Annotated in this window: 46 protein-coding genes and 2 pseudogenes (1 of these 48 running past the window's edge); 26 read left to right on the top strand and 22 right to left on the bottom strand. The window is 68.6% G+C overall.

The features are described from left to right. A protein-coding gene (locus tag AC067U_RS21600) for a metallophosphoesterase (RefSeq protein ID WP_478831375.1) crosses the window boundary here: on the top strand, positions 1-1,142 show its 3' portion. 334 nt of this gene lie to the left of the window's left edge; only the last 1,142 of its 1,476 coding nucleotides appear in the window; its start codon lies beyond the left edge, outside the window; its stop codon occupies positions 1,140-1,142. Positions 1,143-1,198: 56 nt separating this feature from the next. On the opposite strand, the gene AC067U_RS21595 is transcribed toward AC067U_RS21600, so the two are convergent. The 12 genes from AC067U_RS21595 to AC067U_RS21540 all read right to left on the bottom strand — a co-directional run bounded on the left by AC067U_RS21595 (position 1,199) and on the right by AC067U_RS21540 (position 10,567). Then, positions 1,199-1,900 carry a TetR/AcrR family transcriptional regulator gene (locus AC067U_RS21595; protein ID WP_478831374.1) on the bottom strand — a complete coding sequence of 234 codons (702 nt, stop codon included), beginning with the start codon at positions 1,898-1,900 and terminating at the stop codon, positions 1,199-1,201. A gap of 11 nt (positions 1,901-1,911) precedes the next feature. After that, positions 1,912-2,316 (bottom strand): thiol-disulfide oxidoreductase DCC family protein, encoded by a 405-nt coding sequence (locus AC067U_RS21590; protein ID WP_478831373.1) that lies wholly within the window; start codon positions 2,314-2,316, stop codon positions 1,912-1,914. A 3-nt stretch (positions 2,317-2,319) separates the two neighbouring features. Further along, on the bottom strand, positions 2,320-2,724 hold the full coding sequence (locus AC067U_RS21585; RefSeq protein WP_478831372.1) for a hypothetical protein: 405 nt from the start codon (positions 2,722-2,724) through the stop codon (positions 2,320-2,322). A 329-nt stretch (positions 2,725-3,053) separates the two neighbouring features. Further along, positions 3,054-3,803: an alpha/beta fold hydrolase gene (locus AC067U_RS21580; RefSeq protein WP_478831371.1), complete on the bottom strand. Its 750-nt coding sequence runs from the start codon at positions 3,801-3,803 to the stop codon at positions 3,054-3,056. A gap of 64 nt (positions 3,804-3,867) precedes the next feature. After that, entirely contained in the window at positions 3,868-4,413 is a 546-nt protein-coding gene (locus tag AC067U_RS21575; protein WP_478831370.1) for a hypothetical protein, read from the bottom strand. Between the two features lie 21 nt (positions 4,414-4,434). After that, the gene (locus tag AC067U_RS21570; RefSeq protein WP_478831369.1) at positions 4,435-5,559 is read right to left on the bottom strand and encodes a serine hydrolase domain-containing protein; all 1,125 of its coding nucleotides are present in this window, start codon (positions 5,557-5,559) and stop codon (positions 4,435-4,437) included. 95 nt (positions 5,560-5,654) lie between these two features. Then, positions 5,655-6,278 (bottom strand): Uma2 family endonuclease, encoded by a 624-nt coding sequence (locus AC067U_RS21565; protein WP_478831368.1) that lies wholly within the window; start codon positions 6,276-6,278, stop codon positions 5,655-5,657. Positions 6,279-6,435: 157 nt separating this feature from the next. Then, positions 6,436-7,197, bottom strand: coding sequence for a succinate dehydrogenase iron-sulfur subunit (locus tag AC067U_RS21560; protein ID WP_478831367.1), 762 nt, complete (start codon positions 7,195-7,197; stop codon positions 6,436-6,438). Beyond that, positions 7,197-8,951: a succinate dehydrogenase flavoprotein subunit gene (sdhA, locus tag AC067U_RS21555; protein ID WP_478831366.1), complete on the bottom strand. Its 1,755-nt coding sequence runs from the start codon at positions 8,949-8,951 to the stop codon at positions 7,197-7,199. The genes AC067U_RS21560 and sdhA overlap by 1 nt, the downstream gene beginning before the upstream one ends. Before the next feature lie 26 nt (positions 8,952-8,977). Further along, a complete protein-coding gene (locus tag AC067U_RS21550) occupies positions 8,978-9,454 on the bottom strand; it encodes a succinate dehydrogenase hydrophobic membrane anchor subunit (RefSeq protein WP_478831365.1) in 477 nt (158 codons plus the stop codon). A 5-nt stretch (positions 9,455-9,459) separates the two neighbouring features. Beyond that, on the bottom strand, positions 9,460-9,840 hold the full coding sequence (gene sdhC / locus AC067U_RS21545; RefSeq protein WP_478831364.1) for a succinate dehydrogenase, cytochrome b556 subunit: 381 nt from the start codon (positions 9,838-9,840) through the stop codon (positions 9,460-9,462). Between the two features lie 133 nt (positions 9,841-9,973). After that, positions 9,974-10,567 carry a 2-oxo-4-hydroxy-4-carboxy-5-ureidoimidazoline decarboxylase gene (locus AC067U_RS21540; RefSeq protein ID WP_478831632.1) on the bottom strand — a complete coding sequence of 198 codons (594 nt, stop codon included), beginning with the start codon at positions 10,565-10,567 and terminating at the stop codon, positions 9,974-9,976. A gap of 364 nt (positions 10,568-10,931) precedes the next feature. Between AC067U_RS21540 and AC067U_RS21535 the strand changes: the two genes are divergently transcribed. Then, the gene (locus AC067U_RS21535) at positions 10,932-11,660 is read left to right on the top strand and encodes an RNA polymerase sigma factor (RefSeq protein WP_478831631.1); all 729 of its coding nucleotides are present in this window, start codon (positions 10,932-10,934) and stop codon (positions 11,658-11,660) included. Then, a complete protein-coding gene (locus AC067U_RS21530) occupies positions 11,660-12,802 on the top strand; it encodes a hypothetical protein (RefSeq protein ID WP_478831363.1) in 1,143 nt (380 codons plus the stop codon). The genes AC067U_RS21535 and AC067U_RS21530 overlap by 1 nt, the downstream gene beginning before the upstream one ends. 212 nt (positions 12,803-13,014) lie before the next feature. Here the strand turns inward: AC067U_RS21530 and AC067U_RS21525 are convergent, their stop codons facing one another. Beyond that, positions 13,015-13,902, bottom strand: a complete 888-nt coding sequence (locus AC067U_RS21525) for a L,D-transpeptidase family protein (protein ID WP_478831362.1) — start codon at positions 13,900-13,902, stop codon at positions 13,015-13,017. A 192-nt stretch (positions 13,903-14,094) separates the two neighbouring features. On the opposite strand from AC067U_RS21525, the gene AC067U_RS21520 reads away from it, so the two are divergent. The 6 genes from AC067U_RS21520 (at position 14,095) to AC067U_RS21495 (ending at position 18,818) form a co-directional block, all read left to right on the top strand. Beyond that, entirely contained in the window at positions 14,095-15,690 is a 1,596-nt protein-coding gene (locus AC067U_RS21520; protein WP_478831361.1) for an acyl-CoA mutase large subunit family protein, read from the top strand. A 55-nt stretch (positions 15,691-15,745) separates the two neighbouring features. Then, complete coding sequence (gene leuE / locus AC067U_RS21515; protein WP_478831360.1) at positions 15,746-16,420, top strand: leucine efflux protein LeuE; 675 nt, start codon at positions 15,746-15,748, stop codon at positions 16,418-16,420. A 338-nt stretch (positions 16,421-16,758) separates the two neighbouring features. Next, a complete protein-coding gene (locus AC067U_RS21510) occupies positions 16,759-16,965 on the top strand; it encodes a hypothetical protein (protein WP_478831359.1) in 207 nt (68 codons plus the stop codon). Then, positions 16,949-17,473 carry a DUF6879 family protein gene (locus AC067U_RS21505; protein WP_478831358.1) on the top strand — a complete coding sequence of 175 codons (525 nt, stop codon included), beginning with the start codon at positions 16,949-16,951 and terminating at the stop codon, positions 17,471-17,473. Before AC067U_RS21510 ends, AC067U_RS21505 begins: the two co-directional genes overlap by 17 nt. Next, entirely contained in the window at positions 17,463-18,305 is an 843-nt protein-coding gene (locus AC067U_RS21500) for a helix-turn-helix domain-containing protein (protein WP_478831357.1), read from the top strand. Before AC067U_RS21505 ends, AC067U_RS21500 begins: the two co-directional genes overlap by 11 nt. Before the next feature lie 30 nt (positions 18,306-18,335). Then, positions 18,336-18,818, top strand: a complete 483-nt coding sequence (locus tag AC067U_RS21495; RefSeq protein WP_478831356.1) for a DUF7848 domain-containing protein — start codon at positions 18,336-18,338, stop codon at positions 18,816-18,818. 125 nt (positions 18,819-18,943) lie between these two features. On the opposite strand, the gene AC067U_RS21490 is transcribed toward AC067U_RS21495, so the two are convergent. The 4 genes from AC067U_RS21490 to AC067U_RS21475 all read right to left on the bottom strand — a co-directional run bounded on the left by AC067U_RS21490 (position 18,944) and on the right by AC067U_RS21475 (position 25,172). Next, positions 18,944-20,020 (bottom strand): phage portal protein, encoded by a 1,077-nt coding sequence (locus tag AC067U_RS21490; protein ID WP_478831630.1) that lies wholly within the window; start codon positions 20,018-20,020, stop codon positions 18,944-18,946. Between the two features lie 243 nt (positions 20,021-20,263). Continuing rightward, on the bottom strand, positions 20,264-21,472 hold the full coding sequence (locus AC067U_RS21485) for a phage major capsid protein (protein WP_478831355.1): 1,209 nt from the start codon (positions 21,470-21,472) through the stop codon (positions 20,264-20,266). Between the two features lie 610 nt (positions 21,473-22,082). Next, positions 22,083-22,337: an HNH endonuclease gene (locus AC067U_RS21480; RefSeq protein WP_478831354.1), complete on the bottom strand. Its 255-nt coding sequence runs from the start codon at positions 22,335-22,337 to the stop codon at positions 22,083-22,085. Between the two features lie 1,257 nt (positions 22,338-23,594). Beyond that, positions 23,595-25,172: a recombinase family protein gene (locus AC067U_RS21475; protein WP_478831353.1), complete on the bottom strand. Its 1,578-nt coding sequence runs from the start codon at positions 25,170-25,172 to the stop codon at positions 23,595-23,597. 32 nt (positions 25,173-25,204) lie between these two features. On the opposite strand from AC067U_RS21475, the pseudogene AC067U_RS21470 reads away from it, so the two are divergent. Then, positions 25,205-25,432 (top strand): annotated as a pseudogene (locus AC067U_RS21470) (LysE family transporter); the annotation flags it as partial. Here AC067U_RS21470 and AC067U_RS21465 read toward each other — a convergent pair. Genes AC067U_RS21465 through AC067U_RS21455 form a run of 3 tightly spaced genes read right to left on the bottom strand, consistent with a single transcriptional unit; the run spans position 25,425 to position 28,947 of the window. Continuing rightward, positions 25,425-26,603 (bottom strand): acyltransferase family protein, encoded by a 1,179-nt coding sequence (locus tag AC067U_RS21465; protein WP_478831352.1) that lies wholly within the window; start codon positions 26,601-26,603, stop codon positions 25,425-25,427. The pseudogene AC067U_RS21470 and the gene AC067U_RS21465 overlap by 8 nt on opposite strands. Continuing rightward, on the bottom strand, positions 26,600-27,973 hold the full coding sequence (locus AC067U_RS21460) for a polysialyltransferase family glycosyltransferase (protein ID WP_478831351.1): 1,374 nt from the start codon (positions 27,971-27,973) through the stop codon (positions 26,600-26,602). The genes AC067U_RS21465 and AC067U_RS21460 overlap by 4 nt, the downstream gene beginning before the upstream one ends. Continuing rightward, positions 27,973-28,947 (bottom strand): glycosyltransferase family 2 protein, encoded by a 975-nt coding sequence (locus tag AC067U_RS21455; RefSeq protein WP_478831350.1) that lies wholly within the window; start codon positions 28,945-28,947, stop codon positions 27,973-27,975. Before AC067U_RS21455 ends, AC067U_RS21460 begins: the two co-directional genes overlap by 1 nt. A gap of 209 nt (positions 28,948-29,156) precedes the next feature. Here AC067U_RS21455 and AC067U_RS21450 point away from each other — a divergent pair, with 209 nt between their 5' ends. From AC067U_RS21450 to AC067U_RS21400, 11 genes and pseudogenes are all read left to right on the top strand, one after another. Beyond that, a complete protein-coding gene (locus AC067U_RS21450; RefSeq protein WP_478831349.1) occupies positions 29,157-30,470 on the top strand; it encodes a DUF6716 putative glycosyltransferase in 1,314 nt (437 codons plus the stop codon). Further along, positions 30,467-31,201: pseudogene (locus AC067U_RS21445) on the top strand (acylneuraminate cytidylyltransferase family protein); the annotation flags it as partial. The gene AC067U_RS21450 and the pseudogene AC067U_RS21445, both read left to right, overlap by 4 nt. Positions 31,202-31,269: 68 nt before the next feature. Beyond that, complete coding sequence (locus AC067U_RS21440) at positions 31,270-32,178, top strand: N-acetylneuraminate synthase family protein (protein ID WP_478831348.1); 909 nt, start codon at positions 31,270-31,272, stop codon at positions 32,176-32,178. A gap of 172 nt (positions 32,179-32,350) precedes the next feature. Continuing rightward, the gene (locus tag AC067U_RS21435) at positions 32,351-33,571 is read left to right on the top strand and encodes a hypothetical protein (RefSeq protein WP_478831347.1); all 1,221 of its coding nucleotides are present in this window, start codon (positions 32,351-32,353) and stop codon (positions 33,569-33,571) included. Positions 33,572-33,708: 137 nt separating this feature from the next. Further along, positions 33,709-34,953: an amidohydrolase gene (locus tag AC067U_RS21430; protein WP_478831629.1), complete on the top strand. Its 1,245-nt coding sequence runs from the start codon at positions 33,709-33,711 to the stop codon at positions 34,951-34,953. A 222-nt stretch (positions 34,954-35,175) separates the two neighbouring features. Continuing rightward, entirely contained in the window at positions 35,176-36,228 is a 1,053-nt protein-coding gene (locus AC067U_RS21425) for a BMP family lipoprotein (protein WP_478831346.1), read from the top strand. Positions 36,229-36,411: 183 nt separating this feature from the next. Next, positions 36,412-38,070 carry an ABC transporter ATP-binding protein gene (locus AC067U_RS21420; RefSeq protein ID WP_478831628.1) on the top strand — a complete coding sequence of 553 codons (1,659 nt, stop codon included), beginning with the start codon at positions 36,412-36,414 and terminating at the stop codon, positions 38,068-38,070. Beyond that, positions 38,067-39,182 carry an ABC transporter permease gene (locus tag AC067U_RS21415; protein ID WP_478831345.1) on the top strand — a complete coding sequence of 372 codons (1,116 nt, stop codon included), beginning with the start codon at positions 38,067-38,069 and terminating at the stop codon, positions 39,180-39,182. Before AC067U_RS21420 ends, AC067U_RS21415 begins: the two co-directional genes overlap by 4 nt. Next, positions 39,179-40,438 carry an ABC transporter permease gene (locus tag AC067U_RS21410; RefSeq protein ID WP_478831344.1) on the top strand — a complete coding sequence of 420 codons (1,260 nt, stop codon included), beginning with the start codon at positions 39,179-39,181 and terminating at the stop codon, positions 40,436-40,438. The genes AC067U_RS21415 and AC067U_RS21410 overlap by 4 nt, the downstream gene beginning before the upstream one ends. 5 nt (positions 40,439-40,443) lie before the next feature. Then, positions 40,444-40,842: a cytidine deaminase gene (locus tag AC067U_RS21405; RefSeq protein WP_478831343.1), complete on the top strand. Its 399-nt coding sequence runs from the start codon at positions 40,444-40,446 to the stop codon at positions 40,840-40,842. A 115-nt stretch (positions 40,843-40,957) separates the two neighbouring features. Further along, positions 40,958-42,235: a thymidine phosphorylase gene (locus AC067U_RS21400; RefSeq protein ID WP_478831342.1), complete on the top strand. Its 1,278-nt coding sequence runs from the start codon at positions 40,958-40,960 to the stop codon at positions 42,233-42,235. A gap of 413 nt (positions 42,236-42,648) precedes the next feature. Here AC067U_RS21400 and AC067U_RS21395 read toward each other — a convergent pair whose 3' ends face one another. Continuing rightward, positions 42,649-43,629, bottom strand: coding sequence for a sigma-70 family RNA polymerase sigma factor (locus AC067U_RS21395; protein WP_478831341.1), 981 nt, complete (start codon positions 43,627-43,629; stop codon positions 42,649-42,651). 159 nt (positions 43,630-43,788) lie between these two features. Beyond that, entirely contained in the window at positions 43,789-46,959 is a 3,171-nt protein-coding gene (locus tag AC067U_RS21390) for a DNRLRE domain-containing protein (RefSeq protein ID WP_478831340.1), read from the bottom strand. Between the two features lie 598 nt (positions 46,960-47,557). Here AC067U_RS21390 and AC067U_RS21385 point away from each other — a divergent pair. The 5 genes from AC067U_RS21385 to AC067U_RS21365 all read left to right on the top strand — a co-directional run bounded on the left by AC067U_RS21385 (position 47,558) and on the right by AC067U_RS21365 (position 57,277). Next, positions 47,558-54,943 (top strand): ricin-type beta-trefoil lectin domain protein, encoded by a 7,386-nt coding sequence (locus AC067U_RS21385; protein WP_478831339.1) that lies wholly within the window; start codon positions 47,558-47,560, stop codon positions 54,941-54,943. A 5-nt stretch (positions 54,944-54,948) separates the two neighbouring features. After that, positions 54,949-55,455 (top strand): hypothetical protein, encoded by a 507-nt coding sequence (locus tag AC067U_RS21380; protein ID WP_478831338.1) that lies wholly within the window; start codon positions 54,949-54,951, stop codon positions 55,453-55,455. Between the two features lie 202 nt (positions 55,456-55,657). Beyond that, complete coding sequence (locus AC067U_RS21375) at positions 55,658-55,804, top strand: hypothetical protein (protein WP_478831337.1); 147 nt, start codon at positions 55,658-55,660, stop codon at positions 55,802-55,804. A gap of 125 nt (positions 55,805-55,929) precedes the next feature. Further along, positions 55,930-56,295 (top strand): hypothetical protein, encoded by a 366-nt coding sequence (locus AC067U_RS21370; protein WP_478831336.1) that lies wholly within the window; start codon positions 55,930-55,932, stop codon positions 56,293-56,295. A 490-nt stretch (positions 56,296-56,785) separates the two neighbouring features. Beyond that, positions 56,786-57,277 carry a hypothetical protein gene (locus AC067U_RS21365; protein ID WP_478831335.1) on the top strand — a complete coding sequence of 164 codons (492 nt, stop codon included), beginning with the start codon at positions 56,786-56,788 and terminating at the stop codon, positions 57,275-57,277. The last annotated feature ends 394 nt before the right edge of the window (positions 57,278-57,671 follow it).

The following is a 57,671-nucleotide window of genomic DNA, read 5'->3' as shown; positions in this document are numbered from 1 at the left end:
CCGCTCCAGCCGGGGCGGAGCATGCCGTTCCGGCCGGGACCGAGCCCGCACCGTCAGCCCGTCCGGCGCCACAGGACCGGGGTCCGGGGCAGAGCCCCAGCGGGTCCGGGCGGCAGCCCGGTTACGGGAAGGGGCGGGGAGGGGAGAACGCCCCGCAGGGCACCCCCACCCCCACCGGCGGCTCCGAAGCGACCGCCTCGACGGGCAGCGCGCCGACGACGGCCGTCGTCGAGCCGGAGCCGGAGCCGGAAGCCGGGCCCGAGGTTGCGGCAGCGCCCCCGGCCGGGGCCGCGGAGGCCCCCGCGCGGCCCGCCCTGACCCGCCGGGTCTTCGTCGCCAGGGCCCTGGCCGGCGCCGCGGCCGTGGCCGCGGCCGGCACCGTCGGCCACGGCACCTACGGCGTACTCCGCGGCCCCCGCGTCAAACGGATCACCGTCCCCCTCGCCAAACTCCCGCGCGCCGCCCACGGCTTCAAGATCGCTGTGGTCAGCGACGTCCACCTCGGCCCCGTCCTCGGCCGCGCCCACACCCTCCGCATCGTCGACGCGGTCAACGCCACCCAGCCCGACCTGATCGCCGTCGTCGGCGACCTCGTCGACGGCTCGGTCGCCGACCTCGGCCCCGCCGCCGCACCCCTGGCCGGGCTGAAGTCGCGGCACGGCGCCTACTTCGTGACCGGCAACCACGAGTACTTCTCCGGCGCCGCCCAGTGGGTCGACCACGTCCGCGAACTGGGTCTGCACCCCCTGGAGAACGCCCGCGAGGAACTCCCGTTCTTCGACCTCGCCGGGGTCAACGACATCGCCGGCGAGAGCGAGGGCCAGGGCCCGGACTTCGCGAAGGCCCTCGGCGACCGCGACCGGGAACACCGCGCCGCGGTGCTCCTGGCCCACCAGCCCGTGGTCATCCACGACGCCGTGGCCCACGGCGTCGACCTCCAGCTCTCCGGCCACACCCACGGCGGTCAGCTCTGGCCCGGGAACTACATCGCCGACCTCGCCAACCCCACGCTCGCCGGACTGGAGCGGTACGGGGACACCCAGCTCTACGTGTCCCGCGGAGCCGGCGCCTGGGGGCCTCCGGTCCGCGTCGGCGCCCCCTCCGACATCACACTGGTGGAACTCGCCTCGTACCACGCATAGCCCAGGTCCGGGCACCTTGACCGCGGCGGCTCGTCGCGGTCGAGGTGCCCGTCCGGTCACTTCTTGCGCTTCGACGCCGCCTCGGCCATGCCCGGCAGGAAGTCCGTGAACAGCTCGTGGACTTCGCGGACCAGTGGACGCAGCACCCGGAACCGGGCCAGGACGATGCCGCGGGTGGTCAGCTGGGCCCCGCGCTCGGCCAGTCGGCGGGTCTTCTCGCTGTTCTCCGAACGGTCGAAGACCCAGTACAGGACCAGCCCCATCTGCGAGAGCCACATCAATTCCGGCAGCAGGTCGGCCAGTTCCTCGGGGACCTTGGTCTTCGCCCCGGCCAGCACCTCGCGGTGGATGGCGATGGCCTCGTTGCGCGCGGGCTCCGACTCGGGGGAGAAGGGGCTCAGCGGGCTCTCCGGGTCCGCCGCGTTCTTGAAGAACTGGGAGGCGAACTCGTGGTACGGGGCGGCGATGTCCAGCCAGGCCGTCAGCACCCCGGACAGCCTGGTCTGGAGGTCGGTCTCCCGGTCCAGGATCGGCCTCACGGCCGCCTGGTGGGCCGCGCTGATCCGGTAGTAGAAGCCCTGGACCAGGTGTTCCTTGGACTCGAAGTAGTAGTAGGCGTTGCCCACCGAGACCCCCGCCTCCTTGGCGATGGCCCGCATGGTCGTCTTGTCGTAGCCGCGCTCCTGGAACAGCCGGAGCGCGGTCTCGAGGATGAGCGTGCGGGTCTGTTCGCTCTTGGGGGCTTTCTGCTCTGTCACGGTGTCCGAGCCTATCCGGGGATCTCGCACCGCTCGTCACAGGCCGCCGCTCCGTCACGGGTCGCCCCGCGCCAGGCGGCGGCGGCCGCCATGGTGGCCCGGGCGAAGGGGCGGCCCGCCGGGGTGGCGAGCCAGTTGGCCTTCGGCCGGTGTTCCGCCAGGGCCCACAGGCGGACGATGAAGGCGTCGGTCCCGGTCCAGATCTGCCCGCTGTCGCCGATCACGGTGATCTCGCGCAGGGTGGCCGCGTGGTCCAGACCCGGGAACCGCTGCCGGGCCTCGGCGGACCCGGCGGGCACCAGCCGGAGCGGCACCAGCCACCGCTGTCCGAGCAGCCAGTGCCGGATGTGCACGCAGAGCGGGCAGTGTGCGTCGTAGAGGACGGTCAGCCGGCGGACCGGCGTGCCGGTGCGCACGGCTCACGCACCGGCCGGGGTCGCCCAGCCCTGCGGGGCCACGGGCGGGGTCTGCTGCCGCTCCATCAGCCCCCGGCGGCGGATCTTGTTGAGCACCCAGACGTTGCCGAGGTGCATCACGCCGAGGACCAGCAGGACGACTCCGAGCTTGACCGAGAGCGCCTCGAACAGCGACCGGGCGTCGGGGACGGCGTCGGCGGCCTTCAGGTAGAGGGTCACGAAGCCGAGGTTGACCAGGTAGAAGCCGACCACCAGAAGGTGGTTGACGGCGTCGGCGAGCTTCTCGTCCCCGCGCAGGACGTCGGCGATGAAGATGCGCCCGTTGCGGCTCAGGGTGCGTGCCACCCAGATGGTGAGCCCGATGCTGACGAGCAGGTAGATGACGTACGCGACCACGGTGAGGTCCATGCCCCCCGCCTCCTTGAACGTGTTCAAACGCTTGGCGTGAACGACTGTAGAGGCATTTTTGAACAAGTTCAAGCGACCTTGTGGGGGGTGCTTCCGCCCGCCGTCCGTACCGGACGGCGGGGCCCCGGCACCCGGCCGCCGGGCCTGCGTTCAGACCCGCCGGAGTACGTCGAACGGCGCGGAAGCGATCGCCGTGGACCCCCGCAACACCTCCCGGACCTGCCCCCAGTGCGGGCACGTCGGCAAAGGCAGCGAGAAGCCCCCTCGTCCCCGAAGGGGAGGAGTCACCGGATCAGGCCGGGAAGGAAAGGGGCGGCCCATGCCACCGGTCAGCGCAGCCGGTCCAGGAGCATCTCAGCCGTCTCATCGGGGCGTTCGAGCGCGGGGAGGTGCCCGGCCCAGGGCAGCTCGGTGTACGAGGCCTCCGGCAGGGTGTCGGCGAGGGTGCGGGCGAGCTCGCGGAAGCCCGGCAGGTCGTGCGCCCCGGAGATGACCTCGGCCGGGACCCGTACGTTGCCCAGGTCCAGATCGGGCTCACGGAGTTCGAGTTCGAAGTCGGCGTCCCTGCCGGCCTCGAAGATGGCCAGCTGCATGTCCCGGACCAGGGCCCGGGTGGCGTCGTCCGCGTCCGGCCCCAGCCAGGTGCGGGCGTTCAGCTCGGCCGCGCCGAGCAGGTCGTCGGCATCGAGCAGCGCGTCCTCCGCCGCACCGAACTCCCTGACGTCCTCGGTGGGTTCGAAGGGCGCGCTGGGGCAGAGCAGCACCAGCCGCTCCACCCGACCGGGGTGCGCCGCGGCCAGCCGCAGCGCGACCCGGCCGCCGTACGAGGAGCCGACCAGCGCGGCCCGCCCGATGCCGAGGGAGTCCATCAGCGCCAGCACGTCGCCGTCGTCGCTGTACGGTTCGGTCGCCGCGGGGGACTGCCCGCAGGTCCGGAAGTCCGGCCGGACCACCCGGAACCCGGCCCCGGCCAGCGCGTTCCACTGCCCGTCCCACATCCGCCGGTCGCACACGGAGGAATGCAGCAGCACCACGGCGGGGCCGTCGACCGGCCCGTCCACATCATGAGAAACAATCACGCCGCGATGCTGCCACTGCCCGGCCGTCCGCGCACTGTTTATACGGCGGTCCCGGGTGCGGACCTCAGATGCTCAGCGAGCGGGCGTAGTTGAGCTGGTTCATCACCCAGGACATGACCATCGGGTTGGTGGCCGGGATCATCGTGGAGTGGTGGCGGCCGCCGCTGGACACCGTCACCTGGACGTAGCCGGTGGTGACCCGTTCCTTCATCAGCAGGAACAGCAGCCCGATCAGGCAGAAGAAGGCAAAGATGACGGCCAGCGCGATGGCGTGTCCGGGAATCCTCTCCTCCGTGCGGGAGAAGTCCGCCGCGTTCCAGATCGCGCCCTTGAGCGGCATCGTGCCGGAGGGGGTGATGATCTGGTCCCCGACGATCGTGATGTCACCGAGGGAGAAGGCCCCGCCGGGCACGCCCGGCCCGGGGTAGGCCACGGGGGCCGCGGCCGGGATGGGCGGCATGGCCTGCGGGTACGGCGGGGTACTCGCCGGGTACGGCGGCGGGCTCGCCGGGTAGGGCTGCGGATAGCCGTAACTGGGATTGCCCGGACCCCACTTGTACTCGCCGCTGCCCGGGTCGCTCGCGTACGGATTCGGCTGCTGCTCGCTCATGGAGCCGATGGTAGGGCCATCTCAGAACGCCGCTCCGGCAATCCTCAGCTGTCGTTCGGTGAGCTCCGTGTCGGTGGCGCCGGGCCGCGGGGTGAGCGAGTAGGTCAGCACGCGGCGCTGGTCGCGGGTGGCGAACAGCCCGTTGGTGTAGCCGCCGTAGCTACCCGTCTTGCCCCAGACCTCGGTGCCGTCGATGGTGAAGTACTGGACGCCGGCCCGGCTGAACGGGCGCTTGGTGTCCGCGTTCGCGGGCTTGGCGAAGAGCAGCTGCTGCTGGGCGGGCGGCAGCAGCCGGCCGCGCAGCAGGGCGGTCAGGAACCGCTCCAGGTCGGGGGCGTTGGAGACCATCCCGCCCTCCGCCCAGGGCCACGGGTCGGCCGGGGGCAGGTCGGCCAGTGTACGGGCGGGCATGGAGGTGTCGCCCGCGGCCGGCAGGTGGGTGTGCCGCAGACCCAGCGGCCGGATGATCCGGCGGTCCAGCTCCTCGGTGTACGTGCGGCCGGTGACCTTCTCGACGACCATGCCGAGCAGGAAGTAGTTGGACCCCATGTAGATCTGCCGGATCTGCTCCCCGGTGGCGGGATCCCCGGCCTCCGGGCACTCGGTGATGGTCTTGATGAACTCGGCCGGGGTGTACGACCGGCCCTGCTCGTAGCAGGCGGGGCGGGGGAGCCCGCTGGTGTGGCTGAGCAGCTGCTCGACGGTGATCGGCGCCCAGTGCGCGGGCAGGGTGCCGGGGAGCACCTCCTGGACCGGGGTGTCCATGGCCAGCCGGCCCTCCGCGATCAGCTGGAGGGTGATCGTGGACGTGAACAGCTTGGTGATGCTGCCGATCCGGAACGAGGCGGCGGGATCACCGGAGACGTTTCCCGCGGTGCCCGTCCACTTCCCGTCCCGGCCGCCGACCCGGGCCATGGCGCCGGAGGCGACCCCGTCCGGCAGTGTGCCCAGGGATTTCTGCAGGGCGCCGGGGTCGATCCGCTCGCGGACGTCCACGGTGGCGGAGTAGGAGGGAGCGGAGTGGGCGGGCGTACGCTCGGCCGCCCCTGCGGGCAGCGTCCCGACCGCGGTCGCCAGCAGTGCCGTTCCGGCTGCCAGGGTGATCCAACGAGCCTTGCGCGATGCGGAGTTCGAGGTCTTCGTCATGCGGTTCAGTCTTCCGCCGCGAAGATCACCGGCCCATCGGGGAGTCCCCCGAGCCGACCCTGAGGCCACCCCTACGAGCCCGGTGGCGGGCTGCGCTACTCCGCCTCGGGCTTGCGCCGCGCGGCCGCGAGGACCGCTTCCACATCCAGGGTGACCTTTGCCCCGACGGACTCGGGCAGGGTGACGGTCTCGCCGGGTGCGTGGACGCGGTGGGTGGCGTACTCGTCCTGCGCCGGGTCGGTGAGGACGTGCAGGCGGTTGTGCTTGCGATCGATGATCACGTAGACGGGGACCTTGGCATTGGCGTAGGCCGTCACCTTGTCGCGCAGGTCGGTCCGGTAGTTGCTGGAGGTGACCTCCAGGACCAGCCGGAAGACGACGGGGTCGTAGCAGTTGTTCTCGATGTGGTGGTCTTCCAGGTCGGCGTCGACGATCGAGAGGTCCGGGATGGCGTAGTCCTCGCGCCCGTCGGGAAGCCAGATGCCGATGGCCTGGAGCACCTCGGCTTCCATATCGTCGAGCCCCGCGGCGATGAACGGGCGCATGAGTTTGGTGAGGGCCCGCGCGTGGGCGCCGTCTGCTGGTGGCGACACGAGGATCTGTCCTCCGATGATCTCGACGCGGGCGCCCGGGTTCTGCTCCATGAGCCGGTTGGCCATGTCGATGAGCGGCCATTCGCTGTGCTCGGTGTGGGGACGCTCAGCGGGTGCTGCGGACATCACGTGCCTCCCGTGGGCTGCTGTCGAGAGCATCATCCTAAGACGGGAAGGGCCCGCGCGGCCGGATGTGGCGCGCTCACCCGAACGGGCGAGGGCCCCGCCCCCGGTCGTGGAGACCGGGTGCGGGGCCCTCGTACGCAACGCCGACCTGCGGAGGTCAGAAGCGGCGCGTGATCAGCGCGCGCTTGACTTCCTGGATCGCCTTCGTGACCTCGATGCCGCGCGGGCACGCGTCGGTGCAGTTGAAGGTCGTGCGGCAGCGCCACACGCCGTCCTTGTCGTTCAGGATCTCCAGCCGCTGCTCGCCGGCCTCGTCACGCGAGTCGAAGATGAAGCGGTGCGCGTTGACGATCGCCGCCGGGCCGAAGTACTGGCCGTCGTTCCAGAACACCGGGCACGAGGAGGTGCACGCGGCGCACAGGATGCACTTGGTGGTGTCGTCGAAGCGCTCGCGGTCCTCGGCGGACTGCAGGCGCTCGCGGGTCGGCTCGTTGCCCTTGGTGACCAGGAACGGCATGACGTCGCGGTACGCCTGGAAGAAGGGCTCCATGTCGACCACGAGGTCCTTCATCACCGTGAGGCCCTTGATGGCCTCGATGGTGATGGGCTTCTCCGGGTTGATGTCCTTGATCAGCGTCTTGCAGGCGAGCCTGTTCTTGCCGTTGATCCGCATCGCGTCGGAGCCGCAGATGCCGTGCGCGCAGGAGCGGCGGAAGGTCAGCGTGCCGTCGAGGTCCCACTTGATCTTGTGGAGACCGTCGAGCACGCGCTCCTTCGGGTCGATCTCGATCTGGAAGTCCTGCCACTCCGCCTGGTCCGACACCTCGGGGTTGAAGCGGCGGATCCGGAAGGTGACCGTGATGTACGGGGAGGCGGCGGAGTCGGTCGCCGCCTCCTTCTCCAGGGTGGGGGTGGCCATCAGTACTTACGCTCCATCGGCTGGTAGCGGGTCTGGACGACGGGCTTGTAGTCGAGACGGACGGAGTCCGTGCCGTCGGCCGCGACCTCGCGGTACGCCATGGTGTGGCGCATGAAGTTGACGTCGTCGCGGTTCGGGTAGTCCTCGCGGTAGTGGCCGCCGCGGGACTCCTTGCGCGCCAGGGCCGAGACGGCCATGACCTCCGCCAGGTCGAGCAGGTTGCCCAGCTCGATGGCCTCCAGCAGGTCCGTGTTGAACCGCTTGCCCTTGTCCTGGACCGAGACGTTCTTGTAGCGCTCGCGCAGCTCCGCGATCTTCTCGACCGCCGTCTTGATGGTCTGCTCCGTACGGAACACCATCACGTTGGCGTCCATCGTCTCCTGGAGCTCCAGGCGCAGGTCGGCGACCCGCTCCTTGCCCGTGGAGTTGCGCAGCCGCTCGACCAGGTCGACCACGAGCTGGGCCGGGTTCTCCGGCAGCTCGACGTAGTCGTTCTCGGCCGCGTACCTGGCCGCCGCGATGCCCGAGCGCTTGCCGAAGACGTTGATGTCCAGCAGCGAGTTGGTGCCCAGGCGGTTGGCGCCGTGCACGGAGACGCAGGCGACCTCGCCGGCCGCGTACAGGCCCGGGACGACGGTGGTGTTGTCCGACAGGACCTCACCCTCGACGTTGGTCGGGATGCCGCCCATGGCGTAGTGCGCGGTGGGCTGGATCGGGATCGGGTCCGTGTACGGCTCGATGCCCAGGTAGGTGCGCGCGAACTCGGTGATGTCCGGGAGCTTGGCGTCCAGCTGCTCCGGCGGGAGGTGGGTGAGGTCGAGGTAGACGTGGTCGCCCTCGGGACCGCAGCCGCGGCCCTCACGGATCTCCGTGTAGATGGAGCGGGACACGACGTCACGGGACGCGAGGTCCTTCATGACCGGCGCGTACTTCTCCATGAAGCGCTCGCCGTCCTTGTTGCGGAGGATGCCGCCCTCACCGCGGGCGCCCTCCGTCAGCAGGATGCCCATGCGCCAGATGCCCGTCGGGTGGAACTGGAAGAACTCCATGTCCTCCAGCGGCAGGCCCCGGCGGTAGCAGGCGGCCTGGCCGTCACCGGTCAGGGTGTGCGCGTTGGAGGTCACCTTGAAGAACTTGCCGGTGCCGCCGGAGGCGTAGATGACGGCCTTCGCCTGGAACACGTGGATCTCGCCGGTGGCGAGCTCGTACGCGACCACACCGGCCGACTTCTTGACGCCGTCTTCCTCGACGATCAGCTGGTCGAGGACGTAGAACTCGTTGAAGAACTCCACGCCCTCCTTCACGCAGTTCTGGTACAGCGTCTGGAGGATCATGTGACCGGTGCGGTCCGCGGCGTAGCAGGACCGGCGCACCGGGGCCTCGCCGTGGGCGCGCGAGTGGCCGCCGAAGCGGCGCTGGTCGATGGTGCCGTCCGGGGTCCGGTTGAACGGCAGGCCCATCTTCTCCAGGTCGAGGACGGCGTCGATGGCCTCCTTCGCCAGGATCTCGGCGGCGTCCTGGTCGACCAGGTAGTCACCGCCCTTGACCGTGTCGAAGGTGTGCCACTCCCAGTTGTCCTCCTCCACGTTGGCCAGCGCGGCGGCCATGCCGCCCTGCGCGGCGCCCGTGTGGGAGCGGGTGGGGTAGAGCTTCGTCAGCACGGCGGTGCGGCTGCGCTTCGTCGCCTCGATGGCGGCGCGCATGCCGGCGCCGCCGGCGCCGACGATGACGGTGTCGTACTTGTGGATCTTCATGAGATTTGTCGCCTCAGCCCCGTTGCCTAGCGGATGTTCGGGTCGAAGGTGAAGATCACCAGCGTGCCCAGAAGGATGGTGAACACCGTGGCGGTGTAGAGCAGGCCCTTCAGCCACAGCCGCGTGTTGGCACGCTCCGCGTAGTCGTTGATGACGGTGCGGAGGCCGTTGGCGCCGTGCAGCATCGCCAGCCAGAGCATCAGCAGGTCCCAGACCTGCCAGAACGGCGAGGCCCAGCGGCCGGCCACGAAGGCGAAGCCGATCTTGCTCACGCCGCCGTCCAGGACGAGCTGGATCAGCAGGTGGCCGATGACCAGCACGACCAGGACGATGCCCGAGAGGCGCATGAAGAGCCAGGCGGCCATCTCGAAGTTGCCGCGGGTCGCGCGGGGCGTCTTGGACGTGCGCTTGCGCGGGGCCTCGATGTACGGGGCCGGGTTGTCGACGTCGTAGAGCGAGGCGCCCTGGACGTCGCCGATCGCGGAAGAAGTGTCAGAGGACATCGGCGTCACTTCCCGAACAGTTCTGCAGCCGCGTGGCCGAGGACGGGGTAGACGGCCCCGGCCATCAGCACGACCCAGATGCCCACGACGGTCCAGAGCATCTGCTTCTGGTAGCGCGGGCCCTTGGACCAGAAGTCCACGGCGATGACACGGAGACCGTTGAGCGCGTGGAAGAGGATGGCGGCCACGAGGCCGTACTCCAGCAGCGCGACGATCGGAGTCTTGTAGGTAGCCACGACATCGTCGTACGCCTCGGGGGAGACGCGGACGAGAGCGGTGTCGAGGACGTGTACGAACAGGAAGAAGAAGATGAGGACGCCGGTGACTCGATGAGCCACCCAGGACCACATTCCTTCCCGGCCGCGGTACAACGTTCCAGCCGGCACGGAAAACCCTCCGGAAGCGGGGCGGGGGCCAGCCGGCTTCGTTGTCGGTCGGGCCCGGCCGGGTACGGTCCACCGGCCCCCGACATCGTAGCGACGAGTTGTCGGTTCCCTCGCGCGGGGGCCAGCGGTGTGATCAAACAGGCACGGACGGGCTATCCCACAAGGGCGAACCGGGCGATTCCGGACCCTGGATCTCCGGCGATCCCGACGATCGGGGCATTTCGCATTCGGTCGGGGCGGCGAGTTCGGCGAGCGCGGCCAGTCGGGCCTGGGCCAGTCGGCGCAGTTCGTCCGCGGAGACGGCCCGCTCCTCTTCCTCCTCGTGCCCCATCCGCTGCCGGATGCCCGCCAGCACCGCGTCCGGGTGCTCCTCCACCGGGTGTCCGGCCAGGCAGATGACGAAGGCGTGCCCGAACTTCCGTTCGTACTCCGCGTGCGCGGCGTCCAGCGCCAGGTGCGCCGCGTACGGGGCCCCCTCGTGGAGCTCCGAGGGGTACTCGGCGCTCAGCGCCTCCGCCAGGTCCGCCGGACGCAGGTCGTACGAGGCCTCGTCGGCGGCCGCCAACAGCGCGCCCAGGTCCGGGTACGGGCGGTGCGCGGCCACCCGGTGCGCCCAGCGGCGGCTGCCGCAACACCGCAGCAGCACCCGCTCGGCGGCCTCGGTGGCGGCGGCGTTGAACCGTGCGAGGGCGCTTCCGCGGACCTGGGCCGGGAGGGGGCTGGACAGCGTGGGGCTCCTCGGGACGTGTGGGGTGTGCCCAACGCTAGCGACGTGGACGCGCGCAGACCGCACGCAGCGGCTGATTTCACCCGGACGAGAAGGCCGGAGGAGGTGTGAGACTGGGGGGAGGTGGAGAACGGAGAAAGGCGACCGAGGCCGCCACCCCCCACAGGAGAGGCCCCGGCCGCCGTTCCGACACGGGCTCGTGCGACAAGCCCGTACCTCTGTCAGCGTCCTGAGTGCGTTTTGTGTCACACCTCGCTCCGCGCAGGAATGGTTGCTGGTTGTACAACTCGTGGACGTAGGTGCCCGAAGGCCGTAACGTGCTGATTTGCGCAGGACGTACAGGACAGTGGACGGGTTGGGGACTTTGCTGGGGGACGACGCGGAGCTGACCGCCGCGGTGCTCGCGGCACAGCAGGGCGACGAAAGCGCGTTCCGTACTGTGTACCGCGCCGTGCACCCGCGCCTGCTCGGATACGTACGGACGCTGGTCGGCGATGCGGAGGCCGAGGACGTCACCTCCGAGGCCTGGTTGCAGATCGCCCGCGACCTGCCCTCCTTCTCCGGTGACGCCGACCGGTTCCGCGGCTGGTCCGCACGGATCGCCCGCAACCGGGCCCTGGACCACATACGGATGCGCGGCCGCCGCCCCGCCGTCGGCGGCGACGAGACGGAGCTCACCGGCCGGGCCGCCGACTCCGACACCTACGGCGAAGCGATGGAGGCCCTCTCCACCGGCCGCACCATGGCCCTGATCGCCCGGCTCCCGCAGGACCAGGCCGAGGCCGTCGTCCTGCGCGTGGTCGTCGGACTCGACGCCAAGAGCGCCGCCGAAACCCTCGGCAAGCGGCCCGGAGCCGTCCGCACCGCCGCCCACCGGGGCCTGAAGAAGCTGGCCGAGATGCTGGGGGCCGAACACGGAGCGGAGTCCGGACCGGAAGTCGGCCATAATGCCTCCAGCCGTGCCGCGGACGCCGCGGACGCGGGGGGCCCGCGCGATCTCGACGCCGTTCCGGCGCAACGCGGCCCGGGCGGGGATCTCGTACAGCGAACCGGTGTGACGCATTCACGTTGGCGGACGCAGAAGGACATGTGATGGCCGACGATCGCAACAGGTGGCTGGACTCGGCCGCGGCGGAGGGACTGCTGCGGGGCGAGCCGGTCGGGCCTGTCGCGGACCGGCACGCAGCCGATGAGGCCGGGCGTCTACGCGCGGTGCTCGACGAACTCGCGGCCTCCGCCGCGCCCGCCGAATCCGAACTCCCCGGTGAAGCCGCCGCACTGGCCGCCTTCCGTACCGCCCGCGGCCCGGCAGGCGCCCAACCGGAACACGAAGCGGAGTACGCGGCGCAGCGCGCCGACGGCCACGGCCCGCTGGTGGCACTGGGACGGACGACCGTCCGCCGCCCCGTACGCAACCACTCGCTCCGGCTGGGCCTGGCCGCCGCCGCGGCCAGCGTGGCCCTCGGCGGGGCCGCCGCCGCGGCCGGCTCCGGGCTGTTCAACGGCACCTTCCACAACGCCGCGGACCCCCGCCCGGCCGTCTCCGTCACCACCGGCCCCAGCACCTCCGCGGGGGAGCGGGCGGTCGGCGGCACCACCGGGCCCGTCACCCCGGAGGGCGGCCCCAGCCGGCTCCGGGACGACGACCGGTCCCCCGGCGGCTCGGGCACCGGCGGTACGACGACGGGACCCGAGGCCGGCTCCGGTCAGCCCGGCACCGGCGGCAACGGGCCCGGGGGCGGCGACGGTCCGGACCGGGACACGGACCTGGGCGCCGGCATCGACGGCGGGGTCAGGGACCCCGGGAGCCGGATGATCCGGGTGGCCGACCTGTGCCGGGCGCACCGGGCGGGCCGCATCACCGCGGAGGGCCGGGACAAGCTGGCCCGCGCCGCCAAGGGCGTCTCGGGCATCGACCGGTTCTGCGACCGGCTGCTCAACGGGGACTCCGACGAGCGGGACACCGGGGGCACCGGCGGCAAGGGCGGCGACGGCGGCGGTCCGGGCGACTCGGACCACTCCGGCGGCTCGGGCTCGAACGGAACCGAGGGCCGCAAGGGTGCCGACGGCATCACGGGCGGGACCCTGCAGGCGCCGACCCTCCGTCCGGCCCTGCCGCGCCTGACGGCACCGAGCGGATCCGGCGCCGAATCCTGGACCGGATCCGGCACCGAATCCTGGGCCGAATCCGGCACCGGATCCGGCACGGAGATCGCCCCGGCCATCCGGCTGTAACACTTTTCGAACCGCCGGCGCAGTACATAACGAGCCGACTGGTCATCGGCCGCGCAAGAGCCGGGGTTCCCCCCGTACCCCTGGGCTCTGCGCACCCGGCGCGGGCGGGGCACGTTCCCCCGGCCCTGCCCGCGCCCTTTGAACCTTCGCCCGTCACGGGCCTCCGGTCCGTCCCGCGGCTTTCGGCACACCACCGGCGCACCGTCCGCGGATCACCAGTAGATGACGACCTTGTCGCCGACCTGCACCTGGTTGAAGAGGGACGAGAGCTTGCCCTTGTCCCGGACGTTCACGCAGCCGTGCGAGGCCCCGGCGTAGCCGCGCGCCGCGAAGTCCGCCGAGTAGTGCACCGCCTGGCCGCCGCTGAAGAACATCGCGTAGGGCATCGGGGTGTGGTAGATCGTCGACGTCCACTCCTTGGCCTTCCAGCCCACGTTGAACACGCCCTCGCGGGTCGGGGTGTTCTCCGAGCCGAAGCGGACGTCCATGGTCGAGACGACCCTGCCGTCGATCATCCAGGCGAGGGTGCGGCTCTCCTTGCTGATGCACATCACCCGGCCCGTCATGCAGCGCGGGTCCGGCGCGTCCACCTCGTTGGTGGTCGACGGGCGCAGCTCGTCGGCGGTCGGCTTGCGGCTGGAGCCCTGGATCTTCTTCCAGGTGGCGTCGTCCACCGAACCGGACGCGGTCAGCCCCTGCTTCTTCTGGAAGTGCTTGACGGCGGCCGTGGTCTTCGAGCCGAAGAAGCCGGTGGGCGCCTGCTTCATGTATCCCAGCTGCCGCAGGCGGGCCTGCAGCTCGCGCACCTGCTCGCTCTCGTCGCCGTTCGCCATCAGGTACTTCACGGCGGGCGAGGCGGAAGCCGAGGGGGAGGCGGAGGCCGACGGGGACGAGGACTGCGACGCGGACGGCGAGGGAGAGGCATCGCCGGGCTTGTCGTCGGGAGAGGCCGACGGCGAAGCGGCGGGGGAACTGCTGTCCGCGGCGGGAGAGGGCGCGAGCGCGGCCGGCGCCGCGGGCTTCTTCTCCTGCGGTCCGCAGGCGGTGGCGGTCGCGGCGAGCACGACGGCGCCGGCCATGCCGAGCGCACGGAACGTCATTCTCTTGCGGTTCTGGCGATGCATCTTCGTCCCCCGGTATTCAGTGGCTTCACATAGTTCGATGCCTTGGCGGGCGTGGTTGGTTGCGGACGGTCCCGGGATGTTGCGCCATTGTGACCGAGGGCGTTCCGGGACAGCGCGGAGACGTTCTACCAGGACCGGACCGGTCGGCGTCATGGAGGTTTCTGCCAGATGTCACACCCGAGGAGTGGATTCACCGAGAGCGGACTGCCCCTGCAACCGGTGTACGGGCCCGAGGTCCTGACACACTGGGACCCAGCGGTCAGTCTGGGCGAACCGGGGCAATACCCCTTCACTCGGGGCGTCTATCCGACCATGTACACGGGCCGCCCGTGGACGATGCGCCAGTACGCCGGATTCGGCACGGCCGCGGAGTCCAACGCCCGCTACCGGCAGCTCATCGAGGCCGGCACCACCGGCCTGTCCGTGGCCTTCGACCTGCCCACCCAGATGGGCCACGACTCCGACGCACCGCTCGCGCACGGCGAGGTCGGCAAGGTCGGCGTGGCGGTGGACTCGGTGGAGGACATGCGGGTGCTGTTCGACGGCATCCCGCTCGACCGGGTTTCCACCTCGATGACCATCAACGCCCCCGCCTCCCTCCTGCTGCTGCTCTATCAGCTCGTCGCGGAGGAGCAGGGCGTACCGGGCGACCGGCTGACCGGGACCGTCCAGAACGACGTACTGAAGGAGTACATCGCGCGCGGGACGTACATCTTCCCGCCCGCGCCCTCCCTGCGGCTGGTCGCCGACACGTTCCGGTACTGCCGGGCCGAGATCCCTAGGTGGAACACCATCTCCATCTCCGGCTACCACATGGCCGAGGCGGGGGCCTCGCCCGTGCAGGAGGTCGCCTTCACCCTGGCCGACGGGATCGCGTACGTCCGCACCGCGATCGGCGCCGGCATGGAGGTGGACGCGTTCGCGCCCCGGCTGTCCTTCTTCTTCGTCGCCCGCACCACCCTGCTGGAGGAGGTGGCCAAGTTCCGGGCCGCCCGCCGGATCTGGGCCCGGGTCATGCGCGAGGAATTCGGGGCGAAGGACCCCAGGTCGTTGATGCTGCGTTTCCACACGCAGACCGCCGGGGTGCAGCTGACCGCCCAGCAGCCGGAGCTGAACCTGGTCCGGGTGGCCGTCCAGGGGCTGGCGGCGGTGCTCGGCGGCACCCAGTCGCTGCACACCAACTCCTTCGACGAGGCCATCGCCCTGCCGACGGAGAAGTCCGCACGGCTGGCCCTGCGGACCCAGCAGGTGCTGGCGTACGAGACGGACGTCACGCACACCGTGGACCCGTTCGCCGGCTCGTACGTCGTGGAGTCGATGACGGACCGCCTGGAGGAGGCCGTGGTGGAGCTAATGGACCGGGTCGAGGCGATGGGCGGTGCGGTCGCGGCGATCGAGCGCGGCTTCCAGAAGGCGGAGATCGAGCGGAACGCCTACCGCATCGCCCAGGAGACGGACAGCGCGGAACGGGTGGTGGTCGGCGTGAACCGCTTCACCCTGGACGAGGAGGAGCCGTACGCGCCGCTGCGCGTGGACCCGGCGATCGAGGTCCGGCAGCGGGAACGGCTGGCCCGGCTGCGGGCGGGGCGCGACGGGGCGGCGGTGGACGCGGCCCTGGCGGAGCTGAGGGCTGCGGCAGGGGGCACCGACAACGTGCTCTACCCGATGCGGGAGGCGCTGCGCGCCCGGGCCACCGTGGGGGAGGTGTGCAACGCGCTGCGACAGGTCTGGGGCAGTTACGTACCGGCCGATTCCACATGGTGAAACTCACGGAAACCCACTGGAATGTCAGGTGCAACCCTGTGGGACACTCCTGCCCATGCTGGGTGTCACCGACCTTCCGACCTATCTCGCCGCCCTGGCGCTGATCATCCTGCTGCCGGGGCCGAACTCGCTGTACGTGCTGTCCGTCGCGGCCCGCCGCGGGGTGCGCGCCGGCTACACGGCCGCCGCCGGGGTGTTCACCGGCGACGCCGTGCTGATGGTGCTGGCGGCGGTCGGTGCCGGGGCGCTGCTCCAGGCCAGCCCGCTGCTGTTCGGCATCGTGAAGTACCTGGGTGCCGGCTACCTCGCCTGGATGGCCGTCGGCATGATGCGGGCCGCCCTGGCCATGTGGCGGGACCGCAAGGCCCGCCGGGCGGAGCCGGAGCACGCCGGTGCGGCGGACGGAGAGCCGGCCGCGGCGGCGGTCCCCGCGGCCGAGCGCCCCTACCGGCGGGCGCTGGTGGTCAGCCTGCTGAACCCGAAGGCCATCCTGTTCCTGCTGTCCTTCTTCGTGCAGTTCGTGTCAGAGTCCAACCCCATCGTGGGGTTCGTGACGCTGGGCGTACTGCTCCAGATGGCAAGCATGTTGTACCTGTCTGCGCTCATCTTCGGCGGGTCTCGTCTGGCTGCTGCGTTCCGTCGCCGAAGGAGGCTCAGCGCAGGGGTCACCTCGGCCGCCGGGGTGCTCTTCCTGGGGTTCGCCGCGAAGCTGTCTCTGGCAAGCGCGTAGGGGCCGGGCATGTCTCACCTTGACGACGCTGCGGCCCTGTTCGCCCGCCTGAGCCTCCAGGAGCAGCAAGAGGCACTGCGCGCCCTCGGCCTGCCCGAGAAGCCCGCGAGGGAGCCCCAGCCCCCTGCCCAGGTCACCCCGTTCTCTGCCCTTGCCAGCACCCCGAGCAGGCGGAAGCGACAGCCACTCACGGTGAAGGCTGTGAGTGGCCCCGAGCCATCATGAAGCCGTCTACCCGACAACGCGAATATTGGCGATGCCGCATAGACGCCCGTGACCAACCCTCGTAGCGTCGTTCCCCGAGGCCCCAACCGGGGCCAGGACAAGGGGGTTTCAGCATGGCTCGCGAGGAACTGACCCGGCTCACCGGCAACGGAAACGGCACCTGCGGCAAGGACGACTGCCCCAACGTCTACGTGACCGCCAGCGGATCGATCGTCGTTCAAGGCGAGGTGACCAACGTCTTCACTCCGCCCGAGGGCGAGGGCCTGGTGGAGATCCCGGAAGCTGTTCTCAGGGAGGCTGTACGTGCACTTGGCTGGTGAGGAATGGTCGGCACGCTTCGAGAACTTCCAGCGGGAAGCGTGGAGGCTTGAGACGCTACCTCAGTACCTCATGCCGCAGGAGGCCGAGGAATTCGCCGCATTCAACGCCGGGGCCCGTATCGACCCGCACGGCGTTTCGAATGAATACACTGACCGGCTGCGTCGACAAGTCACAGAAGGGCGCTCACAGGGGCGCGTGCACATCGTGACCCGCCCGCTCTCGGACTACCTGCGATTCGAGTTCTCCCAGTACTACGCACCACATGCCTTGGCCGGCGAGCAGATCCGCATTCTCGATGTGACCGGCCGAGGAAATCCCTTGCGAGGGGTGCAGGATTTCTGGATGTTCGACAGAACCGAGGTGGTGCTGATGAACTACCACCCGGACGGTCGACAGATCAACCGCGAGGTGTTCGAGGGGGACGTGTCCACGTACGTCGAGTTCCAACGAATCGCGGTCAGCGAGTCGGTGCCCTTTGAGGAGTACGTGAAGGGCCTTGACGCTTGAGCCTGAACGGCTAGGTCAGTCCAGGTCGGACCTAGCGGAAGCGATGCGCACGCTGCGGAAGCGAGCCGGGAGAACACAAACCTGGCTCGCCCGCCGCTGCAACATGTCGCAAACCAAGATCAGCAACATGGAGAGTGGCAAGCTCACACCAGCCATCGTCGATGTAGAGCTGATCTTGGAGGCGCTCGAAGCAGGCGGACCGATAGCGGAAGAACTTCTGTCCCTAGCCCGTACGGCAAACACGGAGTGGCAGGACCATTGGTCATCGCGGCGCAGGGGCTTGGATAAGAAACAGAACGAGCTAGCGAGGCTCGAAGCGGCGTCGACAGAGTTCCGATTCTTCTTGCTCTCCATGATTACTGGCCTGCTGGCCACGCCTGAATATGTGCGTGCCAGCATTGCAGACGTGCCCGGAGATCAATCCAAAACCGTTGCGAAGAAACTGGAACGCCAAAGCATCCTGCGCGATCCATCGAAATCGTTCACGTTCCTACTCACGGAACAAGCCGCCAGGTGGCCGCTGCTGCCACCGCTAGGTATGGCCATGCAGCTGGACTGGCTAGCCTCTATCTCCCGTATCCCGAACGTGCGACTAGGCATCATCCCATTGGGCGGATGCATCCCTGAGCGGCCGTTGAACACATTCACGGTCTATGACCGGCGACTGGTCACAGTGGAAACGGGAACGGGTGCCCTGATACTCCGTGACCACAGAGATGTGAACGCGTACCGCGAGGATTTCGAGAGGTACGAGTCGTACGCCTTGTTCGGAGACGAATGCCGGGAACTCCTCGCTGAGTGGTCAGCGTTGTTTACCCGACAACGCGAATAAAGCTCGGCTCGGCGCACCTTCCACGGGATCATGGCTGTCACCAGCCGAGCCGGGGAGGCACCGAGCGATGAGCAAGACAAAGACGACGATGGCACCGCCCGTTCACTTGTCGCTCCCGAACATTCCTCCGGAACCGGCACCAGGGTGCGGCGTGTGTACCGCGCTGGTGAATCAGCGGCGGGAAGCGCGGGACAGAGGAAACCTGTCGGCGGCGACAGATGCCGATGTCGAGATCCGCAACCACCCGCATCGGACACGGGGCAAGCGGTGACCCGCTCGCTCCTGCGGTACGTCAGACACCGGATCACCCAACACCCGGACACTGACGTGACATTCGAGGCCGAGTGCCTTCGCTGCAATTGGAAGGCGAAGCCGTCGACGGATAGTTCGGCCGTCGACGTCGAATGCATGAGCCATACCGGCCTGAGCAATCACCGGTCCTTCCGGCGCATGTGCACCTCGTTCGCCGTGGTGGTGCGAGATGAAGTGAACCAGGCCCCCGGCGTGCCCTGAGGGACGGCAACCACAACAGCACCAAAGGGCGCACTGGAAGGGACGCAGCGTGAGCGACAAGCGTCCCTGTGCGGGCCCCAGCGGGCTTTTCCTCCGGCCGGCTGGGGCTCGCATCGTTCCGCCAGTCAGGCCGTCTGCTGGCCAATCTGAGCCATGTTCAGCGGCTGGATGAACCCTGCGCCCTGGCCGTCGGGAAGCGGCGGAAGGTCCTCCAAGGCTCTGACTTCATCCCGGGACATGAAGCCGTTATTGATCGCCACCGCGTACGCCTCGTATCGGTCCTTCGTCTTCGCCCGAAGCCGTGCGTCCACGTTGAAGCGGATGTACTCGCCGCGCGGCAGGAGGAACGTTGAAACAGCTTGCTCGATCCGAACGATCCAGGGCATGAGCGTCTGATCCACGAAGAACTTGTTCTGTTCCTCGATCCCGCTTCCCCAGGTGGACGTAACCGAGCTGTCGACTAGATAGGCGGGGATGCGATACAGGAGAGCGATTTCAGATTTCTGGAATCTCCGCGTCTCCAAAAACTGTGCCTGCTCCGGCGCAATGGTGATGGGCTTGAAACTGGCACCGCCAGTCAGCACACCAACACTGTGGCTGTTCTTCACACCAGCGTGAGTCTTCCGGAACATGTCGCGCAGAACTCGCGCTTCGTCGGGCTTCGGACTCCCCGGATGTTCGATGACACCCGTCATCGTGGTTCCCTGCTCAAAGAAGCGGGTACCGAATTCCTGGGCCGTCAGCCCCAGGCCGATAGCTTCCCGAGCAACGTCCAGAGGGGAAAGGCCGCGCGATGATCCCGGAACAGCGAATGCGGGAATGTGCAGAATCTGCGAGGGGTCAAAGAGCCGTTCCTCTCCTCCAACCCTGAACGCCTTGGCGCCAACAGGCCCGTCAACAATCTCCACATCTTGTGGATGCAGGCAATAGAGCGCCATAACCTCCCCGCCTGTATCGCGGTCGGTCGCAATGAATGCGTTTCCGTCAGACAGAAGCGACGTGACGACACGGTGCCAAAACTCGTACGTCGTCTGATGCGGGTTGGGTTGGTGGATCCACGCGGGAGACCTGCGACCCTCAAGCTTCTTCCGAATCCCACCCGTCTTCGTCAGGTGGTCGATAGGGAGCATGCTGATCCCGTCAGCAATTAGGGACTGACAGGCATACACGGCAACAAGCTGAAGAGACCCTTCCCGAGTCACTGAGCGACCCGAGAAGGTACGCGGCCGGAAGGCCGACAACCCATCCCCTCTGCCGAAGCTAATCGAATCGGCACTCCAGGAGCGCCGCTCATAGATACGCCTGAAGAAGCTCACAGCCAACCCTCGATCTGACCCACTGCCATCCTGGCGCGCTTACGCAGGGCCCAAATTAGAAATCTCACACCAACTCCCAGCCCAAAAAGGAATGCCACCCGGATCTTTGTCCGGGCGGCATACAACGCATCACGGGCCCTTGACGACCTGGACGCTAGAGGCTTCGGCAACGGCCGCGCCGGCCACGCGCACTACGATCCGGTAAGTCACCTGGTCGCGGTCAAACCTGAACTCTTCGGAAGCGTTGATGTGGGCCTGACTGCGAATTCCGAAGAAGATGCGCGAGGCATCGCAGACAATCGCGTGCTTCGGAGGAATGTTGGAGGACACGATCAGCGGCAGGCCCCACACGCTCGTAAACGGCGTGCTGGTCGGAGAACCGCCCTGGAAGGTGCCAGCAGTAGAAGCCTTCTCCTTGCGCAGCGAGGCGGCGGCATCGGGCGCCGCGAAGATGACCGTAGGAGTGCCGTTGGCCGACTCAATACGGGTAATGGCGTCCGCGATGGAGTCGAAGGAGGGAAGCTGACCGGCGCCGAGAGTGGTGGTAACACCCTGACTGATGATCCCCTTAACCGGATTGGCTCCACTGCCCGAAAATGCATCGGCGTCGACGCGGTTCGCCGCAGACTTCAGCATGTCGTCAGCCAGCAGATTTCGGAGATCCACGGCGGAGTCCGCGAGCAGTTCATTCGATGCGTATCGCAGTTCCTTGACTGCCTTAGCCGCGAGAGTGATCCCGGCGAAAGCCATGGTGCCTTCGGGGATCACCGCCCCTTCGTCCACATATCCAGGAGTGGACGACGATGCAATACCCGGAAGGATCAGCTCGGCAGTGTCGAACTGAATGATATTCGCGGCGGGCAGTCCGCGCATGAAGGCGCTTTCGGCGCGAAGTTTCTCAAAGTAGGTCCGGGCCGTAGCCTTGGGGACAAGCCAACCCCCATCAGCCGGGGCGGAACTCTGAAGCGCCCTAAATTCGGCCAGGCTAGGAAGACGGCCCTTAAAGCCGTCTCGCTGCTCAGCATTGGCGGACGGGAGGGCAGCGGAACCGAGCTTCTCGGCGAAAGAGCGGGTCTCGGCCTGGCGCTCTTCCAGGCTCGGGCCCTCGGCGCCAGGAATCTCGGAAGCGTGCGAGCTCGGCTCGGGCTCCACAAGGGAGCGGAGAGCCGAACGGCCCTCGGCAGTGCTCGCCTTACCGCCATTCACCATGGCGAGGATCTCAGCCCGACATTCGGACCCGCGTGGAGTGTTATTGAGCACGTAAGCGATCTCCTCGGGATGAAGACCGCGCCCGTACGCCTCGGCGTCATCAAAAATCTTGGTCAGTGCGCGATTCAATGTCTCTCCTGCAATTGGACGTAAGAAGGCCGCCCTTCTGGCGCTGCCAGGGGCGGCTAAATGGTGTGCGCTGTGGGTGTTGGTCAGCCGTTGCGAGCTACGTCTTCGATGATCCGCATGTGGCGTTCATAGGCGCGCTCATGAGCACGCTTAAGGCGGCGCCCTCGGGCCACCTCGCGCTTGCACTGCGGTGAGCAGTAGAGCGGCGGGCGCCCAGGCCCGTACGGATGGTCGAAGAAGCCGCAGCAATAGAGGCAAGTAAGCTCGATCACTTGGGGGCTCCGTCATCCAGGTTCTATCGGTACGTAATGTAGAGACCTGTTGCGACGGCATTTCCCACACGGAGATTTGCATCCGGATACCCCCACCAACTTGGGCTAACCTGCGGACGCACACGCGACAGGAAGGCGGCGGGTGCAGAAGTCGTCAGCCTCAAACTCTCAGGAGGGCATACCCGGGGCCGTGAAAGGCTGTGGAAAACCAATGCAGGGCCAGGCCGGCGGGTGGTGCGGAAAGGCTCTGAGCGGGCCTGCGCGGGCCCGCATGGGTCGGGCGTATGAGCGACTGAACGCTACCTGCATGGACCTCCGTGGCAACAGGGGGGCCACCCTCAATAGTTCTTGCCTCGGCGGCGAGCATTCTCCCGACGCGTGTTACAGGAACGGCAGAGAACGCGGACGTTATCGAGCGTGTTGGTTCCACCCTCAGCCAAAGGCTGGATGTGATCTCCGGTGAGATCGGTACTGCGACCGCAGAAGGAACACCTGCCCGCTATTCGGGTGTTCTTACTGGGGTACCTTCGGCCAGTCGGGCAGAGCGGGCAACGCTCCCCAAGCGGATACAACCTCTTGTGCTTGGAACACATGCTGTACGGAATAGAGGTACCTCTGATTGGAAAGGTGCCACCCCTCGATGTGGGGTGGCGCTGAGGAGTACTGCTCTTACGCTCCGGCGTCCTCAGAGGCCGCCGTTCGCTTTCTGCCTTGGCTGAAGTCAGGTCCCGTTAGGGAGCCTGGCTGTCCGGATCTTCGACCGGCCAGGGCATAGCTACGAGCATGCGAGTAGCTAACAGACCCCGTAGGGGTCTGTAGTTCTTAGTTACTAGTTACGTCTCACCAGCGTGCTCGGGTGAGACAGCAAAGGTGCGGTGGTGAGATAGCAGCACCGCTGCCATAAGACAGGGTGCTACACAGACAGGTGTGGGTTATGGGCCAGTGCTGCCCGAACGGCAGCACCATACGGCCCGTACTCGGGCCGCCAATGCCTCTCCCACTCGACCGAGGGCCACAGGAACACCGCCCGAGCATCCGCGCATAGGTCATCCCACGCGAGAACCTCGCCAGCATGCTTCGACTGGTGGCCGCTGGAAGGCCCTGGATCGGCCTGAGGGCGCCTTTCGGGAGCCTCAGCCGGCCTAGGTGCCCGGAGGCCGGAACGGTCGACGTGGGATACCTTCTGGCGGCTTTCGCCGGGGATAGCGATCCGATAGGTCGTGGCGACTCCTCGCGACCCGTGGCGGGCCACGGCAAGGAAGCCGAGGGATACAGCCGCATGCAGCCAGCGAGCGGCCTTCGACCGGTCGATACCGGTCGCCTCTTGGATTCGGTCGAGCGTGGGACGTATGTCTTCTCCCCAGGTTCCCCAGCGGGTCCCAACTGCTATGAGGAAGCGGGTGAAGTGGGGCCACGCGTCTTTGCGCGTGAGCCTGTGAGCCTTCAGCACGTCGGCCCCGGGAGCCTCGGCCGTGGCCAGGGCGAAAACCCATTGTCCGTGTCGTGCCTTGGCGGCATCGGAGCGATCAGCCATACGGGAACCGACGTGTCCTCTCTTGGTTGGTGATGGCTTGTTGTATCCCTGGTGGGGTGGCGGTTTCCAGCAGGGGCGTTTAAACGCTGTCCTTGACTTCGCCAGGGGGCGGCGATGCAAGGTTTCTTTCCTACTGGCGCTCGGCGCAGGGTCTCGGCGCTGACAGGGGGCGTATGCGTGTTGTAACCGTTATCCAGGACCAGGACGGAAACCGGAAAGTCGTTGCTGATGTCGTCTATCCCGCCGAGGGGTGACATAAAAAACGCCCCCCTCCTCGCGGAGGGGGGCGTTTTGGCTTTGGGGGTGTGCCCGATGGTCAACTCCAGTTGTTGTCCATCCGGATCAGTCGCTTTTCTACATCGTGCGGGATGATCAACCGACCCAACAGTTCCCCGTCGTCTTGTTTACCAAGTTCGAAAGTGATTCCGGCGCTCAGTAGATCCTTTTCCATGGCCTCCACGCCACCGATCTTCCAATGTTGGCTGTAGGTCATGCCGGTGCTTTCGTAGACCCACCTATCCTTTGTGGATTCCGGGTCGATCTTCGTCAATTCGTTCATGAGGGCGTCTAGCGTGGTCTCTGCCTTCTCGCGAATGAATCCGGCCTTATCGAACCTTCCGCCAGGCTCCAGCCCAGACATGTAGTAGGCGATGGAATCTTCCAGTCGCTTGCGTTCACGCCTGTTCTCGTCGCCTCGGGCGTACTCGCGCCGGATTACCTCGAAATCACCCAGGGCCTCAAAGACAGCCTGGGCCAGAGCCGAGTACACATGCTCAGGATCCGGTGTGACGAATCCGGGCTTTCGGCACTCGGGGCACCTCAAGTATCGGTACTCTTTCACGTCGCCAGTAGAGAGCGTTTTGTAGCTGTTCGTTTCGTTTATGTTTCGTCCGCATTCGTGCTTCATAACGCCAAGGAACCTGGTGGGACGCCGGTTCTTCTCATGATGACGCTTGTTCTTCGCGCGGGTGGCAAGGGCCGTTTGTACGCCCTCGAATTCTTCATCAGTCAGGATCGGCTCATCCGTGACCCTGATTTCCTGCCCATTCTTGTCTAGCACCGGCGTAGATTTGTAAGCGCCTGTTTTCGTTCCCCCCTCAGTGCGAAGCCCCTTAACGGCGGGATTCCTGAGGATCCTGAGGACCTGCTGATTGTTCCACTTGCCGTTGCTGTAGGTCGCAACCTTGGCCCTGTCTAGAACCTTGGCGATTCGGTTTGCCGGAACCCCCCGCATTGCGGCTTGGTACATGTAACGCACTGCCCGCGCCTGCCTGGGATCTTGCACTAGCCGGATTTTCCCGCCCGCCTTGGCGGTCTTGTAGCCATACGATGGCTTACCAATACGCCATTGGTCCTGCTGCTTAGTGTATTCCCAGTGGGATGAAACGCGGGTCTTAGTGTTTGCGGCTTCGATCTCTGCGACGGCCGCTACGAACGTCACCATTGCCTGAGCCATGGGGGATGACAAGTCCAGCGTGTCATTCAGAGAAACCAGGTTCTTCCCGAACTTCTCGCACCACTTGATGACCTCATGTAGGTCAGAAATGCGCCTGATGAACCGGTCCAACTTCCAGAACAGAATGAGATCAAACTCAGGTATGCGGTTGTTGAGCCAGTCCCCGAGTTCCTTCCGCTCCCAAGGCGCCTTCTTGGTTGCAGACACTCCGAGGTCCCTGGCCACGCCGACAACCCTGACGCCCTCTCGAATGGCGTGGCGGCGAAGGTCAAGTTCCTGCCGCGCTGGGCTGGTGGTGTCCTCCGTGAGGATCGACAGTCGCACCGACAGGAGTCCACGGGGCGCGCCCTCCGGCAGCGCCTCGTTCCTGGCCTGAAGTTCGGCCAGCTCTGCCAGCTCCTCGGCGGTCCACTCACGAGCGGTCTTCGTAGCGGTCATGGGCGCGAGGGTACAGGCAGTTGGATTCTGGCGCCTTCTTCGTGCAGTTCGTCGACCCCGGCTACGAGTACCCCGCTCTCTCGTTCCTGCTGCTCGGCTCCCTGCTGCAGCTGAGCAGCTTCCTCTACCTGAGCGCGCTGATATTCGGCGGCACCCGCCTGTCGGCCGCCTTCCGGCGCCGCAAGCGGCTGTCGGCCGGCGCCACCTCCGCCGCGGGCGTCCTCTTCCTGGGCTTCGCGGCGAAGCTGGCGGTCAGCTGACCTTCTCGCCGGTCTCCCGTTCGAGCGCGCGCCGCAGCACCGGGGTGAGGGGGCGTTCCACCAGCCGGTGGATCAGCCACGCCAGCACCAGCATGAGGCCGATGGTCATGACCACGGTGGCGGCCGGCGGCACGTGGAAGTCCTTGTGCAGGACACCGATGACCACCCAGCCCAGGTGCTCGTGGACCAGGTAGAAGGGGTAGGTCAGGGCTCCGGCGACGGTCAGCCAGCCCCAGTTCATCCAGTCGAGCATGCCGACCGCCACCAGGGCGACCAGCAGGAACGCCAGCGTGACCAGGGCGATGATCACCGAGGCCTCGCGGTACGAGAAGAACTTCGGGTTCGGGGCGTGCCACAGGCCGGCCACCGCGTAGTGCTGGCCCATGGCCCAGCCGAGGACGGCGACGCCCCAGCCCGTGATGTCCCGGCGGTCGCGGTACACCAGGTAGAGGCCCATGCCGCCGATGAAGAACGGCGCGTGCTCCGGCATCAGCGCGATGCCCAGGAGCTCGTTCTTCGACGCGTCGGCGATGACCGCCGCGACCGCCCAGACCGCGCAGAACACCAGGGTGCGCCGCCGGCCCCCGCCGGGAATGATCACGAAGAGCGCGAAGAGCACGTAGAAGCGCATCTCGGCCCACAGGGTCCAGCACACGCCGAGGACCCGTTCGGCGCCCATCGGCTGCTGGAGCATGGTCAGGTTGGCCAGGAAGTCCGTCGGTGACACCGTCCTGTACGCCACCGCGGGCAGCGCGAAGACCACGGTGACCAGGACCAGGGCCACCCAGTACGCCGGGTAGAGGCGGGCGACCCGGGAGGCGAGGAAGGACCGCAGCGGCCGCCCCCAGGCGCTCATCGAGATGACGAAGCCGCTGATGACGAAGAAGAACTGGACCCCGAGGGGACCGTAGGCGAACCACGGCGCGGCGTCGGGGAACAGGTCGCGCGGCGACGCCCCCCACGCCTTCGACACGTCTCCGTTGCGCCCGCCGAAGTGGTAGAGGGCGACCATCAGCGCGGCCAGCAGCCGCAGTCCGTCCAGGGCCCGGAGCCTGCCGCGCCGGCTCCCCGGCGCCGGTGCCGCCGCGTCGTCGGCCGTGGTGGGCCCGGTGCTCCCGGTGGCGCCGGTGGTCCCGGTGCGGGGGTCGGGCAGTGGTGCCGTGACGCTCACTTCGACCGGCCCAGGGCGGTCTTCTGCAGCCGGCGGATCCGGCGCACCGCCCGGCGCAGGGCGGGGCTCTTCGGCAGGAAGGCCAGCTGGGCCGGAATCCCGCCGGGCAGGCCGAGGGTGGTGAGCCGCCGCCGCTTGAAATAGCGCCAGGTGTGTTCGTCGAGGCGGGTGGCCAGGAACTGCTCGGCCTCCGCGCGGCGGGCGGAGAGCACCTGGGACTGCATGGCGTACCCGACGGCGACCAGCAGCCCGTCGAGCGCCTCGCCGACCCGCTCCGGGCCGGGCGCGGTCTGGGACCGGACGGCCCCGGCGTCCTCCAGGTCCGGCAGCAGCGCGTCCACGACCGTCATCGGCACCCGGTTGCTGTTCTGGTACGGGGCGACCCGGTCCAGCAGCCGGCCCGTGCCGGTGCGCGCCACCGGGATCCCGTACAGGGTGGCGGCGGTGAGCAGCCCGGTGGAGAAGCAGCCGACCACCAGCGCGGGGCGCAGCCGCTGGTAGGCGACCTCGGCCAGGACGGGTTCGGTGAGCACGGTCAGCCGGGCGCCGAGCCGGGCGGCCTCCTCCTCCACGGAGCGGGAGTACCGGGCGGGCGCGCTCGGGTGCGGCTTGAAGACGATCTCGGTGTGGCCCAGTGCGTGGGCGCCGCGCACCATCGTGACGTGCAGTTCGTCCTCTTCCTCGGGGGTGAGGAGTTCGAGGGCGGAGAGGTACTGGCCGAGCAGCAGCGCGGTGTTCTCCGCGGGTTCGGGCAGCTCGGGCAACTCGGGTGATTCCGCCGCGAGTTCGGTGAGCACCTTCAGGAAGGCCTCGGCGGGCACCAGCTCGGCCGGCACCCCGAACTCGGTGAGCAGCAGGGGCTTCAGGCCGGGTGCCAGGTCCAGGTGCAGCACCCGGCGGATCCGCATGCCCAGCTGTGGGTCGAGCTTGTGCCGGGTGGGGCCGTAGCTCATCAGGCCGTCGGCGTAGACCTCGACCGAGGCGCCGGGGAACAGCTGGCACACCGCCTGCGCGGGGGAGACCTGGATGGACTCCACCACGAGTTCGATCCGGTCCTCGCCCAGCCCCCACAGGGCGCGGAACTGCCGCTCCCACAGCGGGACGTCCTCGGGCCGGGGGGTCCAGGTGCTCGGGTGGTACGGCTCGATGGCGGCGTTCCAGTCGAGGTGGTCGTCGAAGCGGGTGCGCAGCGCGGCGAAGCCGGGCATCGCGTCCGGGCCCGGGGCGATCTCCGGGATGGTGGCGTTGTTGCTGGTCAGCAGGATCCGGCGGTCGGCCGGACCGAAGACGCCCGCATCGATTCCGGCGGCCAGCGTGGCCATGCCGTACACGGTGGAGACCAGGAAGATCTGCGTGGTGCGCGGTTCCATCAGGCGGCCGCTCCCTCGCCCGACCGGCGGCGGAGCCGCCGCAGCAGCACCGACCGTTCCGTGTCCATGGAGTTCAGGGCGCCTTCGAGCACGTCCTTCGGCATTCTTCCGAGCGCGGCCGCACTCATCGAACGGAGTTTTTTGGCCACTTCGGGCTCGAACCTTTCAATGGATCCGATGTGGTGCGCAATGATTGCGCAATATGTGCGAACGGCTTTCGGGAGCAGCTTTGCCGCGTCCCGGTCCGCCGCCGTGTCCGCGATCACTTGATCGAATGCGCGGATGAAATCGAGCTGCCGGACGTCGCCGATCTGCGTCAGGGAGGTCGAAACTCCGCGCCGGTAGAAGATTCCGGGCAGCCCGACCGCCGCGAAGGACTCCGCCTCCCGGTGCAGCCGCCAGATCCACGGCCGGTCCTCGGCGGTCCGCAGCCCGTCGGTGAAGTGCAGCAGCCCGCGGTCCAGCAGCCGCCGGTGGTACATCCCGGCCCAGGCGTACGGGTAGTCCACCGAGGTGGGCCGCTCGGCCGGCAGGATGCCCGTCCGCGGATCGGCCGGCACGCCCTGCGGGCCGTACGGGATGCGCTGCACGGTGCGCGCCTTCCCGGTCACCTGCACATGGTCATTGCGGACGAAATCGCAGTTCAGCGCCTCGATGGCGGCCAGCGTCCGGGCCAGGTGGCCCCGTGCCAGCCAGTCGTCGCCGTCCATGAAGGCCAGGTACTCGCCGCGCGCCGCGTCCAGCCCGGTGTTCCGCGCCGTGGCCAGGCCGCCGTTCTTCTCGTGTCTGAGGAGCACCGCGCCCGGCAGCTCGCGCGCCGCCCGCTCCAGGAGCTCGGGCGTCCCGTCCGTCGAGCAGTCGTCGACGAGGAGGAACTCGAAGTCGTCCCGCGCGTTCAGTTCGAGGCTTTTCAGGGCATCCGGTGCGTATGTCTGCACGTTGTAGAACGGCACGACAACAGAGAGCTTGACCACCCGGCAGACATTAGGCCGTGGCGCGGCATTCACCGTGGACCATGCGAAGATTTTACGTGAACGACGCGTGGCGCCGGAGTTAACCCGCCCCCACCGCGGACCGCTTCCGTCTCACTCCCCGGCGTATTCTCATTTCGTCGACGGGTTGTTAACCCTCCGTTGTGCGTTCGTTGGGCCGATCACCGGAATTCCGGCATAGCTTCTGGCCCGTGCCAGTAAGCAAGCGGGTCGCAGTGCTCGCCGATTCCGATACGCGATGGAAATGGGGCGCACTCACCGCGCACCGCATCGCCCCCGACTGCGCGGCCGAGGACGGAAACCTGACCGGATTCCTGCTGCGCGGCCGGGCCACGCCCACCGCCCGCCAGCTCGGCGAGGTGGGCGTACGGGCCGACCGGCTGGACGAGGTCACCCTCCCCGAATTCCTCGCCGAACTCCGCCGCGGGTCCTACGACATGGTGGTGCTCGCCCTGGTCGGCGGCGCCGTCCAGGCCGCCCTGCACGGCATCCGGGCCCTCTGGCCGGCCCCTGCCCGCAGACCCGTCCTCGTCACCGGCTACGTCGGAGTCGTCTACGAGAAGCTCGCCGACGGCCTGCTGCTGCGCCACGGCGCCGACCTCGTCCTCGCCAACTCCCGCCACGACGCCGGACGCTTCCGCGCCGTGTACGAGGGAGCCGGGGCCGACGCCTCCGCCGTCACCGAGACCGCCCTGCCCTTCCTGGACGGAACGCCGTACGAAGAGCCCGTCGGCCACGCGCACACCGTGGTCTTCGCCGCCCAGCCCTCGGTGCCCGAGAGCGCCGCCGACCGCGGCTACCTGCTGCGCCGCGCCGTCGAGCACGCCCGCCTGCACCCCGGCCGGGAGGTGCTCCTCAAGCTGCGCAGCAAGCCCGGCGAGCACACCACGCACCTGGAGGAGATCCCCTACCAGCGGCTCGCCGACCGGCTGCCGGACCCGCCGCCGCCGAACTTCCGCCTGGTGTACGGGAACATGGGCGAGGTCCTGGACAGCACCGACCTACTGGTCACCGTCTCCTCCACGGCCGCCCTGGAGTCCCTGGCCCGCGGTATCCCCACCGCCGTCCTCACCGACCTCGGCATCCGCGAGACCCTCGGCAACCACCACTTCCTCGGCTCCGGCTGCCTCGCCTCCTGGGACCAGCTCGACGCCGGACACCGCCCGGCCGGCGACCCCGCCTGGCTCGCCGCCCAGGGCGTCACCTCGGACGCCCCCTACGACGCCGCCCGCGCCCGCATCGCCGAGCTGCTCGCCCGGCCCGAACTCCCGCCGCCGGCCCCGTACTACACGGCCGTCACCGCGCCCGGCTACCTGCCCGGCATCCTCGCCCGCCACCAGCTGGCCCCCGACGGCACCGTGCTCCCGGGCGCCTCGAAACCCCTCCCGGAGAAGTCCCGGCTGCGCCGCTACCTGCGCAACTACCTCCGCGAGGCGGCCCGCGGCACCTACCGGCACGGCGTCCAGCGCGTCGCACCCGTCATCCGCAGGCTGGGGGAGCTGTGACCGCCGCCCCCGCCGGCACCCCGCCGGTCCCGCGCGTGCTCGCCGTCATCCCGGCCCGCGGCGGCTCCAAGGGCGTCCCCGGCAAGAACCTCGCCGAGGTCGCCGGCGTCCCGCTGGTCACCCGCGCCGTCCGCGCCTGCCTGGCCGCGCCCACCGTCACCGACGTGGTCGTCTCCACCGACTCCGCGGAGATCGCCGAAGCCGCCCGGACCGCCGGCGCCGAGGTCGTGCGCCGCCCCGCGGCCCTCTCCGGCGACACCGCGACCAGCGAATCGGCGCTGATGCACGCGCTGGACCAGTTCGAGGAACTCCACTCCACCGAGGTCCACGTGCTCCTGCTGGTCCAGTGCACCAGCCCGTTCCTGCACCCCGACGACGTCGAGTCGGTCGCGGCCGCCGTCGCCGCGGGCCCGGCCGACTCGGCCCTCACCGTCGCCCCCTTCCACGGCTTCCTCTGGCGGGACGCCCCCGGGGACGGCGGCCACGGCGTCAACCACGACAAGGCAGTCCGGCCCCGCCGCCAGGACCGCCCCCAGGACCTCCTGGAGACCGGCGCCGCCTACGCCATGGACGCGGCCGGATTCCGCCGCGCCCGGCACCGCTTCTTCGGGCACACCCTGCCCGTCCGCACCGATCCCGCCCGCGTGCTGGAGATCGACGACCCCCACGACCTGGCCCGCGCCCGCGCGCTGGCCCCGCTGCTCGACCCGAGCGCACCCGCGCCCGTACCGGCACCCGGACAGGAAGCCGTACCGGCACCCGCACACGCACCCGTACCGACCGAAGGACGCAATCCCGCATGAACGACACCCAGAACTCCCGTCTGCGCCCGCTCGGCTCGCGCACCGCCGGCCCCGGCCACCCGGTCTACGTCGTCGGCGAGATCGGCATCAACCACAACGGCGACTTGGCCAACGCCATCGCCCTGATCGACGCGGCCGCCGAGGCGGGCTGCGACGCGGTCAAGTTCCAGAAGCGCACCCCGGAGATCTGCACCCCGCGCGACCAGTGGGACATCGAGCGCGACACCCCCTGGGGCCGCATGACCTACATCGACTACCGCCACCGCGTGGAGTTCGGCGAGGACGAGTACCGCGCCATCGACGAGCACTGCAAGGAGCGCGGCATCGACTGGTTCGCCTCCCCGTGGGACACCGAGGCCGTCGCCTTCCTGGAGAAGTTCGACGTCCCCTGCCACAAGGTCGCCTCGGCCTCCCTGACCGACGACGAGCTGCTGCGCGCCCTGCGCGCCACCGGCCGCACCGTGATCCTCTCCACCGGCATGTCCACCCCGGCCCAGATCCGGCACGCCGTCGAGGTGCTCGGCAGCCCGAACATCCTGCTCTGCCACGCCACCTCCACGTACCCGGCGAAGGCCGAGGAGCTCAACCTGCGGGTCATCAACACCCTCCAGGCGGAGTACCCGAACGTCCCGATCGGCTACAGCGGCCACGAGACCGGCCTGCAGACCACCCTGGCCGCCGTCGCCCTCGGCGCGGTGTTCGTCGAGCGCCACATCACCCTCGACCGCGCCATGTGGGGCTCCGACCAGGCCGCCTCCGTCGAGCCGGGCGGCCTGCAGCGCCTGGTCCGTGACATCCGCACCATCGAGACCGCCCTCGGCGACGGCGTCAAGAAGGTCTACGAGTCCGAGCTCGGCCCCATGAAGAAGCTGCGCCGCGTCCAGGGCACCGTCGCGGCGGTCTGACCCCGGCCTGCTGCGCGCGGGCCGTCCCCCCCACCTCGCCCCTCCTGCCCCGCGCCCCGTCAGGGGCGCGGGGAACTGCGCGACCAGCCACCACCCACCTGCCCGCAGGCCCGGTGCAAACGGGTCCGCCCCGAACCGGGGGCGGGGTCCGGGGCGCAGCCCCGGTTTCGGGATGGGGGTCCCCCCCCGCACGGAGTGTGGGGGAGGGCGGGGAGGGGAAAGGCCCCGCGCAGCGGCTCCGCACCCCCGAACAGGAGTCGCCGTGAACACCCCTGCCACCACCCTCGCCTTCGTAGAGAGCCCGGTCCAGCTCCTCAACGTCCTGGAGTGGGCACACCAGCACAGCGCGCAGCGGCCCGTGCTCAACGGGGTCCCCGCCCAGCCCGGCCACGGCTCGGCCGCACCCGCCCCCGGCCCCGCGGAAGCGCTCCGCATCATCGTGCTGCCCCCCACCGACCCCATGTCCCGCGGCCAGCTCCGCCGCGTGACCGGGATCGCCCGGGACGAGGGCCACGCCGTGCACTGGCAGGAGGCGCGCGGCGGCGCCGGCGCGCCCTTCAAGGCCCTCGCCGCGCTCGCCGGACAGGTCCGCGGGGCCGAGCGGATCGTCGTCGGCGACCCCTTCTCCCGGTTCGTCCAGCTGCTGCTGGTCCCGGCCCGCGCCAAGGAACTGGTGGTGGTCGACGACGGCACCGCGACCATGGAGTTCCTGGCGCAGGCCGGCCGCGGCGAACGGCTCCGCCGCTGGCACCGCGGCCGCGGCGGCACGCTCGGCCGGATCAAGGAGCTGGCGTACGCGCCGGTGTCCGGCACCGCCCGGCGCCGGCTCACCCCGGCCGACGGACGCCGGGTGGCGGTCTTCACCTCCATGCCGGTCACCCCGCTGCCGGGCATGGAACTCCGGGTCAACGACTTCGGCTGGACCCGCTCCCGGTTCGGCCCGCCCCGGATCTCCAAGGGCACCGACCTGGTCGGCACCTCCCTGGTGGAGACCGGCGTGGTCGACGCCGGCCGCTACCTGGAGGCGGTCTCCCGGCTCACCCGGCAGCACGGCGCCACCCGCTACTTCGCCCACCGCCGCGAGTCCCCGGAGAAGCTCCGCGCGCTGAGCGAGGCGACCGGGCTGGAGATCGTACGGCCCGACCTGCCGCTGGAGCTGATCGCCCGGCGGGGCCCGGTCGGCCGGACCATCCTCAGCTTCCCGTCCACGGTCGTCCACACCCTGCCCTACGCACTGGCAGGTACCGGCGTCCGCGTGGCCGTCTGCGACATCGATCCGGCCTGGCTGACGTCCGCCGCCACACCGAAGGCCCGGACCTTCCTCGCCGGGGTCACCGACACCGCCCGGGACGTGCACCGACTCCCCGCGCAGGCCGCTCCGGCGGCCGGATGAGCGGCGGAGTTTACCCCCGGGTGCAGGCGGTCATGCGTCCGGAGGACGGGATTTCTTCCCCGAACGGGTTGAACTTTTCCTGATCTCCACCCAGTTGGCGGTGATGTACGCCTACCCTTCAACAGGTGAACCAGTTGATGTCCCGCGAGTCCCAGACCGCCCTGCCAGGAAAGCCCGCCCAGCCCGAGCTGCCCGGCAAGGTACCGGATCGCCTGCGCGCCGAACTGATCGCATTCCGCCGGGACTTGCACATGCACCCCGAGCTCGGCCACCAGGAGTTCCGGACCACCGCCGCGATCAAGGCCCGGCTGGAGAAAGCCGGCCTGCGGCCGCGCGTCCTCCGGTCCGGCACCGGGCTGATCTGTGACGTCGGCACCTGGGACCGGGAGTGGCCGATGCTGGCGCTCCGCGCGGACATCGACGCCCTGCCCATCCCGGACGCCAAGACCCACGCCCCCTACCGGTCGACCGTCCCGGACCGGGCGCACGCCTGCGGTCACGACGTGCACACCGCGACCGTGCTCGGCGCCGGCCTGGTCCTCGCCGAGCTGGACCGGCAGGGACTGCTGCCCCGCCCGGTGCGGCTGGTCTTCCAGCCGGCCGAGGAGGTGCTGCCCGGGGGCGCCACCGAGGCCATCGAGTCCGGCGTCCTGGACGGCGTAGGCAAGATCATCGCGGTGCACTGCGACCCGCGGGTGGACGCCGGCAAGATCGGTCTGCGGACCGGGCCGATCACTTCGGCCTGCGACCGGCTGGAGGTCAGCCTCGACGGGGCCGGCGGCCACACCGCACGCCCGCACCTGACCACCGACCTGGTCACCGCGGCCGCCCGGGTGGCCGTCGACGTGCCCGCGCTGCTGGCCCGCCGGATGGACGCCCGTTCGGGCATGTCCGTCACCTGGGGCCGGATCGAGGCCGGGCACGCCTGCAACGTGATCCCGATGCACGCCGAGCTGTCCGGCACGGTGCGCTGCCTGGACCTGAACGCCTGGCACGAGGCGCCGGACCAGATCCACGCCGCCATCGACGAGGTCGCCACCATGCACGGGGCCAAGTTCGAGATCAACCACGTCCGCGGGGTGCCGCCGGTGGTCAACGATCCGGTCGTCACCGAACTGCTCCGGGAGGCGATGGCGGCCCGGCGCGGCGCCGAATCGGTCGAGGACACCGAGCAGAGCCTGGGCGGCGAGGACTTCTCCTGGTACCTGGAGCACGTCCCGGGCGCCATGGCCCGGCTCGGCGTCCGCGTTCCCGGCGACCCCGTCAAGCGCGACCTGCACCGCGGCGACTTCGACGTGGACGAGTCCGCGATCGCGGTCGGAGTGGAGTTCTTCACCGCCGCCGCACTGATCGACGGCCGTAGGTCAAGGCCGATCCGGTAGGACCCGTTACAACACCGGCGCGCCGCGCGTCGGACCCGTCCAGCCCTTGGTACACAAGGGCTGGACCGCCCACCGGTTACTGTTCGGTCACTGTCCGGTTCGCGACGATCCGATAACGACTCATGAACGGGCCTTTAACTGACATCTACGCGCGTTACGATCGCGGCGAAACCAGCGCCGGTTCAGAGGCGCTTTCAGGTCAGGTTTTGAAGGAGCCTCCCCTTGCGCCGGATCACCCGAATCGCAACCGTGGGCATCGCGTCCGCGGCTCTCGCGCTGTCCGCCACCGCGTGTGGCGGCAAGAAGTCCGGGGACGCCTCGTCCTCCGAGACGAAGGAAGCCACCGCCGCCATCGCCTACGACATCGGCGGCCGCGGCGACCAGTCGTTCAACGACGCCGCCTACGCGGGTCTGCAGCAGGCCGAGAAGGACCTGCAGATGAAGGGCAAGGAGGCGGAGCCGACCGAGGGCGAGTCCGACGCGGACAAGGTCCAGCGACTCACCGAGCTGGCCCGCAACGGCTCGAACCCGGTCATCGGTGTCGGCTTCTCCTACGCCAAGGCGATAGAGAAGGTCGCGCCGAAGTTCCCGAAGACCACGTTCGGTCTCATCGACGACACCTCGGTGAAGGCTCCGAACATCGCGAACCTGGTCTTCAACGAGGAGCAGGGCTCCTACCTGGCCGGCGTCGCCGCCGCCAAGGCCTCCAAGACCGGCACGGTCGGCTTCATCGGCGGTGTCGAGGTTCCGCTGATCAAGAAGTTCGAGGCGGGCTTCGCCCAGGGCGTCAAGGACACCAACCCGAGCGCCAAGGTACTCACCAAGTACCTGAGCCAGCCGCCGGACTTCTCCGGTTTCGCCAAGCCCGACCTGGGCAAGGCCGCCGCGCAGGGCCAGCTGGACGCCGGCGCGGACGTGATCTACGCGGCCGCCGGTCTGGCCGGCTCGGGCGCCATCGAGGCCGCCGCCAACAAGGGCGCGTGGGCCATCGGTGTCGACTCCGACCAGTACAACCAGGCGGGCCTGGCCAAGTTCAAGGACAAGATCCTGACCTCGGTCACCAAGGACGTCTCGGACTCGGTCTTCAACCTGATCAAGTCCGTCAAGGACGGCAAGCCGCAGACCGGTGAGATCCGCTACGGCCTGGACAAGGACGGCGTCGGCCTGGCCGACTCCAACCCGGAGTACAAGAAGATGACGGACCTGATCGCCGCCGTCGAGAAGGCGAAGGCCGACATCATCGCCAAGAAGATCACCGTCAAGACCGCTCCGTAAGGAAGCGTCTCGACAGGGGTCCGGAGGGCTGCCCTCGCAGCAGTCCTCCGGGCCCCGAACGGCTTTTGCCGCCGACTTTTCATTTCTGACAGTGCTACGCGCGTAGAGCGCACAGGGACGCGATAGCGTCACCCACCGCCCTGTCCCCTGCCCTCGACTCCTTCCGGCCAAGGAGAGTGCGTCATCAACGCGTCCAGCCCGCCCCTCGCCGTAGAACTGCACGGCATCACCAAGCGCTTCCCCGGCGTCGTCGCCAACAAGGACATCGCCATCACCGTCCGCAAGGGCACCGTGCATGCCCTGATCGGCGAGAACGGTGCCGGCAAGTCGACCCTGATGAAGATCCTCTACGGCATGCAGAAGCCGGACGAGGGCACCATCGCCATCAACGGTGAGCAGGTCTCCTTCAACAGCCCCGGCGAGGCCATCGCCCGCGGCATCGGCATGGTCCACCAGCACTTCATGCTGGCCGACAACCTCACCGTCCTGGAGAACGTCGTCCTCGGCGGCGAGAAGCTCTACGGCATCGGGGCCAAGGCCCGCAAGAAGATCATGGAGATCTCGGACGCGTACGGCCTCGGCGTGCGCCCGGACGTGCTGGTCGAGGACCTGGGCGTCGCCGACCGGCAGCGCGTGGAGATCCTCAAGGTCCTCTACCGCGGTGCGCAGATCCTGATCCTCGACGAGCCGACCGCCGTGCTCGTGCCGCAGGAGGTCGACGCTCTCTTCGACAACCTCCGCGAGCTCAAGGCCGAGGGTCTGACCGTCATCTTCATCTCGCACAAGCTGGGCGAGATCCTGAAGGTGGCCGACGACATCACCGTCATCCGCCGCGGCACCACCGTCGGCACCGCCGACCCGAGGACCGCCACCACCAAGCAGCTCGCCGAGCTGATGGTCGGTGCCGAGCTCCCCTCGCCGGAGACCCGCGAGTCCACGGTGACCACCACCCCGATGCTCCAGGTCCGGAACCTGAGCCTGGCCGACAAGGCGTCCATCACGACGCCCGAGGCCATGGCGCCGAACATCGAGATCGAGTCGGAAGAGGTGCACGAGCACGTCCCGGCCGGCCGGCTCCTGCTCGACAACGTCAGCTTCACCATCCACAAGGGCGAGGTCCTGGGCATCGCCGGTGTCGAGGGCAACGGCCAGACCGAGCTGATCGAGGCCCTGATGGGCATGAACACCCCCGACGCGGGTGTGATCACGCTCGACGGCACGGACATCACCAAGACCCCGGTGCGCAAGCGCCGTGAGGGCGGCATCGGCTACATCCCCGAGGACCGTCACCGGCACGGCCTGCTGCTGGAGTCCCCGCTGTGGGAGAACCGCATCCTCGGCCACGTCACCGAGGCCCCCAACTCCAAGCGCGGCATCCTCGACCCGAAGGCCGCCCGCAAGGACACCGAGCGGATCGTGCGCGAGTACGACGTCCGCACCCCCGGCATCGAGGTCACCGCGGCCTCGCTCTCCGGTGGCAACCAGCAGAAGCTGATCGTCGGCCGCGAGATGAGCCACAACCCCAAGTTCCTGATCGCCGCCCACCCCACCCGCGGTGTGGACGTCGGCGCGCAGGCGCAGATCTGGGACGCGATCCGCGAGGCCCGCCGCGAAGGCCTGGCCGTACTGCTGATCTCCGCGGACCTGGACGAGCTGATCGGCCTGTCCGACACCCTGCGCGTCATCTACCGCGGCCGCCTGGTCGCGGACGCCGACCCGGCGACCATCACCCCGGAGGAGCTGGGCACCGCCATGACCGGCGCCGCCGCGGGCCACCTGGAAGCCAACGACACCAACTCCGCCGCTGCCGACGGTGACACGACGGAGGACGAGGCCCGATGAAGAAATTCGACAAGGACCGGCTGATCCTCGGCTTCGCCGGGCCGGTGCTGGCGCTGGTCAGTGCGTTCCTGCTGACGATGGTCGTGCTGGCGGCGACGGGCGTGGACCCGATCGAGCCGCTCCGCCTGATGGTCGAGAACGGCACGTACGAGGACGTCCAGATCCTCATCGTGAACCAGGCCGGCACGTACTACCTGGCGGCGCTCGCGGTGGCCATCGGCTTCCGCATGAACCTCTTCAACATCGGCGTCGACGGCCAGTACCGGTTCGCCGCCATGATCTCCGCCGTGGTCGGTGCCGCGGTGACCCTGCCCGGGCCGCTGCACATCCTGCTGATCATGATCGTCGCCATGCTGGTGGGAGCCGCCTGGTCCGGCATCGCCGGCATCCTCAAGGCCAAGCGCGGCGTCAGCGAGGTCGTCTCCACGATCATGCTGAACGCCATCGCGACCAGCATCATCGCCTGGCTGATCCTGCCGAAGAACCTCGGCGTGCAGCCGCCCGGCTCCAACGACCTGAACACCGGTGAGATCGCCGAGTCCGGCTGGTTCCCGGCCCTCGCCCTGGGCGACTCGGGCGAGATCTACGGCTTCACCTTCGTGGCCTTCGCCCTCGGCATCCTCTACTGGTTCGTCCTCAACCGCACCCGGTTCGGCTTCGACCTGCGCGCCAGCGGCGCCAGCGAGTCCGCCGCCACCGCCTCGGGCGTGGACTCCAAGCGGATGATCATCACCGCGATGCTGATCTCCGGCGCGGTCGCCGGCCTGGTCGGCATGCCGGTCCTGCTCGGCGAGAGCCACACGTACAGCCTGAACTTCCCGGTCGGTGTCGGCTTCACCGGCATCACCATCGCCCTGCTGGGCCGCAACAGCCCCGTCGGCATGTTCTTCGCCGCCCTGCTGATCGCGTTCATCGACAAGGCGTCCGCCGGCCTGGACACGGCCGGCTACGCCAAGGAGATCGGCACGATCATGAAGGGCCTGATCGTGATCGCGGTCGTCGTCTCCTACGAGCTCGTCGGCCGCTACGGCACCCGCCGACAGCAGCAGAAGGTCGGCGAGGAGCTGGCCGCCGGCCACGCCATCAAGACCGACAAGGAGGTCGCGGCGTGAGCGCCGGTACCGTTTCCGCGAAGAAAGCGGCACCCGCCCCGGGCGGCCGCCGCAAGCTGACCCTGCCCTGGATCCTGCTGATCATCGCCGGCGGCCTCCTGCTGGTCTCGCTGGTCCGCACGATCTCCGGCGCCGAGGACCTCACCTCGGTCGGCCAGATCTCCGGCACGCTCCAGCTCGCCGTCCCGATCGGCCTGGCCGGCCTCGGCGGCCTCTGGGCCGAGCGCGCGGGCGTGGTCAACATCGGTCTCGAAGGCATGATGATCCTCGGCACCTGGTTCGGTGCCTGGGCCGGCTACCAGTGGGGCCCGTGGACCGGTGTCGTGCTGGGCATCGTCGGCGGCGCCCTCGGCGGCCTGCTGCACGCGGTCATGACCGTGACCTTCAACGTCAACCACATCGTCTCCGGTGTGGCCGTGAACATCCTGGCCCTGGGCTTCACCCAGTACCTGTCGGAGTTCACCTTCGCCGACGCCCCGGGCGGCTCCTCCAAGCAGTCCCCGCGCATCGATCCGATCACCACCATCACCGTGCCGGGAGCCGACTCGCTGGCCGAGCTGCAGGACAAGCACTGGTTCCTGGTCTCGGACATCGCCGGCATCGTCGGCGGCGTGCTGACCGACCTGTCGCTGCTGACCGTGCTCGCGCTGCTGCTGGTCCCCGCCACCTGGTGGGTGCTGTGGCGGACCACCTTCGGTCTGCGCCTGCGCTCCTGCGGTGAGAACCCGATCGCCGCCGAGAGCCTCGGCGTCAACGTCTACAAGTACAAGTACATCGCCGTGGTCGTCTCCGGCGGCCTGGCCGGTCTCGGCGGCGCCTTCCTGGCGATCGTCTCCACCGGCATCTACCAGGAGGGCCAGACCGGCGGCCGCGGCTACATCGGTCTCGCCGCGATGATCTTCGGTAACTGGATGCCCGGCGGCATGGCGCTGGGCGCCGGCCTCTTCGGCTTCACCGACAGCCTCAAGCTGCGCGGCGGTGCCGAGAACGTCCTCGCCGTGGTGCTGCTGATCGCGATCCTGCTGGTCCTGGTCGCCGCCTGGCAGCTGTACCGGAAGCAGACCACCAAGGGCATCGTCACCGGTGTCTGCGCGGCCCTGCTGTTCCTCCTGTACGCGGTCACCGACGAGATCCCGAGCCAGTTCGTGGACGCCGCCCCGTACGTCACCACCCTGCTGGTGCTCGCCCTGTCGGCGCAGCGTCTGCGGATGCCCAAGGCGGACGGCATGCCGTACCGCAAGGGCCAGGGCAAGTGACGCCGGTGACGACCGCGCACACCCCCGACTGGGACGCCCTCCGCGCGGCCGCCCGGGACGCCATGTCCCGGGCGTACGCCCCCTACTCGGGCTTCCCGGTCGGTGTCGCCGCCCTGGTCGACGACGGCCGGGTGGTGCAGGGGTGCAACGTGGAGAACGCCAGCTACGGCCTCGGCCTGTGCGCCGAGTGCGGGCTGATCTCCGCCCTGCAGCTGTCGGGCGGCGGCCGGCTGACCCACTTCACCTGCGTGGACGGCAAGGGCGAGCTCCTGGTCCCGTGCGGACGCTGCCGCCAGCTGCTGTTCGAGTTCGGCGGCCCCGAGCTCCAGGTGGACACCCCGGAGGGCATCCTGCCGCTGTCCGCGATGCTCCCGCAGGCCTTCGGGCCGGACCATCTCCGCTAGGGCTTCCTCCCGCGGCCCCCGCACCCCGTCCGGTGCGGGGGCCGCACCCTTCTCTCCCCTCAACGCGCGTAGAGTCGCGTACGTACGAACATGTCCGGAAGGAACTGGAACTGCCATGGACGTCATTTCCGTCATCCGCACCAAGCGTGACCGCGGTGAGCTGAGCCCCGAGCAGATCGACTGGGTCATCGACGCGTACACCCGCGGTGTCGTGGCCGACGAGCAGATGTCCGCCCTGGCGATGGCGATCCTGCTGAACGGCATGAACCGCGCCGAGATCGCCCGCTGGACCGCCGCCATGATCGCGAGCGGCGAGCGCATGGACTTCTCCTCCCTCTCCCGCCCCACCGCCGACAAGCACTCCACCGGCGGCGTTGGCGACAAGATCACCCTGCCGCTGGCCCCGCTGGTGGCGGCCTGCGGCGCGGCCGTCCCGCAGCTCTCCGGCCGGGGCCTGGGCCACACCGGCGGCACCCTGGACAAGCTGGAGTCCATCCCCGGCTGGCGCGCCCTGCTCTCCAACGAGGAGATGCTGCACGTCCTGGACACCACCGGCGCCGTGATCTGCGCCGCCGGCGACGGCCTGGCCCCGGCGGACAAGAAGCTCTACGCGCTCCGCGACGTGACGGGCACGGTGGAGGCCATCCCGCTGATCGCCTCCTCGATCATGTCCAAGAAGATCGCCGAGGGCACCGGCTCCCTGGTCCTGGACGTGAAGGTCGGCTCCGGCGCCTTCATGAAGAACATCGAGGACGCCCGCGAGCTGGCCCGCACCATGGTCGGCCTCGGCACCGACTCCGGCGTCAAGACCGTCGCCCTGCTCACCGACATGTCGACCCCGCTCGGCCTGACCGCCGGCAACGCCCTCGAAGTCCGCGAGTCGGTCGAGGTCCTGGCGGGCGGCGGCCCGGCGGACGTCGTGGAGCTCACCCTGGCCCTGGCCCGCGAGATGCTCGACGCGGCCGGAATCAAGGACGCGGACCCGGCGAAGGCCCTGGCCGACGGCTCCGCCATGGACGTCTGGCGCCGGATGATCGCGGCCCAGGGCGGCGACCCGGACGCGAAGCTCCCGGTCGCGCGCGAGCAGCGCGTGGTCACCGCCGCCGCCTCGGGCGTGCTGACCCGGCTGGACGCGTACGGGGTCGGCGTCGCCGCCTGGCGCCTCGGCGCGGGCCGCGCCCGCAAGGAGGACCCGGTGCAGGCTGGTGCGGGCATCGAGCTCCACGCGAAGCCGGGCGACTCCGTCACGGCCGGCCAGCCGCTGATGACGCTGCACACGGACACCCCGGAGAAGTTCGAGTACGCGCTCGCCGCCCTGGAGGGCGTCTACGACGTCGCCGCCGCGGGCACCGACTTCACGGCCACCCCGATCGTGCTGGACCGCATCGCCTGACCTGCGGTTTCCCATTCGGGTGAACGGGACCGGCGGACCCCCGCCGGTCCCGTTCGTCATGCTGGGACCGGTGCCAACACGACACCTTCGGCTTCCCGCGTCCGTAGGCGTACGTCGGCCCGCCGATGAATTTCGCCTCTCCCAGGGGTCACCAGCGTGTGGAGATCAGAATCCTGGCCCTGGAGGGGCCCGAAGCCGACCCCGCCGAGCTGTGCGCGCGCGTGAGGGCGATCTGCCGGGACGGGCCCGGTGAGGTGGTGTGCGATGCCACCGCCCTCACCGCGCCCACGCTCGGGACGGTGAACGCGCTCGCCCGGGCAGCGCTCGCCGCGCGGCGGCTCGGTGTGCCCTTCCGGGTACGCGCCTCGCCGCCGCTGCGCGGCCTGCTGGAGCTCGTAGGTCTCGGTGAGTCGCTAGGCCAGCCGCTCCGGGAGCCCGAACAGCGGGAACCAGCGGGCCGTGTCCAGGAAGGCGTTCAGGCCGGTGATCCGCCCGTCTGAGATCTCCAGCACCTGGAGCGCCCACGGCGTGTGCCCGTCGCCGTCCTCCGCGATCCGGTACTGGCCGAAGGCCGGCATGCCGTTCGCGGTGGTGGGGACGAGCCTCGACCCCTTGCAGCCGATGCCCTGGTTGAGGTGCCAGGCCGCGATGTCGGGGATGCCCTGCAGCCACAGGTCGAAGGGCGGCATGGACAGCACCGCGTCCTCGTGCAGCAGCGCGGTCAGGGCCGTGATGTCGTACGCCTCGAAGGCCGACAGGTAGCGCCCCAGCAGCTCGGCCTGGTCCGCGTCCAGCGGATCGGCCGGGCTGCTGTCCCGCGGCGGGTGCGCCGCCATCGTCGCCCGGGCCCGCTGCAGGGCGCTGTTCACCGAGGCCACCGTGGTGTCCAGCAGTTCCGCGGTCTCGTCCGCCTTCCAGGCGAGCACCTCCCGCAGGATCAGCACGGCACGCTGCTTGGCCGGCAGGTGCTGCAGCGCCGCGACGAACGCCAGCCGCACCGACTCCTTGGCCAGCGCGGCCTCCGCCGGGTCGGCGGTCTGCGGCAGCACCCGCCCGTCCGGCACCGGCTCCAGCCAGGTCACTTCGGGCCGCTCGTTGAGCACGGCGGAGGACTGCGCCTGCGGGGCGGTCAGGTCCATCGGCCGGGCCCGCTTCTTCCCCGCGTTCAGCAGGTCCAGACACACATTGGTGGCGATCCGGTACAGCCAGGACCGCACCGAGGAACGCCCCTCGAACTTCTCCCAGCTCCGCCAGGCCCGCACGTACGTGTCCTGGACCGCGTCCTCCGCGTCGAAGGACGAGCCGAGCATCCGGTAGCAGTACCCGGTCAGCTCGACCCGGTACCGCTCCATCGCCGCGTCCAGCTCCGGATCCGTCGTCGCGAGGTCACTCATGTCGCCCGTCCCCCTGGGTAGTTCCCGTCACTCCGGAAACTACCCGAGAGCACTGACAACGGCAGCCGGAACCACCACGCCGCCCGTCCCGCACACGAAAACGGCCCGTGGCCGGGGGCGGAACCGTCCCCGGCCACGGGCCGCACCCGTCGTCCGGGCTCACCCGACGCCGAGGAACCCGCCCCACCCGTCGTCGTCACCCGCGCCGGTGGCGGCCCCGAGCTGATTCTTCCCGCCCGCGTACAGGACCTGCTTCCCGTCGGCCTTGACGGCCCAGATGTCCGGGATGCCGTCGCTGTTCACGTCCGGGGTGCCCAGGACCTTCGGCACGGCGGCCCTGCCCCAACCGGTGGCGGCGTAGGTGTAGTCCTTGGCGTCCTGCGACGCGCCCGCCGTGGCGATGGAAACGAGGTCCACCCCGCCGTTCGCCCCGGGCTTGCCCTTGCGCAGGGCGAGACCCCGGTCGGGGTCCGCGTCGTCCCGGAAGATCAGGTCGGGGACGCCGTCGCCGGAAACGTCCCGGACACCGACGATGTCCCGCATGCTCCAGCTGCTCGCAGACATCTGCCTGGCCTCGGCGAAGGTCGCCCCGCTGTAGCCGGTGAACGCCCAGAAGGAGTCGCCGATGCGGGCGAACGCGTCCGGCATGCCGTCGCCGGTGACGTCCTCGGTGGTGACGAACTGGTCGAAGGTCGCGGGATCCGGAGCCCCGGCCGGGAGCAGGATCTCGATGCGGCGCGCGGTGTCGAACCGCCCGGTGCCGTCGCCGGGATACACGTACAGGTTCCCGTCGGGCATACGGGCGACCAGGTCCGTGAGGCCGTCGCCCGGGTACCAGTCGGTGGAGTGGGAGACGAGGGCCGGCTTGCCGGAGGAGTCCTTCCAGTACCCCGAGGAGATGATCTTGTCTCCGTTCAGGGCGGCCGGCATGGACGCGTCGGTGTCGCCCTGGGAGTCGCCCGGGTAGGTGCGCAGGTTCCCGTCCGCATTGATGGCCAGAACGTCCGGGAATCCGTCGCCCGTGACGTCGCCCGGCTTGTCCAGGCCGGCCCGCGGGCGCACGTAGAAGGTGTAGGCGACCCGCGGCGAGGGGTTCCCGGCCTTGTCGATCGTCTTCACGTAGAGCACGTTGGGGCCGGCCGTGTCGACCTTGAGCTTGATGGAGCCGAGCGCGTTCGCGGTGTCCCAGACCCAGGTCGTCTGGTCCAGGACGGTGTCGTTCAGACTCCACTTGAACTCGCGGATCTCCTCCGCCTTCGTTCCGTTGCCGAGCACCTCGATCCACTGGTCCGGAGTGCCGGCGGGTTCCTGGCTCCACACCGAGCCGTCGGGCCCGGGCGGAGGGAAGTGGGCGGAGCGGACGGCCGGGCTGGCCGGCGCGAGGTGGTCGACGGTGAAGGTGCACCAGCCGCTGCTGCCGGAGTCCACCGGGCCGCTGCCGGACCAGGCGCCGTCCCAGTCGATGACCCGGGCCAGCCAGTGGTAGGTGCGACCCGAGGTGAACGTCGTCCAGGGGAGCTTCTTGGTCATCACACCGTTGGTCGGTGAGACCTGTTCCCGGAAGACGCCCTGGCCGGAGTCGGCGTCCCAGATTTCGAGGTCGACGGACTTGATGTTGGCGGTGCCGTCCGGGTCGCTCGCCTTGACCTCGAAGGTCAGGTCGGTCTTGGCGATGCTCAGGCCGGGCCTGCTGGTGGTGCATCCCCCTCCCGGTTCGGTGCGCATGTCCGAAGCGGTCGGAACCTTCGGCGGATTGACATAGGTGATGTCGATGACCGGGGCCGATTCACCGTTGGCGAGGAACTTCTTCCAGTAGGAGGAATCGGATTCGTTCGCGGCGCGCAGGCCGAGTGACAGTGCGCCCCAGCGGTTCTTCGCCGCGTCGATGGCGGCTGACTTCATGTCGATGCCGACCCATGCGTCCGGGCACTGGTCGGAGCGGTAACCGGCCGTGTTGCTGGATGAGTTGACGTACTTGGACCAGAAGGTGCCGTTGTCGGTGTTGTTCCAGGTGCTGGAACTGGAAACCCAGCCGGTCTGGTAGAGGTGGTAGGCGCGGGCTGCGCATCCCCACGAATAGGTCTGGAGGGTCCTGAAATATGCCGAGGTGATCGTCGCCCCGTGCATCTCGCTGCCGAATGCGAAGTTGAAGGCCGCCCGGGAGGTGCCGCCGGAATCCGACTCGTAGCCGATGCGCGCCTCGGTCGTTCCATTGGGATTGAAGTTCTGGCCGTTGTAGAAGCTGGCGTTGCCCTCGGACTTGTAAAAGAGGGACCAGCTGTGCTTCCGCCCCTTGAAGAAGGGGTCGATGAAGACCGGGTAGGTGGTGTCCGCGCTGTCGAGCAGCTTCCGGTCGGGCGTGACGGTCAGCGTGTTGTCCGGTGCGAGCGCGGACCGGGCCACGGCTTTGACGGCGCCCTCGGCGCTGTTGATGCCGGGCAGCGAGAGCCCGGCGTGCTGCCGTGCGGTCTCGCTCAGCGCGGGCGCCTGCTCGCCTTCGGTACGGACGATCTTCCCGGAGGAGTCCCACATGTAGGGCGTCGGGGAGGCTGCGATCTCCTCGCCCTCGCCGTTCCGCGCGCTGACCACCTGGGTCGTCCCGTCCAGGTGGAAGGTCAGGTCGGGGGAGGAGAGGTGGTATCCGATGCCGGCCAGCAGCGGGTCTGCTGCGGCCTCGCGGGTGTGGACGATCAGCAGGTGCGAGTAGCCGTTGTCATGGGCGGTCATCAGCAGGTCGATGCCCGGCCGGACGTTCTCGTAGAGGGCGCGGGGACCGTCCACGACGGGCTGAGGGAGGGCGCCGGGCCACTTGACCGTGATCGTGTGGCCTTCGGTGGTGAAGCTGACCAGATCGCTCCACCCCGAGCCGGGCGGCGCCGTCGACGGCGCCGAACGCGCAACCGAAACCGCCTCCGCGGCGCCGAGTGCCGTGCGCGGAAGGTCACGTGAGGCGCGACCATTACCCGCGTTCTGCTGGGCCTTCTTCTGCGCACTGCCGGAGGAGAAGACGACGGGGCTGTTGGCCGCCTTGGGTGCGTAGCCGCCCTTGACGGGCGCCAGCGTCGTGTCGACGGCCTTCCACTCGCCGCCTACTTTGACGCGGACCGCGCTGCTGTGGATCCGGCTCCGGCTCTGGCCGTTCGGCTGCGCCCACGTCGTGCTGCTCGCCGTACGGGCGGCGGTGACCTCCACGTCCTTGCCCGTCTCGCGGGCCTTGCGGGCGGCCGTGGGCGCGTCGACCATGCCGTTGCGGCCGGCCGGCTCCTGAGGCTTTCCGGAGCTTCCGGACGTCAGGTGGACACCCAGGGGGACCGCGAGAGCGGCCACCACGAGGAGAGCCAGGGCGGCCGGTCCCCGTCTGCGGCGGCGACGTCCGCCGACACCCGTCGGCCCCGGCTGCCCGCTTTCCGGATCCGGTCTTTCGTCAACGGGTTGCTGCAACGCGACCACGCCAGTCCTCTCCCCCCTCGGGCGCGTGAAAGGCGTCGCCCTTGGTCTTCGTACTCGTCTCAGAATTCGGCCGATCGGCCGCAAAACGGGATGGGCAATCCCCATTGCCATCCGGGCACACGGATGTGCCAGCTGAGCATGCGTCATGGGGGGCGCGGAGTCGTTCTCCGAATTGTTATCCAACCCCCGACAAGAGTCCTTTTTGCGTCTTATTTGCCATCATGTGGCTTCGGTAAGTGATAAAGGGCACACCCCTTGTGGATCTATGGATTTTCTGTGGAAGCGACCCTCACAATCACCTGGCAATTTGTCAGTTCCCTGCCCTGGGGCCAGATCAGACGCACCAGCAGGCGCGTGGGGGGATCCACACATGTCGCCGTTCTCGGCGGATAACTTCCGGCTGCCCGGAAACCGGAGGGCTCGTGCTGCCCGCGCGCGCCTGGCCGGCCGTGCCGCAGCCGCACTTTCTGCGGTTCTGGTGGCGACGTTGCTGCCCGCGCAGGCTTGGGCGGCGGGCCCGGGGGACCGCAACGCCATCTCGCTGCCCGAACTCGACGAGGACAATCCGGTCAAGCCGGATGTGCCGAGGGCCCAGCTGCTTCAGGGTTGGGACGGGACCTCGACCGCCAAGTTGGACGAGTACAACCCGTCGAAGCTCCAGGTGCCCGCCGCAAAGACGGAGCCGGTGCCCCTGTCGCCCAGCGACACCGGGCTGGTGAAGGCCCCGACCCTTCCGGTCAGCATCGGCAAGGCGTCGTCCACCCCGGAGAACCCCAACCCGCCCGCCCCTTCGGGGACCTGGCTGGTCCAGGTCGGGGCCCGTAGTGTCACCGAGACCGCTGACGTCGACGCGGCCATCATCAAGGTCGTACCGCCGGAGCAGGGTTCGGCCCCGGTCGACGTCCAGCTCGACTACAGCCAGTTCAAGGACCTCTACGGCACCGAGTGGTCCACGCGACTCCAGCTCAAGCAGTACCCGGCCTGCTTCCTGGACACTCCGCAGCTGGAGGAGTGCAGCACCCCGCAGGACGTCCCGTCCGTCAACGACCCGGCCACGGGCACCGTACGGGCCACTGTCGACCCGGCCACGGCACCCAGCGAGGGCATGACGGCCATGTCCGGGGGCGGCGGTCCCGTCGTCCTGGGTGCCTCGGACTCCGGCGCCGGCGCCGGCGGCAACTACACCGCCAGCCCGCTGTCCCCGTCCGGGACGTGGACCGCCGGAGGCAGCAGCGGTGCCTTCAACTGGTCCTATCCCATGGGCGTTCCTGCACCGCCCGCGGGCCCGGCGCCAAAGATCGACATCTCGTACTCCTCCCAGGCCGTCGACGGCAAGACCTCCGTCCAGAACGGTCAGGCGTCGTGGATCGGCGACGGATGGGACTACCACCCGGGCTTCATCGAGCGCCGCTACCGCGGCTGTGCCGACGACACCAAGGCCGATGCTGCCGGGAAGAAGCCCAACAACGACAACACCGCGGACAAGAAGAAGGGCGACCTGTGCTGGGCCAGTGACAACGCCGTCCTCTCGCTCGGCGGCAGCAGCACCGAACTCGTCCACGACACGGCCACCGGCGCGTGGATGACGGCCAACGACGACGGCTCCCGCATCGAGCACAAGACCGGCGCGACCGGCAACGGGGCCCGGGACGGCGAGCACTGGATCGTCACCACCCGCGAGGGAACCCGCTACTTCTTCGGCCGCCACGACCTCGGCTCCGGGATCACCACCGATTCGGTCTTCTACGTCCCGGTCTTCGGCAACCACCCCGGCGAGCCGTGCTACCAGACGACGTTCGCCGCCTCCGCCTGCCAGCAGGGCTGGCGCTGGAACCTCGACTACGTCGAGGACGTCCACGGCAACGCGATGTACGTCGACTGGCAGCGGGAGACCAACCGCTACGCCAAGAACAACAAATACAAGAAGAAGACCACCGAGACGGACAAGGCTGCGGAGCGGTACGTCCGCGGCGGCTACCCCACGCAGATCAACTACGGCCTCCGGTCCGACGCGATCAACGGCCCCCCGGCTGCCCGGGTCACCTTCGCCGTGGCCGAGCGCTGCCTGGAGGAGAAGCCCAAGTGTGACAACGCGAAGTTCGAGTCGAAGAACTACTCGGACAAGCAGGTCTGGTGGGACACGCCGTCCACCCTCCTCTGCAAGGAGGACGACGCCAACTGCTACACCGGCTCGCCCACCTTCTGGACGCGCAAGCGCCTGACGGCCATCACCACCTTCGCGCAGCGCACCGAGGGCTCCACCGCCCTGTCCGTGGTCGACAAGTGGACGCTCAACCACGACTTCCTCACCACCCTCACGGACACGCACCCGCCGCTGTGGCTGAGCTCCGTCACCCGCTACGCGTACGCGGTCGACGCACCGAAGGACGCCAACGGCAACCCGATCGGCGAGGACATGCCGCCGGTCAGCTTCCTGCCGAACCAGAAGCGCATGCCCAACCGGGTCAAGGCCGGCGACAAGGACCAGACGCCGGGCTTCGACCGGCCCCGGATCGAGACCATCCGTACCGAGACGGGCGGCGAGGTCTTCGTCGACTACTCGGAGAAGTGCCCCGAGACCGGCACCTTCCCCGACCCCGCGAACAACAAGTCGAACTGCTACCCCGTCCACTGGTCGCCCGACGGAGACCTGGACAAGCCGCCGCTGGCCTGGTTCAACAAGTACCTCGTCGAGAAGGTCCTGGAGAAGGACCGCGTCGGCCGCCAGGAGGCGGTCGTCACCTCGTACGAGTACCCCGTGGACGGCGCCGCCTGGGCCAAGGACACCGACGAGTTCTCCAACCCTGACCAGCGCACGTACAACCAGTTCCGCGGCTACGAGACCGTCCACACCAGGAAGGGCCTGACCAAGAGGACCGGAGAGGCCGACGCGCGGGAACAGACCCAGACCACGACCCGCTACTTCCGCGGCATGTCCGGCGAGAAGGGCCCCGAGCCGATTCCCGTCATGGACTCCACGGGGGCGGTCAAGCTCGGCGATGACCTGCCGCAGTACGCGGGCATGACCGCCGAGACGATCACGTACACCAAGGCGGCCACCACCGGCCGCAAGGTGGCCGAGCGCGAGCTGAACTGGCCCTGGCACAAACTCCTGGGCTCCCGTCCCCGCGGGGCGGGGCTCGACCCGCTGGAGGCGTACCGGACCGGCATCTCCAAGACCGAGACGATCGAGACCACCAGCACGGGCACGCGCACCGTGCGCAAGCTCTCGGAGTACGACGCCACCTACGGCCTGCTGACCGCGGCCCAGACGGAGTCCGTCTCCTCGGCCGGCACGGTTGATCTCACCTGTGCCAAGACCACCTACGTCCACAACACCGGCAGCCACCTGATCGGCCTCCCGTCCGGCGTCCGCACCACCGTCGGCGACTGCGCCCAGTCGGCCACCGCGCAGCAGCTGTCCGCGACCCGAACGGCCTACGACACCGCGGGCGCCTTCGGTCAGCCCCCCACCAAGGGCAACGCCGTCCAGGTGGATGCCAACGACGAGACCGGCACCGGCTGGATCACCACGGCCCGGACCGAGTACGACGCGCTGGGCCGGTCCGTCAAGACGTACGACGCCGCAGGCAACGCCACCAGCACGACGTACAGCCCTGCCACCGGCGTGCCGTTCACGGTGACGGTCACCAACCCGCTCGGTCACACCTCCACGACCAAGTCGGACCCGGGCCGGGACACCGACCTGGAAGTGACCGACGCCAACGGCCGCAAGACCGTCGCCAAGTACGACGAGTTCGGCCGGACGACGGCCGTGTGGAAGCCCTCGCAGAAGCTCACCGACAAGCCGGCCTTCCAGGCCTCGTACCAGATCAGCGACCAGAAGCCGCCGGTCGTCCAGACCGGAACGCTGCGGGACGACAACTACTACGACGACACCGTCACCATCTACGACGGCCTGCTGCGTCCCCGCCAGGTGCAGACGGAGGCAGCCGGCGGCAAGCGGATCATCACCGACACCTACTACAACGAGGGCGGCGGGGTCCAGAAGACCAACAGCGGCTATCTGGCGGACGGCGTCCCCAACCGGGAGATCTTCGTCCCCGAGGCCGAGGTCCCCAACTCCAAGCAGATCGCCTACGACGGCATGGGCCGCCCAGTCCGCGAGACCACGTTCCACGCGGGCGCCCCCAAGGACACCACGACCACCGAGTACGCCGGCGACTGGACGCTGACCCGCACGGGTATGGCACCCGGCGGCCAGACCCCGCTGGTGGGCAGCCGTGCCCAGAAGGTGTGGACCGACGAACTCGGCCGCACCGAGCGGATCCAGCACTACACGGCGTTGGACCTGATGACGTCCAACGACACCTCGTACTTCTACGACCTGCGCGGGAAGATCACCAAGGTCACCGACCCCGCCCACAACGAGTGGACGTACACCTACGACGCGCGCGGCCGGCAGAAGACCGGCAACGACCCCGACACCGGCAAGACCGAATACGTCTACAACGACCTCGACCAGCTGACCTGGACCCGGGACTCGACCGGCCGGGCGCAGCACTTCAAGTACGACGCCCTCGGCCGCAAGACCGCCCTCCGCGACGACGCGTGGGACGGCCGGCTGGCCGCCACCTGGACCTTCGACACCCTGCCGGGAGCCAAGGGCCAGCCGGTCGCCTCGACCGTCTTCGATGAGAACGGCAAGGCGTACGTCCGCGAGGTGACCGGGTACGACACCGAGTACCGGCCCACCGGCAGCAAGATCACGATTCCCGACACCCCCGACACCAAGGGACTGGCCGGCAGCTACGCGTACAACACCACCTACACCTTCACGGGGAACGTCCAGTCGACCACCCTGCCGTCCACCCCGGGTGGTCTGGCAGCCGAGCGCGTCGTCACCCGACACGACAAGGCGGGCAGGCCGACCAGCGTCTCAGGTTTGGCCTGGTACACCGCGGACACCAGCTACAGCCCGTTCGACGAGGTGCTGCGCACGGTCAGCGGGGCCGCCCCGGAGCGGGTGTGGACGACCACCTACCGCGACGAGTACACGGGCCGGGTCACCAGGACGGTCGCGGACCGGGAATCCGCCCCGTACCGGATTTCCGACACCGCGTACGAGTACGACCCGGTCGGCAACATCACCGAGATCGAGGACACCCGGCCGGGCGGCAGCATCGACCGCCAGTGCTTCACGTACGACCCCCTGGGCCAGCTGCGCCAGGCGTGGACGGGCAAGACCGACTGCGCAGGCCCTTCGACGTCCACGGTGACGGCCGGTCCGGACGGTGACGGCTACTGGTACACGTACGACTTCGACAACATCGGCAATCGGACCACGTTCGTCGACAAGGACCTCACCAACGACGACTACGACGACAAGCACACCTACACGTACGGCATCAAGATCCCGAACAACGGGACCCAGCAGGAGCAGACGACCCAGCCGCACGCCCTCGCGTCGGTCAAGATCGACACGAAGAAGCCGGGCTCCTCGATCACGGCCCTTTCCTCGTTCGCCTACGACAACGCGGGCAACACCACCAGCCGCACGATCGACGGCGACACCCAGAAGCTGACCTGGGACCGGCAGAACAAGCTGACTTCGGCCAGCAGCCCGGGCGTCGGCGCCTTCCCGCTGATCGGTCTCTCCGGCAAGTGCCTGGACGTGCAGTCGGCGAAGACCGATGACGGCACGCCGATCCAGCTGTATTCCTGCAACGACACCAAGGCGCAGCAGTGGCGTCTGTCCGGTGACACGCTGCAGGCGTTCGGCAAGTGCGCCACGTCCACTGGCGGCGCGGTCACGCTGGCCACCTGCAACGGCAGCGCGAACCAGAAGTTCGTCCACCGCTCCGGTGACAAGAGCCTGCACCACCCGTCCACGGGCAAGTGCATCGAGGTTCCCGGCGCGAACGACGCCAACGGCACGGACCTCGCCGTCGCCACCTGCAACGCCGCCTCGGCCGCGCAGCAGTGGAACTTCACCGACGTCACCACCTACCGCTACGACGCGGACGGCAACCGTCTGCTGGAGAACACCGGGGCCACCCGCACGCTGTACCTCGGCGACGCCGAGATCACCGTGGACGCCGCGGGCAAGGCGATCGACGCCCGCCGCTACTACGCGGGCACGGGCGGCGTGACGACGGTCCGCCACACCTACGGCAAGACGATCGGCCACAGCCTGTCGGTCCAGCTCGCCGACCACCACGGCACGACCACCACGTCGGTGGCGCTGAATGCCGGGCAGGACCTGTCCCGCCGCAAGTTCGACCCGTACGGCAACCCGCGGGGCACGGCGGGCACGTTCCCCAGCAAGCGCACCTTCCTCGGTGTCGGCGTCGAGGACATGACGACGGGCCTGACGCACATCGGTGCCCGCGAGTACGACCCGTCCGTGGGCCGGTTCATCAGCGTCGACCCGGTCATCGACATCACGGACCCGCTGCAGATGAACGGGTACGCCTACGCCAACGGCAACCCGGTGATGAAGTCGGACCCGACCGGTCTGATCATCGCCGAGTGCGGCACGGGCGAGCTGAAGTGCACGAGCGGCGGTACCAAGGTCACCGGCAAGGGGCCGAAGTACTACTCCTACGGCCGGGTGGCCCACAAGAGCAGCTGGGCGACGAACTCCGGCGGCTCGACGAAGAAGGCGAAGAAGTGCAGCGGCTTCAGCTTCTGCCAGCTGGGGCGGGCCAAGGCGAAGGCGGAGAAGGTCTGGCACGAGCACAAGGTCGAGATCGTCGCCATTACAACGGAGATCGTCGTCGGCGCGGCCTGCGTTTCGGCAGCCGGAGGTGCGGCCGTGGCGACCGGCGGCGCCGGAATCGCCCTGGTGGCGGGCTGCGGAGCGATAGCCGGCGCGGCCGGCGCCGCAGTCACCAACGCCATGACACCCGGCGCCGACCACAGCACCTTGGGCGTCCTGAAGGACATGGGCGTCGGCGCCATCGGCGGCGCAGCCGGAGCCGTGGTGGGCCACGGCGCGGGCACCCTGGCGGCCAAGGTCGGGGGCAAGCTCGCCGCGAGGGTCGTAGGGAGCTGCGCAACCCGCAACAGTTTCGCGGTCGGCACTCACGTCGCCCTGGCGGACGGCACGATCAAGGCGATCGAGGACATCGAGATCGGTGACGTCGTCCTGGCGGCAGACCCGGAAACCGGAGAGACCTCACCCAAGAAGGTCACGGCAACGATTGCCGGCGAGGGCACCAAGAACCTCGTCGAGATCAAGGTCAAGGCGGGCGACTCCACCGAGACCATCACGGCCACGGACCACCACCCGTTCTGGGTCCCCGAACTGAAGGAATGGCGCAACGCCACCGACCTCCAGCCCGGTCAGTGGCTCCAGACCAGCGCCGGCACCCACGTCCAGATCACAGCGGTCAAGCGCTGGACCACCCTCCAGGCCGCGGTCCACAACCTCACGGTCGAAGACCTCCACACGTACTACGTACTGGCGGGCGCCACCCCGGTCCTAGTACACAATTGCAACGTTACGGTCTACCGGGCCCAGCGTGCCGGGGGGCATAGTGAGCGGGTACACATTGATGCCGGCGGGAACGTCACGATGAGCGGTGACGCGATGATCCATGTCAATATGAGCGGCAACATCGCGCACACCGAGGCATTTCGCGGCGCGGAGAGCCAGATCGTCGCCTTCGACGTTCCAAAATCGTTCCTCGACGAGGTCCGCGCCGCAGCCATCGGCCAGCGTCGACCGAAGGGTATGAGTCGGCGAGAGTGGAACATCGACTCCGTGGGCAGACCTCAGATCGATGATCCGAAGGTGGCGGCAGACCTTTACGGAATTCCGCATGACTTGTTTGGTGGTGAGAACTTCTCTGCGTTGCTTTCTGCCGTGATTCCTGGTTCCGGGAGAGTGATTCGATGACTTCATTGGCTGAACTTGCCAGGATCGCTAACCGTCCCGATGCCTTCCCGGATGGGATGTTGTCGGCGTTCTACATCGAGGTGGAGGCGTGGAACGAGACGGAGGTATTTGGGCGGCGGCTACGGGAGTTGGTCGGGGCTGGAGTCAAGGCGGCTTTGGAAGCTGACTTTGAGTCTGAGATGATCTCGGAGGCCGACATGCCCGCTTGGGCTGCTGATGCTTGGGCGGAGGCAGCTCCGAGGTATGCGGCGCATCGGGGTGATGAGGAGTGGACAGTTCAGGATCTCCTGTACTCATTCGAGCCGGGTCAGCGGACTTGGTCTTGGTGGGATGTGACGGCGGTATCCGGAAATATTGTGTGCATGTGGATTGATTCGCAGGGAGAGGCGGTATACGGCTGCGAGGAGCTCCGGTGGATGGTCTATGCGGCTGGCGCGCGGTCAGTGGTTGGGCCGTTGCTGCGGGACGTTGGGGAGTGGGAGCGGTCGGCGAGTCTTGGGAACAATTCATGACATGACAGAGAGGGAAGCGGCGGACTGGCTTGAGCCTGCCGAGAGCCTGGGCTGATCATTAACAGGCTACGCCTCCATTCATTTGCCAAAGCAGTTCGTGATAGCAAAATGAAGCCCCGCCGGGTGCGTCCTGGCGGGGCTTCTGCGTGGCGTGACGGCAGTAGATGACGGCAACGTCAGCGGACGATGGGGCAGGGCGGCGGTGACCCGAGCCCGAGAGGCGGCCCCGGAGTGGATGCGGCACCAGAACATGGCCGCCGAGACCATGCAGGAGATCCTGGGCAAGCGCAAGCGCACCCTCACAACGGAGATGCGAGAGATGGCCAACTACCTGGGCGTCGTCGGATAGCTACCACGCAACGCGATACTTCCGGCACGCTCCGTCGATAACTGGCATGCCTCGCCGATGGAGTGACGGACAGTAGACCCCTACGGTCGCCGTATTCCATTCGGAGACCCAGGTGGGGGTGGACCATGAGCACATCCAGGACCGACGCGGACCGCATGCGCCGCAGGGAGTTGCGCGACGCGGCGGCAGGCGTGACCGGTCCCCGGTTACTGCCGTGGACCACACAGGACGGGAACCCCTGCTACCTCAGCACCGACGGCAGGGGCTACCTCTCCTCACTCGCAGACAGCATTGAAGAGGTGCAACTCGACATGGGCGAGGAACTCCTGGAGTACGCCCGCGGAGTCGTGGCTCCCGGAGCCAAGGTGCTCTCGGCCGTCGAATACCGGTGGCTCGCCTGCCGGCTGACCGAAGCCCTGGCTGACGCACTCCGGGTCGCCGAATCACGCGGCGACCGTATCCCCGCTCCGCGCGAGAACCCCGGCTCCTGACGGCAGTAGCGACGGCAACAACCACGGATCCAGGCGCACAACCACGGACTCCGGCGGACCACCAAACCCCGCCCCACCTGCATAAAAGCAGCTAGAGGAGGCGCTGCCAGCACACGTACCATGTGCTGGCGGCCGCCACGCCGCTACTCGTCCACAACTGCGGAGGCGGCACTGCAGGTCACTCGACCGCTTGCGCCTGTGCTTCTGGAGCTCAGCCCAGGCTGGCCAATGGACAGATGGGCCCCAGTCTCAACCCGCGGCCGAGCCCAGCTCCATCCACTCACGGAAACTCGCGAAACAGCACCGCGACGAACTACCTCTATGTTTTGGAGGATGGCAATGAGGGCTACCTCAAGACTGGCATCACCCAAAATCCGGCAGGTCGGTACTCTGCAAAGGATATGGCCGCGATGGGTGCGGCTCGCATGCGCGTGCTAACTAGTGGTTCGCGCGCGAATATGCTTGACCTGGAGAGGTGGATCGTGGAGCGTTGGCCTGGTCCGTTCAACAAAGAGGCGCATGCAGGGAAAATGTATCTGGGGTTGTGATGTCGGTGATTAATGAAGATGCGAGCGCGTCCCTTGATCCGCTTTCGGTGAGGTCGATCATTGGTGGGGGGCTTGAAGACAAGCGGTGGACCTCTGCGCTCGACTCCCTGCAGGCGCCACTGCAGGAAATCGAAGCGCTGCCTGATGTCCCGTTTAATCTGACGGTCACCTACTTTGTTCCAGGGGAAGTCTATGGTCCGAAATTCTCTGGAATCAGGATCGGATCCTTTCTGAAGGACTTCCGATCTCTGGTTGTTCAGGTGGCACTCCCAAGGCATCCCGAGAAGGATGCGGAAGCGGAAATGCTTGACCTCCTCGATAAGTCCATTGCTAGGGCAGAGGACTGGGGGAAGCGGAAAAGGTTGCTCTCTGGCCAGTTGGATGCGGCCAGGAGGGCCGCATCCCATCTTCGAGGCACACTCCGGCCCGATTAGGGCATCACCTCTGGGTGGCCACTTGGGACTGCCGTGACTGTCGGCCCTTGCGAGTGGCAAATCAAGTAGTAGCAAACGTGAAGCCCCGTCAGGTGCGTCCTGACGGGGCTTCTGCGTGGGGTGACGGCCGTGGTTGACCGCAACGTCAGCGGACGGGAGCGGGGCAGGGCGGCGGTTCGGCGCTGCCGCTGTTACCCGTCTCGGTGGTCTCCGGTTCTGCCGGCCAGGTCCAGGGTCAGGGCTCAGCTGCTGCACTGGATGGCGTGGGAGGCGTACCAAGACGTCGTTTCTTATGGCTACGGTGTGGAGTGGACAGCTTCAGGGAAGCCCAGCTCGTCCAGCAGCGCGTCGAACAGCTCCTCCACGAAAGTCTCCTGTGTGCGCAGCAGTTCCT

Source organism: Streptomyces sp. NPDC043853 (assembly GCF_056436025.1).
Note: the sequence above shows the minus strand (reverse complement) of the source record. Positions and strands in the feature narration are given on the sequence as shown.

What these genes read in the sequence shown, in the direction of transcription:
- AC067U_RS21400 (WP_478831342.1), top strand. Translation starts at nt 40,958, where the DNA reads ATGGACGTCATTTCCGTCATCCGCACCAAGCGTGACCGCGGTGAGCTG.
- AC067U_RS21550 (WP_478831365.1), bottom strand. Translation starts at nt 9,454, where the DNA reads ATGTCCTCTGACACTTCTTCCGCGATCGGCGACGTCCAGGGCGCCTCG.
- AC067U_RS21395 (WP_478831341.1), bottom strand. Translation starts at nt 43,629, where the DNA reads ATGAGTGACCTCGCGACGACGGATCCGGAGCTGGACGCGGCGATGGAG.
- AC067U_RS21440 (WP_478831348.1), top strand. Translation starts at nt 31,270, where the DNA reads ATGAACGACACCCAGAACTCCCGTCTGCGCCCGCTCGGCTCGCGCACC.
- AC067U_RS21575 (WP_478831370.1), bottom strand. Translation starts at nt 4,413, where the DNA reads ATGAGCGAGCAGCAGCCGAATCCGTACGCGAGCGACCCGGGCAGCGGC.
- AC067U_RS21480 (WP_478831354.1), bottom strand. Translation starts at nt 22,337, where the DNA reads ATGTGTTCCAAGCACAAGAGGTTGTATCCGCTTGGGGAGCGTTGCCCG.
- AC067U_RS21435 (WP_478831347.1), top strand. Translation starts at nt 32,351, where the DNA reads ATGGGGGTCCCCCCCCGCACGGAGTGTGGGGGAGGGCGGGGAGGGGAA.
- AC067U_RS21495 (WP_478831356.1), top strand. Translation starts at nt 18,336, where the DNA reads ATGGCTGTCACCAGCCGAGCCGGGGAGGCACCGAGCGATGAGCAAGAC.
- AC067U_RS21430 (WP_478831629.1), top strand. Translation starts at nt 33,709, where the DNA reads ATGTCCCGCGAGTCCCAGACCGCCCTGCCAGGAAAGCCCGCCCAGCCC.
- AC067U_RS21565 (WP_478831368.1), bottom strand. Translation starts at nt 6,278, where the DNA reads ATGTCCGCAGCACCCGCTGAGCGTCCCCACACCGAGCACAGCGAATGG.
- AC067U_RS21475 (WP_478831353.1), bottom strand. Translation starts at nt 25,172, where the DNA reads ATGACCGCTACGAAGACCGCTCGTGAGTGGACCGCCGAGGAGCTGGCA.
- leuE (WP_478831360.1), top strand. Translation starts at nt 15,746, where the DNA reads ATGCTGGGTGTCACCGACCTTCCGACCTATCTCGCCGCCCTGGCGCTG.
- sdhA (WP_478831366.1), bottom strand. Translation starts at nt 8,951, where the DNA reads ATGAAGATCCACAAGTACGACACCGTCATCGTCGGCGCCGGCGGCGCC.
- AC067U_RS21560 (WP_478831367.1), bottom strand. Translation starts at nt 7,197, where the DNA reads ATGGCCACCCCCACCCTGGAGAAGGAGGCGGCGACCGACTCCGCCGCC.
- AC067U_RS21415 (WP_478831345.1), top strand. Translation starts at nt 38,067, where the DNA reads ATGAAGAAATTCGACAAGGACCGGCTGATCCTCGGCTTCGCCGGGCCG.
- AC067U_RS21525 (WP_478831362.1), bottom strand. Translation starts at nt 13,902, where the DNA reads ATGACGTTCCGTGCGCTCGGCATGGCCGGCGCCGTCGTGCTCGCCGCG.
- AC067U_RS21520 (WP_478831361.1), top strand. Translation starts at nt 14,095, where the DNA reads ATGTCACACCCGAGGAGTGGATTCACCGAGAGCGGACTGCCCCTGCAA.
- AC067U_RS21510 (WP_478831359.1), top strand. Translation starts at nt 16,759, where the DNA reads ATGGCTCGCGAGGAACTGACCCGGCTCACCGGCAACGGAAACGGCACC.
- AC067U_RS21530 (WP_478831363.1), top strand. Translation starts at nt 11,660, where the DNA reads ATGGCCGACGATCGCAACAGGTGGCTGGACTCGGCCGCGGCGGAGGGA.
- AC067U_RS21370 (WP_478831336.1), top strand. Translation starts at nt 55,930, where the DNA reads ATGAGCACATCCAGGACCGACGCGGACCGCATGCGCCGCAGGGAGTTG.
- AC067U_RS21585 (WP_478831372.1), bottom strand. Translation starts at nt 2,724, where the DNA reads ATGGACCTCACCGTGGTCGCGTACGTCATCTACCTGCTCGTCAGCATC.
- AC067U_RS21460 (WP_478831351.1), bottom strand. Translation starts at nt 27,973, where the DNA reads ATGGAACCGCGCACCACGCAGATCTTCCTGGTCTCCACCGTGTACGGC.
- AC067U_RS21570 (WP_478831369.1), bottom strand. Translation starts at nt 5,559, where the DNA reads ATGACGAAGACCTCGAACTCCGCATCGCGCAAGGCTCGTTGGATCACC.